Origin of the sequence: Pasteurella bettyae CCUG 2042, from assembly GCF_000262245.1 — a bacterium.
GTDB classification, from domain to species: domain Bacteria; phylum Pseudomonadota; class Gammaproteobacteria; order Enterobacterales; family Pasteurellaceae; genus Basfia; species Basfia bettyae.
In genome coordinates this window covers 1-57671 of the sequence record NZ_AJSX01000019.1, presented here as the reverse complement: position 1 = coordinate 57671, position 57671 = coordinate 1, and the positions used below count along the sequence as shown (strand labels likewise).

At 36.1% G+C, this 57671-nt stretch carries 51 protein-coding genes, 1 tRNA gene and 1 pseudogene (1 of these 53 running past the window's edge); 39 read left to right on the top strand and 14 right to left on the bottom strand.

Features of this window, described 5'->3' with window-relative positions; genetic code table 11:
* From fabD to yceD, 5 genes are all read right to left on the bottom strand, one after another.
* Positions 1–257, bottom strand: partial view of an ACP S-malonyltransferase gene (fabD, locus tag HMPREF1052_RS03910; protein ID WP_005759881.1) — the 5' end (the start) only. Its footprint begins 682 nt before the window's first position; only the first 257 of its 939 coding nucleotides appear in the window; the start codon lies at positions 255–257; its stop codon lies beyond the left edge, outside the window.
* Between the two features lie 69 nt (positions 258–326).
* Positions 327–1277, bottom strand: a complete 951-nt coding sequence (locus tag HMPREF1052_RS03905) for a beta-ketoacyl-ACP synthase III (RefSeq protein WP_005759908.1) — start codon at positions 1275–1277, stop codon at positions 327–329.
* A 33-nt stretch (positions 1278–1310) separates the two neighbouring features.
* A complete protein-coding gene (gene plsX / locus HMPREF1052_RS03900; protein WP_005759870.1) occupies positions 1311–2330 on the bottom strand; it encodes a phosphate acyltransferase PlsX in 1020 nt (339 codons plus the stop codon).
* Positions 2331–2358: 28 nt separating this feature from the next.
* Entirely contained in the window at positions 2359–2529 is a 171-nt protein-coding gene (gene rpmF / locus HMPREF1052_RS03895; protein WP_005544470.1) for a 50S ribosomal protein L32, read from the bottom strand.
* Positions 2530–2546: 17 nt separating this feature from the next.
* Positions 2547–3071 (bottom strand): 23S rRNA accumulation protein YceD, encoded by a 525-nt coding sequence (yceD, locus tag HMPREF1052_RS03890; protein WP_040596260.1) that lies wholly within the window; start codon positions 3069–3071, stop codon positions 2547–2549.
* A 263-nt stretch (positions 3072–3334) separates the two neighbouring features.
* On the opposite strand from yceD, the gene asd reads away from it, so the two are divergent.
* Complete coding sequence (gene asd, locus HMPREF1052_RS03885; RefSeq protein ID WP_005759948.1) at positions 3335–4201, top strand: archaetidylserine decarboxylase; 867 nt, start codon at positions 3335–3337, stop codon at positions 4199–4201.
* A 79-nt stretch (positions 4202–4280) separates the two neighbouring features.
* Positions 4281–4913: an FKBP-type peptidyl-prolyl cis-trans isomerase gene (locus tag HMPREF1052_RS03880; protein WP_005759934.1), complete on the top strand. Its 633-nt coding sequence runs from the start codon at positions 4281–4283 to the stop codon at positions 4911–4913.
* A gap of 539 nt (positions 4914–5452) precedes the next feature.
* On the opposite strand, the gene HMPREF1052_RS03875 is transcribed toward HMPREF1052_RS03880, so the two are convergent.
* From HMPREF1052_RS03875 to tsaD, 3 genes are all read right to left on the bottom strand, one after another.
* A complete protein-coding gene (locus HMPREF1052_RS03875) occupies positions 5453–5584 on the bottom strand; it encodes an entericidin A/B family lipoprotein (RefSeq protein WP_040596266.1) in 132 nt (43 codons plus the stop codon).
* Between the two features lie 116 nt (positions 5585–5700).
* Positions 5701–6282 carry a thymidine kinase gene (locus HMPREF1052_RS03870; protein WP_005759862.1) on the bottom strand — a complete coding sequence of 194 codons (582 nt, stop codon included), beginning with the start codon at positions 6280–6282 and terminating at the stop codon, positions 5701–5703.
* A gap of 1 nt (position 6283) precedes the next feature.
* A complete protein-coding gene (tsaD, locus tag HMPREF1052_RS03865; protein ID WP_005759800.1) occupies positions 6284–7318 on the bottom strand; it encodes a tRNA (adenosine(37)-N6)-threonylcarbamoyltransferase complex transferase subunit TsaD in 1035 nt (344 codons plus the stop codon).
* Between the two features lie 229 nt (positions 7319–7547).
* On the opposite strand from tsaD, the gene rpsU reads away from it, so the two are divergent.
* The 5 genes from rpsU to lldD all read left to right on the top strand — a co-directional run bounded on the left by rpsU (position 7548) and on the right by lldD (position 13221).
* Entirely contained in the window at positions 7548–7763 is a 216-nt protein-coding gene (rpsU, locus tag HMPREF1052_RS03860; protein WP_005717672.1) for a 30S ribosomal protein S21, read from the top strand.
* 130 nt (positions 7764–7893) lie between these two features.
* Positions 7894–9645 carry a DNA primase gene (dnaG, locus tag HMPREF1052_RS03855; RefSeq protein WP_005759785.1) on the top strand — a complete coding sequence of 584 codons (1752 nt, stop codon included), beginning with the start codon at positions 7894–7896 and terminating at the stop codon, positions 9643–9645.
* Between the two features lie 94 nt (positions 9646–9739).
* Entirely contained in the window at positions 9740–11596 is a 1857-nt protein-coding gene (gene rpoD / locus HMPREF1052_RS03850; RefSeq protein ID WP_005759787.1) for an RNA polymerase sigma factor RpoD, read from the top strand.
* Between the two features lie 124 nt (positions 11597–11720).
* Positions 11721–11797 (top strand) — tRNA-Ile (locus HMPREF1052_RS03845).
* 278 nt (positions 11798–12075) lie between these two features.
* Positions 12076–13221, top strand: coding sequence for an FMN-dependent L-lactate dehydrogenase LldD (gene lldD / locus HMPREF1052_RS03840; RefSeq protein ID WP_005759899.1), 1146 nt, complete (start codon positions 12076–12078; stop codon positions 13219–13221).
* Between the two features lie 71 nt (positions 13222–13292).
* On the opposite strand, the pseudogene HMPREF1052_RS03835 reads toward lldD, so the two are convergent.
* Positions 13293–13784, bottom strand: a pseudogene (locus tag HMPREF1052_RS03835) (YajQ family cyclic di-GMP-binding protein).
* Between the two features lie 10 nt (positions 13785–13794).
* Entirely contained in the window at positions 13795–14769 is a 975-nt protein-coding gene (serB, locus tag HMPREF1052_RS03830) for a phosphoserine phosphatase (protein WP_005759847.1), read from the bottom strand.
* 96 nt (positions 14770–14865) lie between these two features.
* Here serB and HMPREF1052_RS03825 point away from each other — a divergent pair, with 96 nt between their 5' ends.
* Positions 14866–15549: a YtjB family periplasmic protein gene (locus HMPREF1052_RS03825; RefSeq protein ID WP_040596249.1), complete on the top strand. Its 684-nt coding sequence runs from the start codon at positions 14866–14868 to the stop codon at positions 15547–15549.
* Positions 15550–15644: 95 nt separating this feature from the next.
* Here the strand turns inward: HMPREF1052_RS03825 and rpsT are convergent, their stop codons facing one another.
* Positions 15645–15908 (bottom strand): 30S ribosomal protein S20, encoded by a 264-nt coding sequence (gene rpsT / locus HMPREF1052_RS03820; protein WP_005759828.1) that lies wholly within the window; start codon positions 15906–15908, stop codon positions 15645–15647.
* Positions 15909–16247: 339 nt separating this feature from the next.
* Between rpsT and murJ the strand changes: the two genes are divergently transcribed.
* The 24 genes from murJ (at position 16248) to HMPREF1052_RS03700 (ending at position 43853) form a co-directional block, all read left to right on the top strand.
* On the top strand, positions 16248–17828 hold the full coding sequence (gene murJ, locus HMPREF1052_RS03815; RefSeq protein WP_005759913.1) for a murein biosynthesis integral membrane protein MurJ: 1581 nt from the start codon (positions 16248–16250) through the stop codon (positions 17826–17828).
* Between the two features lie 159 nt (positions 17829–17987).
* Positions 17988–18866, top strand: coding sequence for a DMT family transporter (locus HMPREF1052_RS03810; protein ID WP_005759889.1), 879 nt, complete (start codon positions 17988–17990; stop codon positions 18864–18866).
* A gap of 2 nt (positions 18867–18868) precedes the next feature.
* Positions 18869–19729 carry a DMT family transporter gene (locus HMPREF1052_RS03805; protein WP_005759796.1) on the top strand — a complete coding sequence of 287 codons (861 nt, stop codon included), beginning with the start codon at positions 18869–18871 and terminating at the stop codon, positions 19727–19729.
* 143 nt (positions 19730–19872) lie between these two features.
* A complete protein-coding gene (gene ribF / locus HMPREF1052_RS03800; protein ID WP_005759921.1) occupies positions 19873–20820 on the top strand; it encodes a bifunctional riboflavin kinase/FAD synthetase in 948 nt (315 codons plus the stop codon).
* Positions 20821–20899: 79 nt separating this feature from the next.
* A complete protein-coding gene (gene ileS, locus HMPREF1052_RS03795; protein ID WP_005759848.1) occupies positions 20900–23707 on the top strand; it encodes an isoleucine--tRNA ligase in 2808 nt (935 codons plus the stop codon).
* 101 nt (positions 23708–23808) lie between these two features.
* Positions 23809–24297: a signal peptidase II gene (lspA, locus tag HMPREF1052_RS03790; protein ID WP_005759865.1), complete on the top strand. Its 489-nt coding sequence runs from the start codon at positions 23809–23811 to the stop codon at positions 24295–24297.
* A gap of 57 nt (positions 24298–24354) precedes the next feature.
* Positions 24355–25299, top strand: a complete 945-nt coding sequence (ispH, locus tag HMPREF1052_RS03785; protein WP_005759783.1) for a 4-hydroxy-3-methylbut-2-enyl diphosphate reductase — start codon at positions 24355–24357, stop codon at positions 25297–25299.
* Positions 25300–25476: 177 nt separating this feature from the next.
* The gene (locus HMPREF1052_RS03780; protein WP_005759911.1) at positions 25477–25803 is read left to right on the top strand and encodes a ComEA family DNA-binding protein; all 327 of its coding nucleotides are present in this window, start codon (positions 25477–25479) and stop codon (positions 25801–25803) included.
* 109 nt (positions 25804–25912) lie between these two features.
* Entirely contained in the window at positions 25913–26512 is a 600-nt protein-coding gene (gene rdgB, locus HMPREF1052_RS03775) for an RdgB/HAM1 family non-canonical purine NTP pyrophosphatase (protein ID WP_005759845.1), read from the top strand.
* Between the two features lie 92 nt (positions 26513–26604).
* Positions 26605–26928 carry a YbjQ family protein gene (locus HMPREF1052_RS03770; protein ID WP_005759806.1) on the top strand — a complete coding sequence of 108 codons (324 nt, stop codon included), beginning with the start codon at positions 26605–26607 and terminating at the stop codon, positions 26926–26928.
* Positions 26928–28085: a radical SAM family heme chaperone HemW gene (hemW, locus tag HMPREF1052_RS03765; protein WP_005759823.1), complete on the top strand. Its 1158-nt coding sequence runs from the start codon at positions 26928–26930 to the stop codon at positions 28083–28085. Before HMPREF1052_RS03770 ends, hemW begins: the two co-directional genes overlap by 1 nt.
* 294 nt (positions 28086–28379) lie before the next feature.
* Complete coding sequence (gene rpiA / locus HMPREF1052_RS03760; protein ID WP_005759864.1) at positions 28380–29039, top strand: ribose-5-phosphate isomerase RpiA; 660 nt, start codon at positions 28380–28382, stop codon at positions 29037–29039.
* Positions 29040–29061: 22 nt separating this feature from the next.
* A complete protein-coding gene (gene serA / locus HMPREF1052_RS03755) occupies positions 29062–30288 on the top strand; it encodes a phosphoglycerate dehydrogenase (protein ID WP_005759937.1) in 1227 nt (408 codons plus the stop codon).
* Between the two features lie 143 nt (positions 30289–30431).
* Positions 30432–31478 carry an endolytic transglycosylase MltG gene (gene mltG / locus HMPREF1052_RS03750; protein WP_005759803.1) on the top strand — a complete coding sequence of 349 codons (1047 nt, stop codon included), beginning with the start codon at positions 30432–30434 and terminating at the stop codon, positions 31476–31478.
* Between the two features lie 11 nt (positions 31479–31489).
* Entirely contained in the window at positions 31490–32119 is a 630-nt protein-coding gene (gene tmk / locus HMPREF1052_RS03745) for a dTMP kinase (protein WP_005759798.1), read from the top strand.
* Between the two features lie 13 nt (positions 32120–32132).
* Complete coding sequence (locus HMPREF1052_RS03740) at positions 32133–33125, top strand: DNA polymerase III subunit delta' (protein ID WP_005759851.1); 993 nt, start codon at positions 32133–32135, stop codon at positions 33123–33125.
* Positions 33126–33136: 11 nt separating this feature from the next.
* On the top strand, positions 33137–33919 hold the full coding sequence (locus HMPREF1052_RS03735; RefSeq protein WP_005759932.1) for a TatD family hydrolase: 783 nt from the start codon (positions 33137–33139) through the stop codon (positions 33917–33919).
* Between the two features lie 28 nt (positions 33920–33947).
* Positions 33948–34472 carry a DUF1523 family protein gene (locus HMPREF1052_RS03730; protein WP_005759876.1) on the top strand — a complete coding sequence of 175 codons (525 nt, stop codon included), beginning with the start codon at positions 33948–33950 and terminating at the stop codon, positions 34470–34472.
* Between the two features lie 58 nt (positions 34473–34530).
* Positions 34531–35841, top strand: coding sequence for a hemolysin family protein (locus HMPREF1052_RS03725; RefSeq protein WP_005759858.1), 1311 nt, complete (start codon positions 34531–34533; stop codon positions 35839–35841).
* 27 nt (positions 35842–35868) lie between these two features.
* On the top strand, positions 35869–39348 hold the full coding sequence (dnaE, locus tag HMPREF1052_RS03720; RefSeq protein WP_005759830.1) for a DNA polymerase III subunit alpha: 3480 nt from the start codon (positions 35869–35871) through the stop codon (positions 39346–39348).
* A 93-nt stretch (positions 39349–39441) separates the two neighbouring features.
* On the top strand, positions 39442–40371 hold the full coding sequence (gene uriH, locus HMPREF1052_RS03715; RefSeq protein ID WP_005759805.1) for a uridine-preferring nucleoside hydrolase UriH: 930 nt from the start codon (positions 39442–39444) through the stop codon (positions 40369–40371).
* Between the two features lie 150 nt (positions 40372–40521).
* A complete protein-coding gene (locus HMPREF1052_RS03710; RefSeq protein ID WP_005759887.1) occupies positions 40522–41625 on the top strand; it encodes a carbohydrate kinase in 1104 nt (367 codons plus the stop codon).
* Positions 41618–42529, top strand: coding sequence for a pseudouridine-5'-phosphate glycosidase (locus tag HMPREF1052_RS03705; RefSeq protein ID WP_005759917.1), 912 nt, complete (start codon positions 41618–41620; stop codon positions 42527–42529). The genes HMPREF1052_RS03710 and HMPREF1052_RS03705 overlap by 8 nt, the downstream gene beginning before the upstream one ends.
* A gap of 58 nt (positions 42530–42587) precedes the next feature.
* A complete protein-coding gene (locus tag HMPREF1052_RS03700) occupies positions 42588–43853 on the top strand; it encodes a NupC/NupG family nucleoside CNT transporter (RefSeq protein ID WP_005759942.1) in 1266 nt (421 codons plus the stop codon).
* 182 nt (positions 43854–44035) lie between these two features.
* Here the strand turns inward: HMPREF1052_RS03700 and HMPREF1052_RS03695 are convergent, their stop codons facing one another.
* Positions 44036–45394, bottom strand: coding sequence for an MFS transporter (locus HMPREF1052_RS03695; protein WP_005759933.1), 1359 nt, complete (start codon positions 45392–45394; stop codon positions 44036–44038).
* 282 nt (positions 45395–45676) lie between these two features.
* Here HMPREF1052_RS03695 and HMPREF1052_RS03690 point away from each other — a divergent pair, with 282 nt between their 5' ends.
* From HMPREF1052_RS03690 to HMPREF1052_RS03680, 3 genes are read left to right on the top strand one after another with little or no spacing between them, the layout of a single operon-like run.
* Entirely contained in the window at positions 45677–46906 is a 1230-nt protein-coding gene (locus HMPREF1052_RS03690; protein ID WP_005759802.1) for an ABC transporter substrate-binding protein, read from the top strand.
* A 16-nt stretch (positions 46907–46922) separates the two neighbouring features.
* Positions 46923–48860 carry an ATP-binding protein gene (locus HMPREF1052_RS03685; RefSeq protein ID WP_005759902.1) on the top strand — a complete coding sequence of 646 codons (1938 nt, stop codon included), beginning with the start codon at positions 46923–46925 and terminating at the stop codon, positions 48858–48860.
* Positions 48850–50094 (top strand): sigma-54-dependent transcriptional regulator, encoded by a 1245-nt coding sequence (locus HMPREF1052_RS03680; RefSeq protein ID WP_005759834.1) that lies wholly within the window; start codon positions 48850–48852, stop codon positions 50092–50094. Before HMPREF1052_RS03685 ends, HMPREF1052_RS03680 begins: the two co-directional genes overlap by 11 nt.
* 78 nt (positions 50095–50172) lie before the next feature.
* Here HMPREF1052_RS03680 and HMPREF1052_RS03675 read toward each other — a convergent pair whose 3' ends face one another.
* A complete protein-coding gene (locus HMPREF1052_RS03675; protein ID WP_005759841.1) occupies positions 50173–50739 on the bottom strand; it encodes a Dps family protein in 567 nt (188 codons plus the stop codon).
* 334 nt (positions 50740–51073) lie between these two features.
* Between HMPREF1052_RS03675 and gss the strand changes: the two genes are divergently transcribed.
* Genes gss through HMPREF1052_RS03655 form a run of 4 tightly spaced genes read left to right on the top strand, consistent with a single transcriptional unit; the run spans position 51074 to position 55149 of the window.
* A complete protein-coding gene (gene gss / locus HMPREF1052_RS03670) occupies positions 51074–52966 on the top strand; it encodes a bifunctional glutathionylspermidine amidase/synthase (RefSeq protein ID WP_005759860.1) in 1893 nt (630 codons plus the stop codon).
* Positions 52967–52976: 10 nt separating this feature from the next.
* The gene (locus HMPREF1052_RS03665; RefSeq protein ID WP_005759869.1) at positions 52977–53321 is read left to right on the top strand and encodes an ArsC family reductase; all 345 of its coding nucleotides are present in this window, start codon (positions 52977–52979) and stop codon (positions 53319–53321) included.
* An 11-nt stretch (positions 53322–53332) separates the two neighbouring features.
* Entirely contained in the window at positions 53333–54472 is a 1140-nt protein-coding gene (gene dapE, locus HMPREF1052_RS03660) for a succinyl-diaminopimelate desuccinylase (protein WP_005759910.1), read from the top strand.
* The gene (locus HMPREF1052_RS03655; RefSeq protein ID WP_005759781.1) at positions 54469–55149 is read left to right on the top strand and encodes a M15 family metallopeptidase; all 681 of its coding nucleotides are present in this window, start codon (positions 54469–54471) and stop codon (positions 55147–55149) included. Before dapE ends, HMPREF1052_RS03655 begins: the two co-directional genes overlap by 4 nt.
* Before the next feature lie 74 nt (positions 55150–55223).
* On the opposite strand, the gene HMPREF1052_RS03650 is transcribed toward HMPREF1052_RS03655, so the two are convergent.
* A partial coding sequence (locus tag HMPREF1052_RS03650) for a TonB-dependent hemoglobin/transferrin/lactoferrin family receptor (RefSeq protein ID WP_005759794.1) occupies positions 55224–57671 on the bottom strand: 2448 nt, incomplete at its 5' end.

The window sequence follows — 57671 nt, the reverse complement described above, 5'->3', positions numbered from 1 at the left end:
GGTTTTAGATTTGGATATTGTTCTTGCCATACACGATAAATTGAAACTGAAGCTGCAAGAAGAGCAGGTTGAGTTTGCCAAGTTTTATTTAATTCTTCAGCGGGGCCTTGTTGTACTAATTGCCATAAATCATAACCAAGCACTTCTGATGCTTGTTGGAATGTTTCCTGAACAATAGGGAATTGTTCTGCTAATTCAGCTAACATACCCACAGTTTGTGAACCTTGACCAGGGAAAACCATTGCGAATTTTTTCATTATATTTCCTATATTGTATGTAAAATATTAAGCAAAACCTCAAAAAGTATAGAGGATGAAATTTGTATATTAAAAACGAATTAGTGCCGAACCCCAAGTCCAACCACCACCAAATGCTTCTAATAACAGCAATTGACCTCGTTGAATTCTTCCATCGCGAACGGCTTCATCCAATGCGATAGGTACCGTTGCAGAACTATTATTGCCATATTTTTCAACGGTTAATACAACTTGCGACATATCCATCTCTAATTTTTTTGCTGTAGCTGAAATAATACGGATATTGGCTTGATGCGGAACTAACCAATCTAAATCAGATTTTTGTAAGTTATTTTTTTCTAAAGTTTCTTCAACAACGCTTGATAATTGTCCTACTGCAAGTTTAAAAGTTGCATTACCTTGCATTGAAATATAGCTAGATCTTGTTTGTTTCGGTTCAATATTAGGAAGAACTAGCATATTTTCAGTATCAGCAGAAGCATGTAGATGTGTTGAGATAATGCCTGATTCTGTACTTGCTTCTAAGATCGTTGCTCCTGCACCATCACCAAATAAAACGACAGTGCCTCGATCTGTTTCATCTAAGTGACGAGAGTTTAGGTCGGAGCCAATCACTAAGGCTTTTTTAATTTGACCTGATTTAATAAATTGATCTGCTACCGCAAGTGCATAAACAAAGCCTGTACAAGCTGCGGCAACATCAAATGAAATAGCATCTTTGATGCCTAACAAACCTTGAATTTGACAAGCTGCACTTGGATAGGCATGAGAATTAGTGGTGGTTCCTACCACAATAAGTTCAATTTCTTGTGGATCGATATTAGCCATGTTTAAGGCAGCTTCTGCTGCCTTTGCACCCATGCTTGCAACACTTTCATCAGCAGCTGCAATACGGCGTTCCTTCATACCTGAGCGAGTGTAAATCCACTCATCAGATGTTTCCACCATTTTTTCTAAATCGGCGTTAGTACGTATTTGAGTTGGTAAGTAACTACCGGTTGCTAAAATTTTACTGTACATAATATTCTCGTTATGTTCGTAATTGTCTTAATTTTAATATTTTTGTAGACCTGCCAAGATTTTATTTGGAATATCTTGACGAGCTTGTAAGGCGGCATCTTGAATTGCATGGCTAAATGCTTCAATGTTAGCAGAGCCATGACTTTTTACCACAACTGCGGTTAATCCTATCAAAGATGCACCATTGTATTGATCTGGATTGATTTTTTTTAAGCGTAAATAACTATCTTTAAATAGTAATTTTATTAACCAATTAAAAATAGGTTTTAATCGATGGTTTTGAGATTGACCTCTCACTAAGCTAATGACATTTTTAGCTGCACCTTCAAGGGTTTTTAGTGCGATATTCCCTGCAAATCCATCACTAACGATCACATCAGCTTTACCATTTAATAAATAATTGCCTTCAATAAAGCCTGTAAAATTGAGAGTTGTATCTGCTGCTAATAATTGGGCTGCTTCACGAATAGATTTGTAACCCTTAATATCTTCAATACCGATATTTAATAAAGCAATGCGTGGAAACACTAAATTTAGTTGATTCTCAGCAAATATTGCTCCCATTAAGGCAAATTGATATAAGTTTTTAGCATCGCAATCTATATTAGCTCCTAAATCTAACATCACGCTACGCCCACCGTCCATTGTGGGTAATAATGAAACAAGAGCCGGGCGATCAATTCCTTTTAAAGGTTGCAGAATAACTTTTGAGAGTCCCATTAATGCACCTGTATTTCCCGCACTCACACAACCTTTAGCTTCGCCTTTTTGAACTGCTTCAATCGCTGATCGCATAGAAGTGCCTTTGCTATGGCGTAATGCATAAGACAGACCTTGATTATTTTCAATTACTTGAGAACAGTGGCAAATAGTAAGGCGTTGTTTGAGATTGCTTGGAACTTTTTCCAAGAGTGGAGTGATTTGTTGGTTATCTCCAAACAATAAGAGAGATAGCATTGGATCTTTTTCCAACGCTTTTATTGATGCAGGGATAGTAGTACGGGGACCAATGTCCCCGCCCATCACATCTAACGCAAGGGTTAGACGGCTCAAGTGATTACCTTATTAGTAATAAATATAATTACTTATTAATCACTTTACGACCACGATAGTAACCATCAGCAGTTACATGGTGACGTAAATGCGTTTCACCACTTGCTTTATCAACTGATACTGCAGCAGTAGTTAGTGCATCATGTGAGCGACGCATATCACGACGTGAACGAGATTTTTTATTTTGTTGAACAGCCATTGGCTATACTCCTAAATTTACTTTTGCTTTAAATTAGCTAATACAGCGAACGGGTTCGGTTTTTTTGCCAACTCTTCGGGCAATTCGCCAAAAACCTGTTCAGCCACGGACACTTCACAGTGTTCAGATGAATGCATTGGCACAATAGGCAGAGTCAAAATTAATTCATCTTCAATTGTACCAACCAAATCTATTTCACCGAATTCATTGAATTCAATCGGCTCATAAATCTCAGGTAATTCATCAATTTTATCCAAATTAGCCACAGGGCTATAACAAAAAGTACATTCTACTGTTTGCTTAAATGGTAGACCACAACGCTGACATTCTAATTCAACATCAACTTGGGCTAGCCCTTTAATTACCACTAATTTTTGTGGATCAATGAAAAATGATAATGTTACCTGTGCATCGCTGAGCACTTTACTGACAGACTCAGAAAGACGCACTAATTGATCGGCTGTGTAATAGCCTACATAGTCTAATCGACGTTGAGCATCTTTGACTGGGTCAACAGTTAGGGGTAGTTTTACCTTTTGCATAGGGCGCAAATATTACCTTTAGATAGAAAAATAGTCAAAGGAAATTACTATTTTTTTATTAATAATCTAAATTATTAAAGTTGATATACTAAATTCTAATATGTTTAATAAATATTTTGTACCAGATTTCCAATAACTTCATATTAAAACCTATAGAATTTTACATGTTTTTTCATCTCTTTTTAATTAATATCTTGAAAAACATTGGCACAAACTCAATTATTGTTATAATCAAGCCTATTTTTAGTAAGGAAATCTAAATTATGTCTAAAATTACTTATTGGCAACGTTTAAAAGTTGCTTTTCAATATGCTATGCCGCAAATTTATTTAACTCAATTTGCAGGTTGGTTTGCACAGCAAAAATGGAGCAAAATTACTCATTTAGCCATTCAAGCATTTGCTAAAAAATATAATATTAATATGGGCGAAGCAGAAAAAGAGAATTTCTCTGACTATGCTACTTTTAACGAGTTTTTTATTCGTAAATTAAAACCTAATGCTCGACCAATTAATCAAAATAATGATGCTATGTGCTTGCCTGCGGATGGAAGAATTAGCCAATGTGGTCATATTGATGATGACTTGTTGTTACAAGCAAAAGGCCATAGTTTTAGCTTAAAAGAGTTGCTCGCAGGTGATGAAGAACTTGCTGATTTATTTAAAAATGGCGAGTTTGCTACCACTTACTTATCGCCTCGTGATTATCATCGTGTACATATGCCTTGTGATGGCACAATCAGAAAAATGATCTATGTTCCTGGTGAGTTATTTTCAGTAAACCCATTTTTGAATACACATATTCCAAATTTATTAGCTCGTAACGAGCGTGTGATTTGTTTATTTGATACTAAATTTGGTCCGATGATTCAAATCCTTGTTGGAGCAACGATTACAGCAAGTATCAGTACAACATGGGCAGGGGTAATTAACCCACCTCGCCATAATGAAATCAAAACTTGGAATTATGATGCAGAACAAATTACCTTACTTAAAGGTCAGGAAATGGGAGTATTCCAATTGGGATCAACAGTGATCAATTTATTTCCAAAAGATGCAGTACAATTAGCCGATTATTTACAGGTGGATACTATTACACGTGTCGGTGAACTACTTGCTTATAAAAAATAGGCTTATGATTTCTTGAATTAGAAATATAGTTTCATACATCAATTTATTTAAATAACCATTTGAAATTAGGAAAAATATTATGTCAAAACAATTTTTTGATTCAGTTAGTTTGGAAAGTGTATCAGCGAAAGGCGGATACGGTGTCGGTTTACAAATTGGTCAACAGTTATTAGATAGCCAGTTAGATGTCACACCTGAAGCTGTTGCGAAAGGTATTTATGATTCATTAAATCATCATGCACCAGCATTAGATTTAAACGAAGTGAGTCAAGCATTACAAACATTACAACAAAAAGCACAAGAAGCAGCACAAGCTAAATTTGAAGAAATCAAACTTGCAGGCCAAGCATTTTTAACTGAAAATGCAAAAAAAGAAGGTATTAAGGTAACGGATTCTGGTTTGCAATATGAAGTTTTAGTTGAAGGTACGGGTAAAACTCCAACTCGTAATGATACTGTACGAGTTCATTACACAGGTACATTGCCTGATGGCACAGTATTTGATAGTTCTGTAAGTCGTGGTCAACCTGCGGAATTTCCAGTAGGCGGCGTAATTGCTGGCTGGGTTGAAGCCTTACAATTAATGCCAGTTGGTTCAAAATGGCGTTTAGCGATTCCTCAAGAATTAGCTTATGGTGAGCGTGGTGCTGGCGCATCAATCCCTCCATTTAGTCCATTAGTATTTGAAGTTGAATTATTAGATATTCTTTAATTTTAGATCTAGCAAAGCAACAGCTAAGAAACAGATCTAAAAAATCTTAGAGCTGATAAACTAAATACTGAGTTCTTGCATTATGCAAGGCTCAGTATTTTTTTAGTCTAATTTAATATGTTTGGGGTCGTAATTAAACATTCCTATTCGTTCATCTCCTAATCTCATCTAAAAATTTGGCATAAGTAAAAAGTTTATGCATAATCGCTTTTCAATAGTTAATTAGCTCAAAATTGCCAGAAGTTTTGGTTCCAATAAAGTTGTGTTATTAATAGTTTCATAAGTTTTATATCTAAAATATACCTCGGAATAATCAAACTTTACTATGATTTAACATTTTTGTGGGTGGCTATCATATTAATGGTTAGAAAAGTTGAACATATGATATACAACTGAAATTAGGTTATAAGTTTTAGAAGTAGAGTAAAGTGCGGTCAGTATTTTGAAAATTTAGCTTATATATAGAAGGGAAAATAATTATCATTGATAAAGGCAGGTATAAACCTGCCTTTATTATAATATGGTAACTGAGTGAATAATTATTTAGTCACAACTTGTTCTACTTTTTCACCTGCGTGTTGGATATCTTTACCCACACCTTTTGTTGTTTCACAACCTGTAAGAGCTAAGACGAAAGCACTAGCAAGAATTAAAGACATAAGTTTTTTCATAATAATAACCTCTTTTTTGTTTATTTTTACAACAACTGGTTTCATTCTAGCCCTTACAATTGTAAAAAAAAAGATCTTTTCTTTATTTTTGTGACTCATGTCTAACTTTCATAATTTTATGCTTTACTTATTGCTTGTTTATAGTGTAGGCGACATACAGAAATATATCGGTCATTTCCGCCGATTTGAATTTGTGCACCATCTTTAACTACATTACCTTGTTCATTGAGCCGTAAAACGAAGTTTGCTTTTCGTCCGCAGTGGCAAATAGTTTTTAACTCTTCTAATTGATCAGCCCAAGCTAACAGGTATTTACTGCCTTCAAACAATTCCGCTTGAAAATCAGTTCGTAATCCATAACATAAAACAGGAATATTAAGCTCATCTACAACATCACTGAGTTGATATACCTGTGTTTTAGTGAGAAATTGTGCTTCATCAACTAAAATACAATGTAATTTTTCTTGCTTAAGATGTTGGCTAATCTCTTCAAATAAATTTGTGTCGTGGCTAAATAAATTCGCCTGTTGGCTAATGCCAATACGTGAGGTGACTCGCCCTTGTCCAAAACGATCATCAATGGCAGCAGTATAAACCAAGGTGTTCATATTGCGTTCATTATAGTTATAAGCTGATTGAAGCAGGGTAGTCGATTTGCCTGCATTCATTGTTGAATAATAAAAATAGAGTTTTGCCATATTAAATTTCGCTAAGTTCCATCATTGGCCAACGAGGTTTTACATCAATAGCAAGATCCGCTCGTTCTCCATGTTTTAAACGTAAATAACCTACATAAGAAATCATCGCACCGTTATCTGTGCAGAATTGCGGGGCAGGATAGAAAACACGACCGTTTAAGCTTTCCATTAATTGTGTTAAGCCGTTACGTAATTGTTTGTTAGCACTTACGCCACCAGCAATGACAAGGTTTTTATAGCCTGTTTCTTTAAGTGCGCGTTTACATTTTATAGCTAAGGTATCTACCACAGCGGTTTGGAAAGCATGAGCAATATCTGCTTTGGTTTGTTCCGTCAGCTCACCTTCATTTTTAATGCACTGATTAATGGTATTGGCAGCAAAAGTTTTTAAACCTGAAAAACTAAAATCTAATCCTGGTCTATCTGTCATAGGCTTTGGAAAAATAAACCGTCCTACGGTGCCTTTTTCGGCTAAACGTGATAAAGCTGCACCGCCAGGATAATCTAATCCCAGTAATTTTGCCGTTTTATCAAAGGCTTCGCCAGCCGCATCATCAATGCTTTCACCCATTAGTTCATATTTGCCTACGCCATCGACTTTCACCAATTGTGTGTGTCCGCCTGAAACTAATAGGGCAATAAAAGGAAACTGCGGTCGATTTTCAGGTAATTCAAGCATTGGAGCTAATAAATGCCCTTCCATATGATGAACACCTATTGCAGGCACATTCCATGCATAAGCCAATGAACGCGCGACCGTTGAACCCACTAATAATGCCCCCACTAAACCTGGTCCGCAGGTATAAGCAATGCCATCAATATCTTGTGCGGTTAAATGGGCTTCTTCTAATGCAGCTTTAATTAATGGCGCGGTTTTACGGATGTGATCGCGTGATGCCAGTTCAGGCACGACGCCACCATATTCAGCATGTAAGGCAATTTGAGTGTAGAGTTGGTTAGCAATAAGACCTTTTTCTTCATCATAAATTGCTACACCTGTTTCATCACAGGATGTTTCAATTCCTAAAATTCGCATTGAGAGTCTCTTAGATTCGTTTCTAATTAAAAATTTTTGCAAATTCTACCGCACTTTTTAGCTTTTGTTGAGTAGCAAAGGGACAATTGCTCATAAAACAGCAAATCAATACTTTACTTTTAGTATAAGTTTAGATTAAAATCACGGACCTTATTGAGTAAGTTGCTCAGTAATTTTGCAAAATTAACTAAACTTATTATCAAATTATTATTTTTAGAGGTGATGGCATATGCCAGTAATTAAAGTACGTGAAAACGAATCATTTGACGTTGCATTACGTCGTTTTAAACGCTCTTGCGAAAAAGCAGGTATTTTAGCAGAAGTTCGCAGCCGTGAATTCTACGAAAAACCAACAACTATTCGTAAACGTGAAAATGCAACTCGTGCTAAACGTCATGCAAAACGTGTAGCTCGTGAAAATGCTCGTAATACACGTTTATACTAATTAAATTTTCATTTAATTAAACTCGAGTTCAACAAACCGTGATACCTTGAAAGATAAGAATACAAGGGAATCACGGTTTTGTTCATTGTAATATTATGTAATATTTCTCTATTTTATTCGAGGTTGACTCATGGGCGTGCCTATTCCCCGTACATTCATCAATGATATTCTAGCTAAAGCTGATATAGTGGATGTTGTCAATTCACGAGTAAAACTTAAAAAAGCAGGCACAAATAATTATCAAGCTTGCTGTCCGTTCCACCATGAAAAAACACCTTCTTTTACAGTCAGTAAAAATAAGCAGTTCTATCACTGTTTTGGCTGTGGAGCGCATGGTAATGCCATTGGTTTCTTGATGGAATATGATAAGTTAGAGTTTTTAGAAGCTGTTGAAGAATTAGCGAATTTTCTTGGCTTAGAAGTCCCTCGAGAGCCAAGCAATGAAAAATTTGATAAAAACCAACCGCACTTTCAAAACAAGCGTGATTTATATAGCTTGATGGAAGAGATTAGTGAATTTTATCAGCAACAATTACCTATTAGTATTCCAGCTCAAGCATATTTACAAAAACGAGGATTATCAGAAGAGGTTATACGACGTTTTGCTATTGGATTTGTACCTGATAGCTTTAATTCAGTGTTACGCCAATTTGCTAAGAATCGTTCAGACCAAGAGAAATTATTTGATTTAGGCATGTTATCTCGTAATGATCGAGGTGATGTGTATGATCGTTTCCGTAACCGTATTATGTTCCCTATTCGAGATCGTCGAGGTAGAACGATTGCATTTGGAGGACGAGTACTTACGGATGAACGTCCTAAATATTTAAATTCTCCCGAAACTGTGACTTATCATAAAGGTAATGAAATCTACGGTCTATATGAAGCATTACAAGCCAATGAAACACCTGAAATGTTATTGGTGGTGGAAGGCTATATGGACGTGGTGGCTTTAGCACAGTTTGGGGTGGATTATGCGATTGCATCATTGGGTACAGCAACAACGCCTGAGCAAATTCAACAAGCTTTTCGTGTTACTGAACAAATTGTTTGTTGCTACGATGGAGATAGAGCCGGGCGTGATGCCGCATGGCGTGCCTTAGAAAATGCTTTACCATATTTGGAAGATGGTCGCCAATTGAAATTTATTTTCTTACCTGATGGCGAAGATCCTGATACCTATATTCGTCAATATGGTAAACAAGGTTTTGAAGAATATTTACAAAAAGCTCAATCATTGAGTGACTTTATGTTTGCTCATTTAGTGGCTCAAGTGGATCTTTCTAGCAAAGAGGGTAAGAGTAAATTGGCGGCTTTAGCCGTGCCATTAATCAAACGTATTCCAGGCCAAATGTTACGTTTGTATTTACGCAATTTATTAGCACAAAAATTAGGGATTATTGATCAATCTCAGTTGGAGAGTTTAATTCCGAGCAAAATAGATAAAGTAGAACCTCAAATTGACAAAACACCTACGGTGAAACGTACTCCAATGCGTTTATTAATTGGTTTATTGCTACAAAATCCTGAATTATCTCAATTAGATTATGACTTAGAGCCTTTAAAATCTTTAAAGGAACCTGGTTTTGATTTGTTCTATGCGTTAACTCATCTCTGTCGTGAACATGTAGGTATGAGTATGGGACAAATTTTGGAATATTGGCGTGATTCAAAATACAGTAAACCCCTTGAAATTTTGGCAACTTGGGATCATTTAATCACGGAAGATAAAATCCAAGAGACTTTCTTGGAAACATTGCTTTATCTTTATGTCCAATTTACGGACCAAAATATTGAAAGATTGATTGCTAAAGATCGTAGTACAGGTTTATCCTCAGAGGAAAAACAAGAATTAGCACAATTATTGGCTCAACGACAATAAAACAATAGTTAATCAATCTTAACAGTGGTAAAATCGAAAATATTTGCATTTTATCTTTATATATAACTAAATTTATCAAAGGCGGAAGTCATATATGGATCATAATCCACAATCTCAATTGAAATTGTTAATCGCCCAAGGGAAAGAGCAAGGTTATTTAACTTATGCTGAGGTTAACGATCACCTTCCAGAAGAACTTGTTGATACGGATCAGATTGAAGACATAATTCAAATGATTAATGACATGGGTATCCAGGTGCTAGATAGTGCTCCCGATGCTGATGATTTAATGCTAAATGAAAATATTGCTGACGAAGATGCTGTAGAAGAAGCAACGCAAGTATTATCTAGTGTTGAAGCTGAACTTGGACGCACTACTGATCCAGTACGTATGTATATGCGAGAAATGGGAAGTGTGGAACTTCTAACTCGTGAAGGTGAAATTGATATTGCTAAACGTATTGAAGATGGTATCAATGAAGTTCAAAGTGCGGTAGCAGAATATCCAGAAGCCTTAGCCTATTTAATTGAACAATATGAACAAGTCGAGGATGGTTCAGTCCGCTTAGCCGATATTATTACAGGATTTGTGGATCCTAATGCCATTGCAGAAGAGGAGCATCTTTCAGAATTAGAGGATGAATTATCAGAAGAGGCTGAAGTAGATACTGATGCTTTAGACGATGAAGATGATGAAGAAAGTGATGATAGCGATTCTTCTAGTGATGATGGCGATAATTCAATTGATCCTGAAGTTGCACGTGAAAAATTTACTGCTTTAAAAGAACAATGTGAGAAAACTTTGGCAACAATTGCTAAACATGGTCGTACAGGTAAAAAATCTAAAGAACAAATTCAAGCATTATCTGATATATTCACACAATTTCGCTTAGTCCCGCGTCAATTTGATACTTTGGTTCTTTCAATGCGTAGCATTATGAAACGTGTACGTACAGAAGAACGTCAAATTCAACGTTTAGCTGTTGATTATGCCAAAATGCCAAAAGAATATTTCTTAAAAGCCTTTATTGGTAAAGAAAATTCAGAAGCTTGGTTAGATAAATTATTAGATGGCAAGAAACCATTTGTTGAGAAATTACAACAACGTGCACCAGATATTCGTATTTCTATCGGTCGTTTACAACAAATTGAACAAGATACTAATTTAACGGTACAACAAATCCGTGATATTGGTGAGCGTATCGCACAGGGTGAATTAAAAGCACGTCGTGCGAAAAAAGAAATGGTTGAAGCGAATTTACGTTTAGTAATTTCTATTGCCAAAAAATATACGAACCGTGGTTTACAATTCTTAGATCTCATTCAAGAAGGTAATATTGGTTTGATGAAAGCAGTAGATAAATTTGAATATCGCCGTGGCTATAAATTCTCAACTTATGCAACATGGTGGATTAGACAAGCAATTACTCGTTCAATTGCTGATCAGGCACGTACTATTCGTATTCCTGTTCATATGATTGAAACGATTAATAAACTAAACCGCATTTCTCGTCAAATGTTACAGGAAATGGGGCGTGAGGCAACACCAGAAGAGTTAGCAGAACGTATGGGAATGCCTGAAGATAAAGTACGTAAAGTGCTTAAGATTGCTAAAGAGCCAATTTCAATGGAAACGCCAATTGGTGATGACGATGATTCACATTTAGGTGATTTCATCGAGGATAGTACTTTAGAACTTCCTTTAGATTCTGCAACGGCACAAAGCTTAAAAGCAGCTACTCACGAAGTGCTTGAAGGGTTGACCCCTCGTGAAGCTAAAGTGTTACGTATGCGTTTTGGTATTGATATGAATACCGATCATACCTTAGAAGAAGTGGGTAAACAATTTGATGTAACACGTGAACGTATTCGTCAAATTGAAGCAAAAGCATTACGTAAATTACGTCATCCTAGTCGTTCAGAGACCTTGCGTAGTTTCCTTGATGAATAATTTAAAATAAGACCTAGTTTTCTAGGTCTTATTTGTTTGAAATTACATCAATTATTTGACTCAGTTCTAGACTTATAGCAAATATTTCAATATAATCACCGCACTTTTTAAAAAACATAAACTTCCCCCCTTAGCTCAGTTGGTTAGAGCAGGCGACTCATAATCGCTTGGTCGCTGGTTCAAGTCCGGCAGGGGGGACCATTTAAAAGTTTTATTGTATTCAACAAGGTTTTATCAGGCTAAGCTTTACAAAAGAGTTTAGCCTTTTTTATTGCTTTTCTAAGTGCCATATAGAGGCATTAAATCCACCAATAAAAAGCACCTCAAAATTTAATTAAATATTTTATATGGGTAATTTTTCTACATTTATTTAACAAAAATGTGATCGATGCCTCATAATATAAAAGATATTGATTCTTATTTGTATTGGTATGTTAAACTATTGTTAATTTTTCATCATTGATTAATGAGGTCTTTAAATGATTATTTCATCTGCAAACGACTATCGTCGAGCGGCTAAACGCCGTCTTCCACCATTTATGTTCCACTATGCCGATGGTGGTTCTTATGCCGAGCAAACACTTCGCCGCAATGTGAGCGATTTGGAAGACATCGCATTACGCCAGCGTGTATTAAAAGATATGTCGCAATTAGATACCAGTATCGATTTATTCGGCGAGAACCTTTCAATGCCTGTAACTCTTGCCCCAGTGGGAGCGTTGGGAATGTACGCTCGCCGTGGCGAGGTACAAGCAGCGAAAGCAGCAGATAACAAAGGCATTCCGTTTACGCTTTCAACAGTGTCAATTTGCCCGATTGAAGAAGTGGTGCCTGCGATCAAACGCCCAATGTGGTTCCAGCTTTATGTGTTAAAAGATCGTGGCTTTATGAAAAACGCCCTTGAGCGTGCGAAAGCGGCAGGTTGCTCAACTCTGGTATTTACTGTTGATATGCCAACACCAGGAGCAAGATACCGTGACAATCATTCTGGAATGAGTGGTCCTTACAAAGATATTCGCCGTGTGTTGCAAGCAATGGTTCACCCATTCTGGGCATGGGACGTGGGCATTCAAGGCAAACCGCATACGCTAGGTAATGTGTCTGAATATATGAAAAAGCCGATTGATTTGAATAACTATATCGGCTGGCTGACAGAAAACTTTGACCCTTCTATTTCGTGGAAAGATTTAGAGTGGATCCGTGAATTCTGGGACGGTCCAATGGTGATCAAAGGCATTCTTGATCCTGAAGATGCGAAAGATGCGGTACGTTTCGGGGCTGATGGGATTATCGTGTCGAACCACGGTGGTCGCCAGTTAGACGGCGTGCTTTCTTCCGCTAAAGCGTTACCAAGTATTGCAGATGCAGTGAAAGGTGATATCAAAATCCTTGCCGATTCTGGTATTCGCAACGGTTTAGACGTGGTGCGTATGTTAGCGTTGGGAGCCGACTGTACGATGATTGGCCGCTCATTTGTTTACGCTCTGGGTACGGCAGGTCAAGCAGGTGTGGAAAACTTACTCGATATCTTCTTGAAAGAGATGAAAGTGGCAATGACTCTCACCAGCAACCAGAAAATCAGTGATATTACCCGTGATGCATTAGTGGATTTAAGCAAAATCTAATTATAGCGGTTAAGCATCATTAATATGAAAGAATAAGCCTATCTGATGATTAGATAGGCTTACTATTTTAATTAATCTCGGAAATTATTGAATTGGAAGGGTTGACCTAGTTCTGCACCTTTGACTAATTGAATAACGGCTTGTAAATCATCGCGAGATTTACCTGTTACACGCACTTGTTCGCCTTGGATTTGAGTTTGAACTTTTAATTTACTCTCTTTGATCAGTTTGGTTAATTTTTTAGCCATCTCTGATTCAATACCTTGTTTTAATTTTACTTCTTTACTGTAAGTTTTACCGCTATGTTAAAATTCAGTTGGAATATCTAAAGATGATGAATCAATACCTCGTTTAATACAAGCATTACGTAAAATATCTAATAATTGTTCTAATTGGAAATCAGATTCAGTAGATAATTTAATGCTTTCTGTTTTTTCATTTAACTCAATAGAGGCTTGAACATTTTTAAAGTCCCAACGGTTACTTAAATCACGCTGTGCATTTTCAACGGCATTACGCACTTCATGCATAGTAATTTCTGACACAATATCAAATGATGGCATCGCTCTTCTCCTATAATGATAAATTCTTAATTTTTGTACTAGCACTTAATAAACAGATAAGTGCAGTTAAGTCCGCAAAGTTTACCACAACTTGTGCTTGTTGTTGTACTTTTGGTTTGGCATGGAAGGCGGCACCTAAGTTAGCTATCTTCATCATAGCTAAATCATTTGCTCCATCACCAATCGCAACGGTATTTTTAATCGGAATATTAAATTGGTTAGCGAAGTACCGCAAGGTATCTGCTTTATATTGAGCATGGACAATATCGCCTTTGAGTAAGCCTGTAAGTTTACCATCTACAATATCAAATTGATTGGCTACTGCCGCATCTAATCCTAATTTTTCTTTTAGATTATTAGCAAAATAAGTAAAACCACCAGAGGCAATGACGATACGCCATTGATGTTGTTTTAAGATTTCAATCATTTCTTTTAAGCCTGGCATTAAAGGTAAGTTTTTACACACTTGTTGCAGCAGACTTTCAGGCGCATCTTTTAATGTTCCAACACGACGACGTAAGCTTTGTTCAAAATCTAATTCACCACGCATTGCAGCCGCCGTAATTTTTGAAACCTCTTCTCCTGTGCCAGCTAATTTAGCAATTTCATCAATACATTCAATTTGAATAGCAGTGGAATCCATATCCATTACGAGCAAACCAGGTTCAGCTAGGTTTACATGAAAGTCGATTTTGGCTACATCTAAATGTAAAGCATATGCATGATTTTCATAATTTTTTTGCCAATGGCCTTTTAGTAATATCACAATATTATGTAATTCGTTCCAACAATCAAAAATTTGAAAATTCTCACCGCACTTTTGTTGGAAAGCTTGTAGTTTTTCAATACCTAAATGAGTGCCAAATAAAATAAAATAATCACAGCCATTAGATACTACTTGAGTTGTATTGAATCGGCAGGGAAAGGGAGGGTAATGTTGCTTAATATCTTCAATGTTTGAGCTAATCAATTTGCTTGTTTGCATAATTTAAAAGATCCTGTGGTATTATTATGGTAATCTTAACGCTTAATTGTCTAAATGCTACAATAATATATTGCTTTATGCTTTTGGGGAAATAATTTGCATATCATCAAAGAAAAGGTCATGAAATCATCAATGATTTTACTGATTATTGCACTCTGCGTGCTGATTATGGCGGTAATTTTATTTGGTGTGAATCAATTTAAAATCGGCTCACAGCTTGCCAGTGTTAACCAAGTATCGAACTTATCTCACTTATTGGTTCGTCAGCAGGCCAATCTATTTTCCATGTTATTGGTAAATAATGCGAGTACAGAACGTTTAACTGATAATTTAGAACAATTAAAGAAAAATCAATTTGTATTAGATGCATCCATTTATAATAATACTGGTGAATTATTAGCTCAAACACGTAATGCTTTTGCATTGCGTAATCAACTTGGTTTAGATCATGAGCAACGCCATCTGGAATCTAATGATGGACAACAAATTGTTGAGCCTATTTATTCATCAAATGGTGTGGAAGGATTCTTGCGAGTAACTTTTGATAATAAATATGGGCAAACGACACAAAATAAAATTAATCAGTTATTTCATCGTTTATACGGTGAGTTAATTATTGTTTTTCTGGCTGGAGTGGTATTAGCCAGTTCAGTGCATTATTTTTTGAGCCATTATCGCCGTACAAGACGTGTTCAACTAGAATTAACTCCGCAACCTGTAAAGGAGAATAAGGTTAGTCCGTCATTAACATTTCATCGCAGACGTCGCCGATATAAGTAATAATATTTTTTACGGCTTCGCTTTCTGAAAGTCATTAATAAAAAACCGCACATTAAAGTGCGGTTTTCTTTTATTCAATTTTAAAAACTTTTAAATTACGCTAATGCTTTGATTTGAGCTGCTAATTTAGATTTGTGGTTAGCTGCTTTGTTAGCGTGGATTAAGTTTTTAGAAGCCATACGGTCTACAACTTTTTGCATTTCTAAGAATGCTGCTTGTGCTGCGGCTTTTTCACCTGCTGCTACTGCTGCGTAAACTTTTTTGATCGCTGTGCGCATCATTGAACGTTGACTTGCATTGTGTTGACGGCGTTTTTCAGATTGAACCGCACGTTTTTTTGCTGACTTGATATTAGCCAAGGTCAAACTCCTAAGAATTTCTGTAATTAAACGAAGATAAAATAAAGGCGTAAAATATGCCCCTTTTATGCACGTTTGTCAATGATAAATTAAGTAATTTCTATGGTTTCGGTGAGACACAACCGAATGTTACCACCGTTTTGAATGTCGCCATTAAGCCGTTAAGCGATTGAGATTAACGATGTGGCCGAGATTTTACCAGTTTTTTTCGATAGAATATAGCTTAAAAACTAAATTTCTATACAATTAGCATAAATTTTTATGACAGCGATCTTCAGCTGATCCTATTTCTAACTATTTAGTATCGAAAATAAGAAGATCTTACTAGAGAACAATATTTTGAGTAAAAAACTTCTAAAATCAGGCATTACTGTCAGTGTGATGACTTTATTATCTCGTGTATTAGGCTTAGTACGAGATGTAGTGATTGCTAATATTATTGGCGCAGGAGCGGCAGCGGATGTATTTCTTTTTGCCAACCGCATTCCCAATTTTTTACGCCGTTTATTCGCTGAAGGGGCGTTTTCACAGGCGTTTGTACCTGTTTTAGCTGAATATCAAAAGTCAGGTGAATTAACTAAAACCCAAGAATTTGTCAGTAAAGTCTCTGGTACTTTGGGAGGATTAGTCACTATTGTTACCTTGCTTGCGATGATTGGCTCTCCCGTTGTTGCAGCGATCTTCGGGACCGGCTGGTTTGTGGATTGGTTAAATGATGGCCCTAATGCCGAGAAATTTTCCCAAGCCTCTTTACTATTAAAAATTACCTTCCCTTATTTATGGTTTATTACCTTTGTTGCTTTATCGGGGGCGATTCTTAATAGTATTGGCAAGTTTGCGGTGATGTCGTTTTCTCCTGTGTTACTCAATATTGCCATGATTACGACCGCACTTTTTCTTGCGCCTCGTATGGAAAACCCAGATATGGCATTGGCAATTGGTATTTTTATTGGTGGGCTATTGCAATTTTTATTCCAACTACCTTTCTTGAAAAAAGCTGGATTGCTAGTCAGACCTCGTTGGGCATGGAATGATGAGGGCGTTAAAAAAATTCGAACATTGATGATTCCCGCATTATTTGGCGTCTCTGTCAGTCAAATTAATTTATTGCTGGATACCTTTATTGCTAGTTTCTTAATGACTGGCTCAATCAGCTGGCTCTATTATTCAGATCGTTTATTGGAATTCCCATTAGGTTTGTTTGGTATCGCTATTTCTACGGTAATTTTACCGACTTTATCTCGTCATCATGTTAATCGTTCTGATGATGCGGTAAAAAGCAGTGAAGATTTTCGTAGCACAATGGATTGGGGGGTACGCATGATTTTATTATTAGGTGTACCTGCAACAATCGGTATTGCGGTATTAGCCCAACCGATGTTATTAGTATTATTTATGCGTGGTCAATTTGCTTTAGCTGATGTACAAGCCACTTCTTATGCACTGTGGTCAATTAATGTGGGCTTGTTAAGCTTTATGCTGATTAAAATTTTAGCCAATGGTTATTATGCTCGACAAGATACCAAAACCCCAGTAAAAATCGGGATTATTGCGATGATAAGCAATATGGGGTTTAATTTATTAGCCATTCCTTTTAGTTATGTCGGTTTAGCGATCGCATCCGCAATGTCTGCAACCTTAAATGCATATTTATTGTATCGTGGTTTATCGCAAGCGGGAGTATATCGATTTTCTAAACAAAGTGCGGTCTTTTTTGTGAAAATTTTAATCTCTGCGCTGGTGATGGGAGGTGTTCTATGGCATTACACCCCCGCTATTGAAACTTGGCAAGCAATGACAATGTTTAAACGTATTCATTGGTTAGCTTGGCTGATGTTTTTGGCTGCGATGGTTTATTTCCCTATGCTTGTGATAATGGGCGTGCGTAAACATCATTTGTTAGCTCGTACATCTAATTAGTTTTGTTAGGCTGTTTATTATTGAATATATTTTAAGTTGCCACTAGATCTCTTGCTATAAATAGGATAATTTACCTATTGGGCATGGTTAACAAACCACTATCCCTAAATTTCTTCAAATTCGACCGCACTTTTACCTAAGCATACCTAAGAAGGTTCTATGTTCTATTTAGTGGCAGCTGTTTTGATTTGGGCGAGTGCATTTATCGCTGCAAAATTCAGTTATAGTATGTTCGATCCTGCACTCACAGTGATGTGCCGCTTAATCCTATCGGCATTACTGGTGTTGCCTACCTTCTTTCGTTCTTATCAAAAAGTACCTGTACAGTATCGTTGGCAGATGTGGGGATTAGGTTTATTGAATTTCCCTATTGTCTTATTATTACAATTTATTGGTGTCCGCTATACATCAGTATCTAGTGGCGTAACAATGTTAGGTACAGAACCGTTAATCGTGGCATTATTAGGACATGTTTTCTTTCAAAAGTCAGCTCGTCTATTGGATTGGTTATTAGGTATTATTGCTCTAATTGGTATCGCTCTTGTTATGCTGGGAGCCAAATCAACAGATGAAGTCACAATATTAGGTTGTATGTTAGTATTGCTAGGGAGTATTGCTTTTTCATTTAGTATACATTTAGCACAAAGTGTCATGAAAGCCATAGATCCGAAAGCCTATACTGATGTGATTATTATGACTGGTGCCATTACCTGTATTCCTTTCTCATTGTTGTTAGTGCAAGATTGGCATGTTCAAATTCATAGTGAAGGTATTTTTGCGATTCTTTACTTAAGCATTGGTTGTACTTGGTTGGCTTATCGCCTATGGAGTAAGGGATTACAAGTTTCAACAGCAAATACGGCAAGCATTTTAACTACCCTTGAACCTGTATTTGGCGTATTATTAGCACTATTGCTACTAGATGAACATTTAACTCTCGTGACTTTTTTTGGCATGTTGCTTGTCATCTTAGCCGCGGGGACCTCAGTTTTATCACCAATGTTAATTAAATATCTAAAAAATAAAATGGCACTCTAGCGATGATCTATCAAATAATTGCTATGCTAATTTGGGCGAGCGCCTTTATTGCAGCGAAATATACCTATGAGATTATGGATCCTGTGCTTATGGTACAGTGTCGTTTTTTTATTGCATCTTTAGTTTTATTACCCACTTTTTTTAAAGCCTATAATACGATCCCAAAAGCTTATATTAAAACCATGTGGATCTTGGCATTTGTAAATTTCCCCGTGGTCTTCTTATTGCAATTTATTGGTTTATATTATACTTCTGCCGCAAGTGCAGTCACCATGTTGGGCATGATTCCTTTACTCTCGGTATTGATCGGCTATTTTTTCTTTAATCAATATATCCGACCAATTGATTTACTGTTAAGTATTATTGCATTTATTGGTATCTTATTAACGGTTATTGGAGGGCAAGGAGATAGCCATATTAATGTATGGGGATGCCTATTAGTCTTGGCATCAGCGGTTGCATTCTGTTTTTGTTTATATCTTTCTAAAGATGTTATGAAAACCATGAAATCTAAGGATTATACAAATGTGATTATTGTGTTGGGCACAGTTCTTTGTATTCCTTTTAGTATTTTATTGGTAAAAGATTGGACAATTACCCCTACTTTCAAGGGAATTGCTTCGTTATTTTATCTTGGCTTAATGTGCACTTGTTTTGCCGTTGTTCTTTGGTTTAAAGGAGTACAAACCTCTTCCGTTTATATTTCCAGTCTGCTATCCACGCTAGAACCTGTGTTTGGTGTATTATTGGCAATTTTAATTTTAGGCGATAGATTCTCATTCATTTCTGCCCTCGGGGTGTTGCTCACCTTAGGTGCAATGTTGATTTCAGTATTTGCGCCGTTAATTAAACGGAAAATTTAAAAGTGCGGTAGGTTTTTCAAAAATTTTTGAAATTTTTAGTGCATTATTTTTAATGCTAGATTCTTACCCGCTTTCCTTTAATCTTCCTCAATTTGTGCGTATAATACGGCATATTTTTCTACTTATATTTAATGGAATATGTGATGCAACTTATTCGTGGCATGCAGAATTTACCTAAGACATTGACAGGCTGTGCGTTAACCATTGGTAATTTTGATGGTGTTCATTTAGGTCATCAAGCAGTGTTACAACATTTACGTAATAAAGCCAATGCCTTGCATTTGCCAATGGTGGTGATGTTATTTGAACCACAGCCACGTGAGTATTTTATGTCAATGAATGCTCAGCATGAGCAGGCACCCGCACGTTTAATGCGGTTACGTGATAAATTATATTACTTAAAACAGCTGGGTGTGGATTATGTAATTTGCGTGAAATTCGACCGCACTTTTGCTTCATTAAAGGCAGAATTCTTTATTGAAGATTGGTTAGTGAATAAGTTAAATGTGAAATTTCTGAGTATTGGTGATGATTTCCGCTTTGGTGCAGATCGTAAAGGCGATTTCAGATTGCTTGAAAGTGCGGGTAAAAAATTTGGATTTTCTGTAGAAGATAACCGCACTTTTTTCCTTGATAAGTTACGTATTAGTAGTACCGCAATTCGGCAAGCTTTGGCACAAGATGATTTAGTGAAAGCGGAAGAATTATTAGGTCGCCCTTATAGCATTTTTGGTAAAGTCGTTCATGGTCAGAAATTAGGGAGTACTATTGGTTTTCCAACAGCGAATATTCGTTTACAACGTCAAGTGAATCCAGTGAAAGGGGTTTTTGCTGTACGAGTAAAATGCCCTTGCGGTTCGGTGTTTGAAGGGGTGGCGAATATTGGTCAACGCCCAACCTTAAATGGAGTTGAACAGCGCTTAGAGGTTTATTTATTTGATTTTAATGATGATTTATATGGTAAGACAATTTTAGTCACCCTCTGCCATAAAATTCGAAATGAAATAAAATTTTCTTCTATCACAGCGTTAACAGAACAAATTGCTCAAGATGTGTTGGTGGCACGAGATTTTTTCAAAAGAAATGATTAATTTTGCTTTTATTCATAAACAAAAAACGATATAACTATCCGATTACAAATTAAATTTTATTACAACGTGGAATATACAAATGTCTAACGAAACAATTGATTACAAAAATACTTTAAACCTGCCTGAAACAGGTTTCCCAATGCGTGGAGACTTAGCAAAACGTGAACCAGGTATGCTAAAAAATTGGTATGAGAAAGATCTTTACCAAAAAATTCGTCAATCTTCAAAAGGCAAAAAATCATTTATTTTGCATGATGGTCCTCCATATGCGAACGGTACCATTCATATTGGTCACGCTGTAAATAAAATTTTAAAAGATATTATCATTAAATCTAAAACCGCATTAGGTTTTGACAGCCCTTATGTGCCAGGTTGGGATTGCCATGGTTTGCCCATCGAATTAAAAGTAGAAGGTTTAGTCGGCAAACCAAATCAAAAAATTTCTGCGGCAGAATTCCGTGAAGAATGTCGTAAATATGCACGTGAACAAGTAGAGGGTCAGAAAAAAGACTTTATTCGTTTAGGTGTGTTAGGTGACTGGGAACATCCATATTTAACGATGAACTTTGATACAGAAGCTAATATCATTCGTGCTTTTGGTAAAGCGGTTGAAAATGGCCACTTATATAAAGGTTCTAAACCTGTTCACTGGTGTTTAGATTGCGCATCTTCATTAGCAGAAGCAGAAGTGGAATATGAAGATAGAACCTCTCCTTCTATTTATGTACGTTTTGCCGCAGTTAATGAGAGCTTAATTGAAAGTAAATTTAATTTAACTGAAAAAGGTAATGGTAAATTATCAGCAGTTATTTGGACTACAACACCTTGGACAATGCCTTCAAACCGTGCTATTGCAATTAATCCAGAATTAGAATATAGCCTTGTTCAATTAGGTAATGAGCGTGTTATTTTAGCCTCTGAATTAGTTGAATCTGTTGCTCAGGCTGTAGCTGTTGAATCTTGGAAAGTATTGGGTTCAGCCAAAGGTGATGTACTCGAGTTATTAGAGTTTAACCATCCATTCTATAAATTTAGCGTGCCTTTTATTTTCGGAGATCATGTAACTACTGATGGTGGTACAGGTTTAGTGCATACAGCACCAGATCATGGTCAAGACGACTATGTGGTTGCACGTAAATATAATATTGGCATGGCTGGTTTAATCGGTAATGATGGTAAATTTAACTCAAATGCTGAATTTTTCGCTGGTCTCGGTGTGTTTGAATCTAATGGTAAAGTGATTGAAAAATTAGAAGAAACAGGTGCTTTACTTAAATTAGAAAAAATTCGCCATAGCTACCCGCACTGTTGGCGTCATAAAACACCAATTATTTTCCGTGCTACACCACAATGGTTTATTGGTATGGAAACTAAAGGTTTGCGCCAACAAGCATTAAATGAAATCAAGAGAGTGCGTTGGATTCCTGATTGGGGTCAAGCACGAATTGAAAAAATGGTAGAAAATCGTCCTGACTGGTGTATTTCTCGTCAACGTACTTGGGGCGTGCCAGTAGCATTATTTATTCATAAGGAAACTGAACAGCTTCATCCACGTACCGTTGAATTAATTGAAGAAGTGGCAAAATTAGTTGAACAAAAAGGTATTCAAGCTTGGTGGGATTTAGATCCTAAAGATTTATTAGGTGAAGATGCCGTTCATTACAGTAAAGTGCCAGATACTTTAGATGTATGGTTCGACTCAGGATCAACTTATTATTCAGTTGTGAAAGCACGTCCTGAATTTAATGGTAAGGAAGCTGATATGTATCTTGAAGGTTCTGACCAACATCGTGGTTGGTTTATGTCTTCATTAATGCTTTCTACTGCCACTGATAACAAAGCACCTTATAAACAAGTATTAACTCATGGTTTTACTGTGGATGGACAAGGCCGTAAAATGTCTAAATCTATTGGTAACATCGTCACACCACAAGAAGTGATGGATAAATTTGGTAGCGATATTTTACGTTTATGGGTAGCTTCAACTGACTATACTGGTGAAATGACTGTTTCTGATGAGATCTTAAAACGAGCAGCCGATTCATATCGTCGTATCCGTAACACAGCGCGTTTCTTATTAGCAAACTTAAACGGCTTTGATCCTAAACGTGATATTCTCAAACCAGAAGAGATGATTTCACTTGACCGCTGGGCTGTTGATTGTGCATTGCAAGTACAAAACGAAATTAAAGATGCTTATGATAATTACCAATTCCATGCTGTAGTACAACGTTTAATGCGTTTCTGCTCAGTGGAAATGGGCTCATTTTACTTAGATATTATCAAAGACCGCCAATATACGACTAAAGCAGATAGTCTTGCCCGTCGTAGTTGCCAAACCGCTTTATGGCATATATCTGAAGCCTTAGTACGTTGGATTGCACCAATTTTATCTTTCACAGCAGATGAAATTTGGGGTCATTTACCTGGTGAACGTTCTGAATTCGTATTTACTGAAGAATTTTATGAAGGTTTATTTGCTTTAGATGCTAATGCTGAATTTGATGATGCTTACTGGCAACAAGTATTAGTTTTACGAGCAGAAGTGAATCGAGTATTAGAACAAGCTCGTAACGATAAACTCATTGGTGGAGCATTAGAAGCAGAAGTCACTCTTTATGCAAATGATGAATATGTTGCATTATTAAATAAATTGAAAGATGAGTTGCGTTTTGTACTCATTACTTCAAAAGCAGATGTTCAACCACTTGCAGAAGCGGATGTGGAAGAAGGTGAAGTAAAAGGTTTAGCAATTAAAGTGATTCGTTCTGCTAACCATAAATGTCCTCGCTGTTGGCATTATTCTGATAGCAAAGATGCAAATTCACTATGTTCACGCTGTGAACAAAATGTTAACGGTAATGGCGAAGTAAGACACTTTGCATAATCAGTAAAATTTGCGAAATATTGACCGCACTTTTATTACATTGATAACCATTGATCGGGGCGTAGGTATACGCCCTAGATTATTATGTAGGAACGTATTTTATGTCCCAAACTAAAACTGGACTGTCTTTTCTTTGGATAAGTGCTTTTGCATTTATTTTTGATTTAATCACTAAATATATTGTTGTGAAAAACATTGAGCTTTATGAAAGCATTCAAATTTTGCCTATTTTTAATTTAACCTATGTGCGTAACCATGGCGCTGCATTTAGTTTTTTAGCCGATAATAACGGTTGGCAAAAGTATTTATTTATTGTGTTAGCAATAGCTATTTCATTTGTGTTGGTTTATTTATTATTTAAAAATCATGCTAGTCAAAAATTACAGAATACAGCCTATGCATTAATTATCGGCGGTGCTTTAGCTAATATGGTGGATCGAATCTATCATGGTTTTGTGGTCGATTTTTTAGATTTCTATTGGCAACAGTGGCATTATCCTGTATTTAATGTGGCAGATATTTCAATCTGTATTGGTGCTGGGCTACTTGCACTAGATGCATTTAAAAATAGTGATAAGAAAAAAGCATAATTTCTTTTTTAGCAAACTAATTGATGAGCCAATACAAAAATATCAATGAGTCATAATATGAAAATAATTTTAGCTAATCCACGAGGTTTCTGCGCAGGTGTGGATCGAGCCATTAGTATTGTAGAATTAGCATTAGAAATTCACGGTGCCCCAATTTATGTACGTCATGAAGTAGTACATAATCGTTTCGTAGTAAATGGATTGCGTGAGCGTGGTGCAATTTTTGTGGAAGAATTAGATGAAGTACCTGATGGTGCAATAGTCATTTTCTCTGCTCATGGTGTCTCACAAGCGGTACGTCAGGAAGCTAAACGCCGGCAGTTAAAGGTGTTTGATGCCACTTGTCCTTTGGTAACTAAAGTTCATATGGAGGTTGCTCGAGCAAGTAAAAAGGGCACAAAAGCGATCCTTATCGGTCATAAGGGACACCCTGAAGTAGAAGGGACCATGGGGCAATATAGCAATGACGCAGGTGGTATTTATCTTATTGAAAGTGTTGAAGATATTCTAAATCTTCCAGTAAATGAGAAAGATGATTTAACATTTATGACCCAAACAACCCTTTCTCTAGATGATACGGCAGAGACCATTAGCACCTTAAAAGAAAAATATCCTGCGATCAAAGGCCCTCATAAGAATGATATTTGTTATGCAACCACTAATCGTCAGCAAGCGGTGCGTGAATTAGCAAAATGTTCAGATTTAGTCTTAGTCGTCGGGTCTAAAAATTCTTCAAATTCTAATCGCTTAGCTGAATTGGCCTTACGAATGGGGGTAAGGGCAAAATTAATTGATGGGCCCGAAGATATTCAGCCTGAATGGTTAGAGAATGTTGAAACTATAGGCTTAACTGCTGGTGCTTCGGCTCCAGAAGTGCTTGTTCAATCGGTTATTTCTCATCTAAAAACTTTAGGAGCAAGTACGGTAGAAACCCTTGAAGGGCTTGAAGAAAATATGTTTTTTGAAGTTCCAAAAGAATTACGTATTAAAGAAGTTCAATAATAGAGTAAAGGCGAATAATTAATTTCGCCTTTTGTTTATCTGTCTTTTTTTCCAAAAAAATCTGATTTTTGCGATCTTCCTCGTAAAACTGCGGTGAGTTTCTAGAAAATTTTGCTACCTTCCTTAAAGTAAGGTTTGTTGAATTCTCAACATTGATCAATTAACAAGGAAGTCTTTATGACCAAAATGCAAAAATTTTTATCTTCACTATTTATTATTGGTTCAATTTTAACGTCTCAGGTGATGGCCGCAGAGAAACCTCAAATGCCAAAAACTGAACAAGTAGAAAAAGCTCCAATGAATATGGAAAATAAGGTTAATATTAATACTGCCACCGCTACAGAAATTAAGAATACTTTAGTGGGAATTGGTATGAAAAAAGCAGAAGCCATCGTGGAATATCGAGAAAAGCATGGAAGTTTTACTTCTATTGAACAACTTACGGAAGTTTCTGGGATTGGACAAGCTACCTTAGAGAAAAATAGAGAACGTATTCTCTTATAATTTATTTGCTTATTATCGATCCTTTCTCTTATACACAAAGCAGAATATGAAAAATTCCGCTTTTTTATGATTTCAAGTATAATGAGCAAAAATGGAATAGGAGTCGGTTATGAAACAAAAAGTAGTACTAGCAACAGGTAATAAAGGTAAAGTCAAAGAAATGACAGATGTATTATCTGATTTTGGCTTTGAAGTTATTGCACAAACAGATTTAGGCATTGAAAGTCCTGAAGAAACTGGCTTAACCTTTGTTGAGAATGCATTATTAAAAGCACGCCATGCCTCAAAAATATCAGGCTATCCTGCTATTGCTGATGATAGTGGGCTAGTCGTGGAAGCTTTAGCGGGTGCTCCTGGTTTATATTCTGCTCGTTATGCTGGGATAGAGGGTGAAAATGCTGATGCCGCAAATCGTCAGAAACTATTATCTGAATTAGCTAATGTCCCTGCTGAAAAACGCCAAGCAAAATTTGTGAGTTGTATTGTGATGTTACAACATGAAACCGATCCATCTCCAATTATTGCCGAAGGAGAATGTCACGGCGTTATCATTTTTGAAGAAAAAGGCCCAAATGGTTTTGGTTATGATAGTTTATTTTTAAGTGATGATACCCACTGCACATTTGGTGAATTAGATACAGTCGAGAAGAAAAAAATTTCTCATCGTGCAAGATCATTAGCGGTTCTAAAAGGTAAATTAGGGATTTAACCTTTGATGATAAAAGTGCGGTAGGATTTTAGATAATTTTTTACATTATGAGGCTGTTAAGCAGACCTCATTATTTTATTGAGGAAAGTAAAATGATCGTAACCACAACACCAAATATTGATGGTAAACAAATTGTAGAATATAAAGGACTTGTTTTTGGAGAAGTCGTAGCGGGTTCTAATTTTGTTCGTGACTTTTTTGCAAGTTTTACAGATTTCTTTGGTGGACGTTCAGGGGCTTATGAAGCACGTTTAGCTAAGGGACGTCAAGAAGCATTAGATGAATTGCAAGAGAATGCTCGTAAGCTCGGTGCAGATGCGGTGATTGGTGTGGAAGTGAACTATACGTCGATTACTTCAGAAAGTAAAAGTATGTTTATGATTGTGGCGAGTGGTACCGCCGTAGTTACTCGTTAATGGCGTCTTTACTTCTTCCTCCACTTAGTCTGTATGTACATATTCCATGGTGTGTACAAAAATGTCCATATTGTGATTTCAATTCTCATGGGCTGAAGGGAGAGATTCCTGAACAAGATTATATTGAGCATCTACTTGCAGATTTGCAAGCCGATATCATGCGCTTTAAAGATAGCCTTCAAAATCGACCATTACATTCTATTTTTATTGGTGGTGGTACACCAAGTTTATTTTCCGCAGAAAGCATTGCTCAATTATTATCAGCTATTCAGCAGCTTATTCCGTTTCAGCAAGATATTGAAGTGACTCTTGAGGCAAATCCTGGCACCGTGGAGGCTGAACGTTTTCATGGGTATGTCAACGCAGGAATAACTCGAATATCCATGGGTATTCAAAGTTTTTCTAATGAAAAGCTGGTGGCTCTTGGACGTATTCATAATGTTGCTGAGGCAAAAAGTGCGGTAGAAATTGCTAAAATTTCTGGCTTGAAGAGCTTTAATGTGGACTTAATGCACGGTTTACCGAATCAAACCCTCGAACAAGCTCTAGATGATTTACGTCAAGCTATTGAATTGTCGCCACCACATTTATCTTGGTACCAATTAACTATTGAACCGAATACCATGTTTGCATCTCGACCACCTAAGCTGCCAGATGATGATGAACTTTGGGATATTTTTGAGCAAGGTCATCAATTATTGACTGCTGCGGGCTATCAACAATATGAAACCTCAGCTTATGCTAAACCAGGTTTTCAATGTCAACATAATCTTAATTATTGGCGATTTGGTGATTATTTAGCCATAGGTTGTGGAGCACACGGCAAAATGAGTTTTCAAAATGGTGAAATTATTCGTTATTCAAAAACTCGCCACCCTAAAGGTTACTTAAGAGGTGAATACCTTTATGAAGAACGTCAAGTTGCAGATGTGGATCGTCCCTTTGAATTTTTTATGAATCGTTTCCGATTGTTAGAAATTGTGCCGAAATCAGAATTTCGAGCCTATACAGGATTATCGGAAAGCACCATAGCGCAACAGATAAATTGGGCGGTTGAACAGAATTATATTATAGAAACTGAAACAACGTGGCAAATTACTGAACATGGTAAGTTATTCTTAAATGAATTACTTGAAGCATTTTTAGTAGATGAATAACTAAATAAAGGCTGAATTGATTTCAGTCTTTATTTTTATGAGAATCTTTATACCTATACCCCGATTTAAAACAATCTAAGAATTTCACTTGTTTATCAGATTATTTGAGGCTAAAGTAACATACATTCAACAAGCAATCGTTTGCTTGTTGTTTTGTAAGTTGTTTTAGTTTCAAATTTCTCTACAATGATTTTTTATTGCTGAAGAAGTTTGATAAAGTTTCTTGGCTTTAATCTTAAAAATAGTATGCTTTAAAATAAGAATTAAATTTAACCTAAACCTTAAGGACCAAATATGGATCAATTAGAGATGAAAAAAGTTGCTGCAAAAGCAGCACTACAATTTGTAAAACCCGATATGATAGTGGGTGTAGGTAGTGGTTCTACAGTGAATTGTTTCATAGAAGAATTAGGCTCTCTTCGTAATCAAATAAAAGGAGCTGTTGCAGCTTCCAAAGCCTCGGAAGAATTATTAAGAAAACAAGGTATTGAAGTATTTAGTGCAAATGATGTTTCGAGTTTGGATATCTATGTGGATGGTGCAGATGAAATTAACCCACAGAAGATGATGATTAAAGGTGGTGGGGCAGCATTAACACGTGAAAAAATTGTGGCTTCATTAGCAAAAAATTTTATTTGTATTGTTGATAGTAGTAAACAAGTTGATGTGCTTGGTACAACCTTTCCTCTTCCTGTTGAAGTTATTCCGATGGCTCGTTCTCAAGTGGCTCGTAAACTGGTTTCATTAGGTGGCTCTCCAGAATGGCGAGAAGGGGTAATTACGGATAATGGTAATGTCATTTTAGACGTACATCATTTTACGATTATGAATCCCGTTGAAATGGAAAAAGAATTAAATAATGTTGCTGGCGTTGTTACTAATGGCATTTTTGCTCTAAATGCAGCAAATACCTTAATTGTGGGCACTCCAGAAGGTGCTAAAATTATTAGTTAATAAATTATATAAGGAAGATAAGATGGTTCCAGTATCTTTCGATAAAGATCAAATTAAGTTTTTATTATTAGAAGGTGTTCACCAGAATGCAATTAATGTATTGCAAGCAGCTGGTTATACCAATATTGAATATTATAAAAAGGCGTTAGGTCCAGAAGAACTTAAAAAAGCCATTAAAGATGCTCACTTTATTGGTATACGTTCCAGAACAAATTTAACAGAAGATGTTCTTGAGCATGCGGAAAAATTGATTGCTATTGGTTGTTTTTGTATTGGTACTAATCAAGTGGCTTTAGAAGCTGCTAAAGAAAAAGGTATTCCCGTTTTTAATGCACCTTTTTCCAATACTCGTTCTGTGGCAGAACTCGTATTAGGTGAAATTTTGTTGTTAATGCGTAATATTCCAAGAGCAAATGCACAAGTACATCTAGGTGAATGGAATAAATCAGCAGCAGGTTCTCATGAAGTTCGTGGTAAGAAATTAGGGATTATTGGCTATGGTCATATTGGTTCACAATTAAGTATTATTGCTGAATCTCTAGGTTTAAATGTTTTTTTCTATGATATAGAGAATAAATTACCTTTGGGAAATGCGCAGCAAGTTTCATCATTAGAAAAACTTTTAGGATTTTGCGATATTATTTCATTGCACGTGCCAGAATTACCTTCTACTAAAAATTTAATGAATGCTAAACGTATTGCACAGTTAAAACCTGGTAGTATTTTAATTAACGCTGCACGTGGTTCTGTAGTGGATATTGAAGCCTTAGCAAAAGCACTTGATGAAGGTAAAGTTCAGGGCGCAGCAATTGATGTCTTCCCTGTGGAGCCTGCTTCTGAAGAAGTATTTGAGTCACCTCTATGTAAATTTGATAATGTGATTTTAACTCCACATATTGGTGGTTCAACAGCAGAAGCACAAGAGAATATTGGTACTGAAGTGGCTAATAAGTTTGTTAAATATGCGGATAATGGTTCAACTTTATCTGCGGTAAATTTCCCAGAGGTTTCTTTACCTGAACATAGTTCTGCTAAACGAATTTTGCATATTCATCAAAATAGACCAGGTATTTTGAATCAAATTAATAAAGTGTTTGTAGACCAAAATATTAATATTGCAGCACAGTTTTTACAAACTGATTCTAAAATTGGCTATGTTGTCGTGGATATTGAAACCGATGACAGTGTTGAATTATTGCAAAAATTAAAAGATATTGATGGTACGATTCGTGCACGTGTCTTAGTTTAATTAACCTTCAAGTCAGTTTAAAAAGGAAGAGTTGATCTTCCTTTTTTCATTTCTAAGCAAGTATAGAAGAGATAAAATTTTATCCTTAGCACTTATATTTATGGTAATATCTTTGCTAATTATTTATTTAACTTTTATCTTAAATGAAAAAACTATTTCAATTTTTTTTAATTTTATCTGTTATTTTGTTAGGCATCGGCTTTTGGGGTTATAGTAAGATTCAATCCTTAATTAATGAACCTGTTAATGTGCAAGCCGATCAATTATTAACCTTAGAACGTGGAACAACAGGGCAAAAGCTATTTACCTTATTAGAGCAAGAAAATATTATTACTAATCATCCATTGTTTCCTTGGTTACTTAAATTACAAACTCAACTGAATAATGTGAAAGCTGGTACTTATTCTTTGAATGGAATAACTACCTTAGGGGAATTACTCAGACTGTTGAATACGGGTAAAGAGGCTCAATTTAGTTTGCGTTTTACGGAGGGTGAGACCTGGAGACAAGTGAAGCAATCTCTTTTACATGCTCCTCATTTAACATCAGAACTAAAAGATAAAACAGAAGAAGAAATTTTTACGCAATTTAATGCACTGTTGCCTGAATGGAATGCTGTGAATGAGTGGAAAACATTAGATGGCTGGATTTATCCTGATACTTATAATTACACACCTTATTCAACAGATACCGCATTATTAAAACGTGCTATTGAAAAAATGGTTAAAATTTTAAATAAGGCTTGGCAAACAAGGGATGAAGGATTGCCCTTAAAAAATCCTTATGAAATGTTGATTCTTGCTTCTATTGTTGAAAAAGAAAGTAGTATTGCTACGGAGCGTGGGAAAATAGCCTCAGTATTTCTGAATCGTTTGCGAGTTAATATGAAATTACAAACAGATCCTACTGTTATTTATGGCATGGGGGAAAATTATACAGGTAATCTTCGTAAAAAAGATCTTGAAACACCGACTCCTTATAATACTTATGTGATTGATGGATTACCACCAACCCCTATTGCTATGCCAAGTGAAGAATCTTTAATGGCAGTAGCTAAACCAGAAAAAACAGATTTTTTATATTTTGTGGCAGATGGATCGGGCGGACATAAATTTACACGCAATTTAAATGAGCATAATCGTGCAGTGCAAGAATATTTACGTTGGTTACGCCAAAATAAGGTTCAGTAGAAATAGATATTATGAACGGAAAATTTATTGTGCTTGAAGGCTTAGAGGGAGCAGGAAAAACCACAGCACGTCAAGCAATTATTGAAGAATTACAATCTCAAGGTATTACAAACTTGGTGTTTACTCGTGAACCAGGTGGGACACCTTTAGCGGAAAAATTACGTCATTTGATAAAACATGAAACGGAAGAACCAGTAACAGATAAAGCAGAGTTATTGATGCTTTATGCTGCACGTATTCAGTTAGTCGAAAATGTCATTAAACCTGCATTAGCAGATGGCAAATGGGTAATTGGTGATCGTCATGATCTTTCATCACAGGCTTATCAAGGTGGTGGACGGCAGTTAGATCGTCATTTATTATCTACATTAAAAGAAACGGTCTTAGGTAGTTTCGCACCTGATTTGACTTTATATTTGGATTTAGATCCCGCTATCGGCTTAGAACGTGCAAGAGGGCGTGGAGCCTTAGATCGCATTGAGCAACAAGGGTTAGATTTTTTCCACCGTTCTAGAGCTCGTTATTTGGAACTGGTAAAAGCCGATCCTAAAGCTGTGATTATTAATGCAGAACAACCTATTGAACAAGTCACTGCTGACATTAAAAGTGCGGTCAGAAATTGGCTAAATTCTTTGAAATAAGAGTTGATTCGTAATGGTAAATCTTTATCCTTGGCTACAATCTTATTATGACAAAATCACTACTGCTTTTAGCGAAGGTTATGGTCACCATGCCATATTGTTTCGAGCTGAGCAAGGGCTAGGTGTGCAACAACTCGTTCAAGCGGTAGCAAGTAGGATTATATGTCAGTCAGAGGATAGTCAAAACAAACCTTGTGACCATTGTCATAGCTGTCATTTATTTCAGGCGAGTAATCATCCTGATGTTTATAGCTTAGCACCTATTGAAGATAAAGATATTGGTGTGGATCAGATTCGAGAGATTAATCAAAAGGTCGCTCAACATGCACAGCAAGGCGGAAATAAAATTGTTTGTATTGAAGAGGTCAATCGATTAACTGAAAGTGCCGCAAATGCTTTATTAAAAACTTTAGAAGAGCCTCGTCCGAATACCTATTTTTTATTAAATGCTGACTTATCAGCCTCTCTAATGGCAACCATTTATAGTCGTTGTCAGGTATGGATTATTGATACTCCTGTTGAGCAAGTGGCTATCAACTGGTTGCAACAACAATGTACAGCGGAAATTTCAGATATTGATACCGCACTTCGTATGAGCTATGGTCGTCCGCTATTAGCGCTCACCTATTTAACACAAGGACTACTTGAAAAAAGACGTGAGTTTTTACGTGCATTTTGGTTGTTTTATATTCGCCGTTCTCCCTTAGAGCTATTGCCACTTTTTGATAAAACATTGACATTATCGCAGTTAGATTGGTTACTTGCTTTTTTATCTGATGCAATAAAATTTAAGCTAAATATTTATGAAGGATGGATAAACCAAGATTTAGCTAAAGGAGTACAGCAATTTTCAGAACAGCAACAAGTAGTTGGATTATTGAAGGCTATACAGATTATACAAAAAGTGCGGTGGGATTTAATGAAAATTAATGGGGTGAATCAGGAGCTAATTTTATTAGATGGTTTAAGTCGCTTAATTACTGAAGTTTTTGACCCTAAAATTTAAAGGAAAGTAAAATGTTTATTGTTGATAGTCACTGTCATTTAGATTCTCTAGATTATGAGAAATTACATACTAATGTGGATGATGTGATTGAAAAAGCCAAAGCTCGTGGAGTAAAACATTTTTTATCAATTGGTGTCACCTTAGGTCGCTTTGAGGCGATGCGTGATTTAGTAGCACATCGTGATGATGTGTCTTTATCCTGTGGTTTGCATCCACTTGATTTAGGTGATGAGCGCTTTGATAGACAACGTTTAGAACAATATGCCACAGATAAACGGGTAATCGCAATTGGCGAAATTGGATTAGATTATTATTACGATCAACAGCGTAAAGCAGAACAGTTAGATGTTTTTGCTCAACAAATTGATGTCGCTAATCAGGTGAATAAACCAGTAATTATTCATACACGAGATGCTCGCGAAGATACCATTCGTGTATTACGTGAAAATCATGCTGAAAAGTGCGGTGGAGTAATTCATTGTTTTACGGAAAATATGGATTTTGCAAAACAAGCATTAGATTTAGGATTTTATATTTCTTGTTCTGGCATTGTGACTTTTAAAAATGCAGAAGAAATTCGTGAAGTAATTCGCTATGTACCTGTCGATCGCCTATTGGTAGAGACTGATTCACCTTATTTAGCACCAGTGCCTTATCGAGGTAAACAAAATCAACCAGCGTATACCCGAGAAGTTTGCGAATATGTGGCAGCATTAAAAGGGCTTTCTAGCGAACAGTTTGCTTTAATCACAACACAAAATTTTGAGCGTTTGTTTAAGGTTAACGTGTTATAATCAATAACATTTTTAAAAGGGTAATGTTATGCGTAAACTAATTAAATATTTTCTACTAATAGTAGTGTTCCTCTTCCATGTTGTGTTATTTGCTGGAATTCATTATATATTTCCTCATTATGAAACCACCAAAATTACTGGTGTGGAAGTAAAACGTGTAGATAAAGATGGTCCTATCACTAAAGCGAATCCAGCTGATGGCCCAACTCGAGATGTTTATTACATTTATACTCAAGAACCAGGTAAAGATAAGCCAATGGTATATCGTAATGAAGATACTCGCTGGGGATTTCCATTTTATTTCAAATTTGGTTCAGCGGATCTACAAGCAAAAGCATCCACTTTTGCTCAAGATCAACGCTTAGTAGAAATAAAATATTATGGTTGGAGAATAGTAATGTTTGATGAGTTCCGTAATGCTATTTCAATGAAAGAGGTGACAGAAGATACGGGCTCACATCCAATTTTAAGCTATATTTTTTATTTCCTTGGTTTAATTACCTTATTCTTCTCCATCCAACTGATCCGTGGTTGGTTTGATAGTGAAGTTTAGTAAGTGAGGGCGCCATCTGGCGTCCTACTTTTCATATCACATAGTAAAAGATGATTTTATGAGTTTATTTGAAGCAATATTAATTTTACTGCTGTTAATTTTAATCAGTGCAGTGATTTCTTCTTCCGAAATTTCCTTAGCGGGGGCAAGAAGATTAAAGCTACAATCATTAGCAAATGAAGGAGATGTGCGAGCAGAGAATGTGCTGAAATTACAGGAACATCCTGGTCGTTTCATTACCGTGGTGCAAATTGGGTTGAATATGGTGGCTATTTTTGGCGGGATGTTAGGTGAAAGCGCAATACGTCCTTATATTCAAGAGATTATTTATCAACATAGCAGTGCCGAATGGGTCGAAACCGTAGCCTCTTGGCTATCATTTGCTGTAGTCACGATGGCTTTTATTCTTTTTGCTGATTTAATGCCTAAACGTGTTGCGATAACTTATCCAGAAACTGTTGCTTTACGTACGGTTGGCATTATGTCTTTTTTCATTATGGTTTTTAAACCATTAGTATTACTGTTTGATTCGATTGCCAATGTGATATTTAGGCTATTTCATATTTCTACAGTACGCCATGAAAGTATGACTTCTGAAGATATTGTTGCAGTTGTTGATGCAGGAGCGGAGGCTGGAGTGCTAAAGGCTCAAGAGCATTATTTAATTGAAAATATTTTTGATATGCAAGAGCGAACAGTGACCTCAAGTATGACGACTCGTGAAAATATTGTATTTTTAGACCGCACTTTTGATCGACAAAAAGTTATTGATACCTTAACTGTAGATTCACATTCTAAAGTGCTCATTTGTGATAAAGGTTTAGATCATATTCTCGGTTATGTAGAATCCCATACTTTATTAACCCTTTATTTGCGTGAACCACAAGTCTCATTGACGGATCAACGCATTTTACGAAAACCTTTATTTATTCCAGATACGTTATCGCTTTATGAGGTCTTAGAGTTATTTAAGTCATCTGGCGAAGATTTTGCGGTTATTGTCAATGAATATGCACTTGTTGTCGGCATTTGTACGTTAAACGATGTAATGAGTATCGTGATGGGCGAATTAGTCTCTAGTGAGGAAGAACAAATTGTACGTCGTGATGAAGATTCATGGTTAATTGATGGTGCAACCCCACTTGAAGATGTAAGACGTGCTCTTGATATTGAGAGCTTTCCTGATTGGGAAAATTACGAAACGATTAGTGGCTTTATGATGTATATGTTACGTAAGATTCCAAAGAAAACGGATTTTGTGCTTTATGACAAATATAAATTTGAAATTATTGATACTGAAAATTTCAAAATTGATCAGCTACTTGTATCCATTCGTAAAGATTTAAATAACGAAAACGTATCATTATAATTAAAAAGTAAGAACATAAGGATTGTTATGCCAGAACCTCGATTTGTCCATTTACGTGTACATAGTGACTTCTCCATGATTGATGGAATCGCTAAAGTAAAACCATTGGTTAAAACCTGTGTACAAGAAAATATGGTGGCGATGGCGTTAACCGATTTCACAAATTTTTGTGGATTGGTCAAATTTTATGGTTCCTCTTTGGAATCAGGGATTAAACCCATTATGGGCGCGGATGTCTTAGTTAAAAGTCAATTAATGGGAGATGAGCGCTTTGAATTAACACTTTTAGCCAAAAATAATGAAGGCTATAAAAACATTACCTTGTTATTGTCGAAAGCGTACCAACGAGGTTATGAAGATTTACCTTATATTGACCAAGATTGGCTGATTGAACATCGTGATGGAGTGATTATTTTATCAGGTGGCCGTAATGGTGATGTAGGTAAAAAACTGCTTAAAAATAATGCTACAGATGATGTTGAAAGTGCGGTCGCTTTTTACCAAAAATATTTCCCTGAGCATTATTATTTAGCATTAACTCGTACAGGACATGCCGAAGAAGAAACTTATGTACAAGCCGCTATTAAATTAGCCCAAAAACATCAACTTCCTGTGGTGGCTACTAATGATGTTGTCTTTCTTAAAGCGGATGATTTCGAAGCACATGAAATTCGAGTAGCGATTCATGACGGTTATACCTTAGATGATCCAAAGCGTCCAAAACTTTATACGGAGCAACAATATTTCCGTTCAGAACAGGAAATGTGTGATTTATTTGCAGATATTCCCTCAGCACTTGAAAACACAGTATTAATTGCCCAACGCTGCAATGTGACTATACGTCTGGGAGAGTATTTCTTACCGCAATTCCCAACGGGCGAATTGAGTACAGAAGATTATCTGATTAAGCGAGCTCGTGATGGTTTAGAGGAACGTTTAGCCGTACTTTTCCCTGATGAACAAGAACGTCAAGAAAAACGGGAAATTTACGATCAGCGTTTAGAGACCGAATTAGGCGTGATCAACCAAATGGGATTCCCTGGTTATTTCTTAATCGTGATGGAGTTCATTCAATGGTCTAAAGATAATAATATTCCAGTAGGTCCAGGGCGAGGTTCTGGTGCTGGATCATTAGTAGCTTATTCATTACGTATTACCGACTTAGATCCATTAGAATTTGATTTACTTTTTGAGCGTTTTCTTAATCCAGAACGGGTTTCAATGCCTGACTTTGACGTTGATTTCTGTATGGATAACCGTGATAAAGTTATTGAACATGTTGCGGATATGTATGGTCGTGGTGCGGTATCACAAATTATTACTTTTGGCACCATGGCTGCCAAAGCAGTAATTCGAGATGTAGGACGTGTACTCGGACATCCTTATGGATTTGTCGATCGTATTTCAAAATTGATTCCTTCAGATCCTGGAATGACCTTGGCAAAAGCCTTTGATGCAGAGCCTCAGTTACAAACTATTTATGATAGTGATGAAGAAGTTAAAGCCTTAATTGATATGGCTCGTAAACTGGAAGGTGTGACTCGTAACGCAGGGAAACACGCAGGTGGGGTAGTTATTTCGCCAACCTTGATTACCGACTTTGCACCACTGTATTGTGATAGTGAAGGTAAACATCCTGTTACACACTTTGATAAAAGTGATGTGGAATATGCAGGCTTAGTAAAATTTGACTTTTTAGGTTTACGAACACTCACTATTATAAAATGGGCATTAGATATGATTAATGCACGTATGGAGCGAGAAGGTAAACCACTGGTAGATATTAGCCATATTCCATTGGATGATCCCGCTTCCTTTGCCTTACTCTTAAAATCAGAAACTACCGCTGTATTCCAGTTGGAATCGCGTGGGATGAAGGACTTAATCAAACGTCTACAACCAGACTGTTTCGAAGATATTATTGCGTTAGTAGCATTATTCCGACCAGGCCCACTAGAATCAGGTATGGTACAAAACTTTATTGATCGTAAACATGGACGTGAAGAAGTTGCATACCCTGATGCACAATACCAACATGAATGTTTAAAGCCAATTCTTGAACCAACCTATGGCGTTATTGTTTATCAAGAACAGGTCATGCAAATTGCTCAAGAACTTGCAGGCTATACTCTGGGGGGGGCGGACTTATTGCGTCGTGCGATGGGTAAGAAAAAACCAGAGGAAATGGCAAAACAACGTTCTGTCTTTGAGAAAGGAGCGATTGATAAAGGTATTGATGGCGAACTTGCCATGAAGATCTTCGACTTAGTAGAAAAATTTGCAGGCTATGGTTTTAATAAATCACACTCAGCAGCTTATGCTTTAGTATCTTATCAAACCCTATGGTTAAAGACCCATTTCCCAGCAGAATTTATGGCTGCAGTAATGACCTCTGAAATGGACAATACAGATAAAATTGTCGGTTTATATGATGAATGTTTAAGAATGGGGTTAAAAGTAACGCCACCAGATATTAATACGGGGAAACATCATTTTAGTGTGAATGATCATGGTGAGATCGTGTATGGTATCGGTGCGATCAAAGGCGTTGGTGAAGGTCCGATTGAAGCATTGGTTGCTGCTCGTGAGCAAGGCGGAATTTTTAAAGACTTATTTGATTTATGTGCTCGTGTTGATTTAAAGAAAATTAATCGTCGTACTTTTGAGAGTTTAATTATGTCGGGGGCTTTTGATAAATTAGGTCCTCATCGTGCTGCGTTATCGAAAAATTTAGAAGATGCTTTAAAAGCCTCTGATCAACATGCAAAAGATCGGGCTGCTGGGCAGGCTGATATGTTTGGTGTTTTGACACAAAGCCCTGAAGATGTTGAGATTGCATATGCTAATACACCTCGCTGGTCAGAAAAGCAAATTCTTGATGGAGAACGGGAAACTTTAGGATTATATTTAAGCAGCCATCCTATTAGTCGTTATTTAAAAGAACTTTCTCATTATAGTCAAAATCGCTTAAAGGACTTAGTACCAAATATTAGAGGCCAAGTAAGTACCGCAAGTGGTTTAGTCGTAGCTTCTCGATTTGCTATGACGAAGAAAGGAAATCGTTTAGGTATTGCGACTTTAGATGACCGCTCTGGGCGTTTAGACATTACCTTATTTGCAGAAGCCTTAGAACGTTTTGGTGAAAAACTTGAAAAAGATACAGTAGTAGTGGTTTCAGGACAGGTTAGCTACGATGACTTCACCCAAGGCTTACGTATGTCCGTTCGTGATTTAATGACTTTAGATGAGGCTCGTAGCCGTTATGCAAAAAGTCTTGCTATTAGCTTGAGTCAACAGCAAATTACCCCACAGTTTCTTAAGCAATTTAAAGCAGTGATTGAACCATATTCGGGCGGAACGATGCCGATTAATGTCTATTACCAAAGCCCTGAAGGTAGAGCTTTACTTAAATTAGGTGTGCAATGGTATATTAAGCCAACCGATGATTTGCTCGGTGAATTGGTTAATATGTTAGGTGAAAGTGCAGTTGAATTAGAATTTGAATAATAAAAGTGCGGTATAAATTTTTAAAATTTATACCGCACTTTTTATTTGTGAGTAAACCTAAATTATTTAATGCATGTTTATAAGGAGATGAATATGATCCAGAAGATTATTTTAGATTGTGATCCTGGGCATGATGATGCAATTGCCATGATGTTAGCTTGGGGAAATCCAAATATTGATTTACTTGCTGTGACTACTGTGGTCGGGAATCAAACGCTGGAAAAAGTTTCACGCAATGCATTGGCTGTGGCTGAGATGGCAAATATCCATGGTATTCCATTTGCTAAAGGTTGCCCACGTCCTTTAGTTCGTGAAATCGAAAATGCACCAACTATACATGGTGATTCTGGTATGGATGGTCCACTATTACCAGAGCCCACTATGCAATTTGAAGACATACATGCGGTGAATTTAATTATTGATTTAATTATGTCTCATCCTGAAAAAACAATAACTTTAGTGCCAACAGGAGGCTTAACTAATATTGCTATGGCAGCACGTTTAGAGCCTAGAATTATCGAACGAGTGAAAGAAGTTGTACTGATGGGCGGAGGCTATCATACGGGCAATTGGAGTGCGGTCGCTGAATTTAATATTAAAATTGATCCAGAAGCCGCACATATTGTATTTAATGCGGGTTGGAAAGTAACCATGGTAGGATTAGATTTAACTCATCAAGCACTTGCTACACCTGATGTGATAGCCCGCTTTTCCTCATTGCAAAGTAAACCAGGGCAGTTTGTTGTTGAGCTATTAGCTTTTTTTGGCAAAATGTATAAACAAGCTCAAGGCTTTGATGCTCCACCTGTGCATGATGCTTGTGCAGTAGCTTATGTTATCGATCCAACACTCATAGAAGTACAACAAGTCCCTGTCAATATTGAACTGACAGGAACGCATACATTAGGAATGACGGTTGCAGATTTCCGTTATCCGATCAAGCCCTGTCATACCTGGGTTGCGAAGAAACTTGATAAAGAGCGTTTTTGGGATTTAGTTATTGAGTCAGTAAAGAATCTATAAGTTTTGTATATTAATAAAGGCTGTTTAGATAGCCTTTATTTTTTCTGTGATCCTTCTCATAGATTAAAAAATAATCTATTGCAATCGTTACGATATTACCTAGAATCCAAACATAAGTTTGACTCATAAACTTATGTTTGGAGGTCGATAATGACTGATAATGAAAGTATTATTTTTGAACTTATTCGCCAAAATCCATTTATTTCTCAACAAGAGCTCGCAGATAAAGTGGGCCTTTCTCGTTCTGCTGTTGCTAATATCATTTCTAGTCTAGTAAAAAAAGAATATCTGCTGGGTAAAGCCTATATATTTAATGAGCGTAATTCTATTGTATGCATTGGGGCTGCAAATTTAGATAAAAAAATCAAAACAGATCATGAATTACAAGGCTATACCTCAAATCCCATTACTTCAAAAGTATCTATTGGTGGAGTTGTGCGAAATATTGCGGAAAATTTAGGTCGTTTGGAACAAGAAGTCGTACTTATTTCAACTGTAGGTAATGATCCCGAATGGCTACGCATTAAAGCACTTTCATCACCTTTTATGAATACCGAATCGGTGATTATATTGGAAGGACAATCTACAGGTTGTTATACCGCACTATTAGATATTGATGGAGAAATGTATTTGGGCTTAGCTGATATGTCGATTTATGAACATTTTAAACCTGAATTACTTATCAAACAGCAACAATATTTACGTAATGCTAAATGCTTGGTGGTGGATTTAAATTGTCCTAAAGAAACCATAGAATTTCTTTGTGCGTATGCCCAAAAGCAGCAAATAAAATTAGCCATTATTGCAGTTTCAGAACCGAAGATGATCCACCTGCCTAAGCAACTTACTGGAGTAGATTGTTTTTTTATTAATAAAGGAGAACTGGGTGCTTTGGTCGGACGTATCATCGATACTGAAGAAAAGTTGCGAGAAGCTATTTATGAAGTATTAGCCTATGGTGTTAAAAAAATTATTCTTACAGCAGGTTCTAAGGGGGTGCTTTGTGTTACACGAGATCATTATCAATGGTATGCCGTTAAACAATTAGCACCTTCCAAAATTGTTGATGTAACAGGTGCTGGAGATTCTTTCAGTGCTGCATTTATTGATGCTTGGTTACAGGGACAAAATGAACAAAAATGTATATTAGCTGGTATGACTAATGCTTATTATACCATTCAGTCAGAATTTACCGTTCGACCAAATTTAACCAAAGTACAATTACAAACTGAAATGGAGAATTTTTATGAATAAATACTTGGTGCTTTCTCAAGAAGTTAAAGATGGTATGGAAAAAGGATTACCTATCGTCGCTTTAGAATCTACGATCATTTCTCATGGAATGCCTTATCCTCAAAATGTAAAAATGGCACGTGAGGTAGAACAAATTATTCGTGATAATGGCGCAGTACCAGCAACCATAGCGATTATTGACGGAAAAATCAAAATAGGTTTATCTAATGATGAATTAGAGATGTTTGCCAATAGTAAAGGTATAGCAAAGGTTTCTCGTCGTGATTTAGCAGATATTATTGCTTCAAAACGTTTAGGTGCAACCACAGTTGCTACCACCATGATTGCAGCAGCACTAGCAGGCATTAAATTTTTTGTAACGGGTGGTTTAGGTGGAGTTCACCGTGGTTGGGAGCATAATTTAGATATTTCTGCCGATTTAGATGAGTTTGCACAAACTAATGTTGCCGTTATCTGTGCTGGAGCAAAATCCATTTTAGATCTTCCAGCCACTCTAGAGTATTTAGAAACTAAAGGAGTACCAGTAATTGGCTATAAAACTCAAAATTTACCTGCTTTTTTCTGTCGTGATAGTGGATTACCTTTACCTATGTCTTCCGATAAATTAGAACATATTGCAAATATGATTAAAACAAAATGGGAACTAGGGCTTAAAGGCGGTATTGTTGTTGCCAACCCTATTCCTGAAGAACACGCTCTTGCACCAGAATATATTGACGGCATTATTGCTAGTGCGGTTAAAGAAGCTGAAGAAAAAGGGGTTATTGGAAAAAATATTACACCATTCTTATTAGGTAAGATTGTAGAGATGACAGGAGGTAAAAGCTTAGAAGCTAATATTCAGCTTGTTAAGCATAATGCTAAAATCGGGGCACAGCTCGCCGTTGGTTATTTTAATCAATAAAATTATAAATTTGCCGTTTAGTTTTTACTTGACGGCATTTTTTTAACAGGAGGATTCTATGGATATCTTAAACAGTTTGTTTGGTATTTTTATTTTACTGTTTATTGCCTTTTTATTATCAAATAACAAAAGAGCCATTAATTATCGTACAGTGTTAGGAGCCCTTGCTATTCAAATGGGGATTGGTGCTTTAATTTTATATGTACCAGCTGGACGTGATGTGCTGATGGCAGTATCTGATGGTGTAGCTAAGATTATCAGTTTTGGTGCAGAAGGGATGAATTTCCTATTTGGTGGTTTAGTGAGTGAAAAGATGTTTGAAGTGTTTGGTGGTGGTGGCTTTGTATTTGCTTTCCGAGTATTGCCTCCAATCATTTTCTTTGCTGCATTAATTTCAGTGCTTTATTATTTAGGTATTATGCAATTCATTATCAAAATTATAGGTGGTGGATTGCAAAAGGTACTTGGGACATCAAAAGCAGAATCAACATCTGCAGCCGCTAATATTTTTGTTGGTCAAACAGAAGCTCCATTATTAGTGAAGCCTTTTATTCAGCAAATGACACAATCAGAGTTGTTTGCTGTGATGGTCGGTGGGTTAGCATCAATTGCAGGCGCCTCACTTGCTGGCTATGCAGGAATGGGAATCCCATTGCCTTATTTAATTGCTGCTTCATTTATGGCGGCACCTGGCGGGTTGTTGTTTGCAAAATTATTGTTTCCACAAACAGAAAAACCTAATGACGATATTACGCTAGTTGATACAGAGGGGAAACCTGCTAATGTGATTGAAGCTGCTGCTTCTGGGGCAGCATCAGGTGCTCAATTAGCGATTAATATTGGTGCTATGCTGATTGCCTTTATTGCATTGATTGCAATGCTAAATTGGATTATATCTGCATTAGCTGGACTAGTTGGTCAAGATGGCGTAACGATGCAATCCTTACTTGGCTATGCATTCAAACCATTAGCTTGGGCTATAGGTGTTCCATGGGAAGAAGCTCAGGTTTCAGGTGCATTAATTGGTGAAAAATTGATTTTGAATGAGTTTGTCGCTTATGTGGATTTTATTAAATATCTAAGCCCTGAAGCAGCTGTTCAATTGAGTCCCAAAACAGTTGCAATTATTACATTTGGACTCTATGGCTTTGCGAATTTAGGATCAATCGCAATTTTAGTTGGTGGATTAGGTAGCATGGCGCCAAATCGTCGTAGTGACATTGCTCGTATGGGGATTCGTGCTGTAATTGCTGGTTCTCTCTCTAATTTGATGAGTGGTGCTATTGCTGGCTTATTTATTGGTATTGGTGGTTCAGTAATGTAGTATAATTATACTGATTTTTCAATGAATTCAATATATTAGCAACATTATTTGTAAATATAGATTTGATTAAAAGAAAGTGGTTTATTGAAAGATGAGTTGATTATATATTGTAATAAAAATCTGCATCCTAATTGGTAGTATATTCTACGTTAGGTGCAGATTTTTTTATTAGTTTTTAACGATTATTTATTTTCTGCTGATTGTGCTAATTTTTTCTTCTCTAAACGTAATACGCCTAAGTGAGTCATATAGCAACAGAAGATACAACCGCATACCGCAAATAATAGAAGATAGAAACCTGCATCCCAACCAAAACGTTCAGCAAGAATACCAAATAGTGCAGTACCAGAGAAACTACCAAGAATATAACTTAATAAACCACGTAGACCTGTTGCAGAACCTGCTGCAAATGATGGTACTAATTCAATAGTTTGTAATGAAGATAGGAACATTGGTACATAGATTAAGCAACCGATAATTCCTGCGCCAATGGTTACTGTCAATAAATCTTGACCGCCCCAATAAGCAAACATTGCACAACCTACGCCAACTAATGTGATAATTGCAAGTGGCATACGACGGCCTTTAAAATAAGTATCTGTTAACCAGCCAGCTAGTAAAGTAGAAGGAATTGCTGCCCATTCGAAAATTGCGAATGCTGTCGCCATTTGACCTTTAGAGAAACCTTTGGTTTCTAATAAATAAAGTGGTAACCAAGTTAATACACCGAAACGAATCATATAAGTGAAAACATCAATGAAAGATACAAACCAAACATTAATATCTTTTACGATATAGTCACGGAAGATTTCCCATGTGGTTAAATTTACATTTTCATCTTTAGTAACCACTAATTCTTCTTGTTCTGTACCTAAAATTTTGCTGGTTGGAGGTAAACCTTCATTATAAGTACGACCTTTACCAAAAATATAGATAATAATTGCAATGATGGTTGCTAATACCATAGGTACAGTAAAATGAGCTGCTTGCCAATTTTCTGAGCCAAGCCATGCAATACTTGCGCCTGCAATAGGAGCAACTAAACCGCCACCAACGTTGTGAGAAATATTAAACATAGCAGTAGTGACACCACGAGATTTACGAGGGAACCAACTTGCTAGAACAACATAAGCTGGCCCTGCTCCCATACCTTGGAAAATACCATTAAGTACGCAGAGGAATAAAAATGCCCAGAAAGATGCACTAAAGCCCATCATAAGATTGACGATAGCAGACATCATTAATCCAAAAATCATAAAATGTTTTGGATTAGATTTATCTGCAAATGCAGACATAAAACCTTTACTCAAGCCATAAATAACAAGCATTGTACCAGAGATAAAACCAATATCTTTTTTAGTGAAGCCAAATTCACTAATCAGTTCTGGTGAGGAAAGTAAGAAGTTGTTACGTAAAATATAATAAGCTGCATAACCAATAAAAATACCAAAAAGCGCATGCCATCTTAAACGATTATAACGCTCTTGGAGTTCTGCTTCGGGAACTGGTTTCCCTGGTTTAGAGGCTAAAAATGAAATCATAATGTGATACCTATAAGAATAAAAAATAATAAATTTTTCTTTCTACTTAAAGAAATTCGAGAGTATGTTAATATGTCTAAAATAAAAGGCAATATGTTGATTTTTAAGTTAAAAAAGACCTATTTTGATTTTTCAGGTGTCAATTTTGACTCAAAATAAAGTGAGTTGAGTTTGCTAAAATGATATGATTCAAATTTGAGATAAAATTAGCCTTTTCAATTTTAAATAAATAAAAAAAATTTTTAAAAAATGTGATCTAAATCACAAGAATGGACAAACAAAATGAAAAAAATCCTAGGTGTTATAAGTATTCTGTTAGGGGTATTATGTCATCATGCTGTGAAAGCAGAAGAATTAGTTATTGCGACCTCTTTTTCACCAGAAACGATGGATTATATTAGTAAACAGTGGGAAGCTAAACATCCAGATCAACCGATTCGCTTAATTAACCGAACAGTAAGTTCTTTAGAACGTTTATTGACACAATCCAATATTGAGAATGTTGATCTGATTTTGAGTTCATCACCATTTTTATTTAATCAATTACAACAAAAACATTATTTAGCTTTATTACCAGAACATTTATTACAGAATTTGATTGGCGTACCTTCAAATTTAAAGCAAACCACAACAGCCATCGCTTTTTCTGGTTATGGGATTTTTTATAATAAGAAATTATTGGAAGCTCGGCATTTATCTATTCCTACTGACTGGGATAGCTTACTTGATTCCAGTTATGCTAATGGAATACTGATTAGTTCTCCATCTCGTTCTGGCACAAATCATATTATGTTAGAAATGCTTTTACAGCAACGAGGCTGGAAACAGGGGTGGGACGCTCTTTTAACATTGTCGAGTAATTTATCTTTAATTTCTTCTCGTAGCTTTAATGTGGTGGATAAAGTCAAAATGGGGCTGGCTGTGGCAGGTATTAGTATTGATACTTATGCACTTAATCAGATGACAAATTCAGATTTAGGATTTGTTTATTTTCCATTATCAATCGCTTCACCGACGTTTATTTCAATACATCGAAATAGTGAACACCCAAAGGAAGCGGAAGCTTTTATTCAGTTTTTGTTATCCGATCAAGGTCAGCAAATTGTTGCAACACATAATTTTGCTAAATACCCATTGATTGCTTTAAATCGACAAGATTCTTTATATGTAGAACAACAGAAGTTATTTGCGCAGCCCTTATTAGATTATGATTTATTATTGTTACGTGATTCTTTAGTCGAAAAGTTATTTGATGTTGCGATTACTTTCCGTTTATCTCAATTAAAAGAGGTTTGGTCTGTATTGTATGCGAAAGAAAAAAAATTAGGTAAAAAATTGACCGCACTTCGTGATGAACTCACTTCTATTCCAATTAGTGATGCACAAGCTAAAGACAAACAGTTTTTGGAACAATTAAAAAACGATCGAAATTTTGCTCTTGCTCAGGAAAAAAAATGGGCTGAATATTTTAAGGGGCAAATAGATAAGGTTCTTATTTCACTTGAAGAATAATTAAGGAATTTATATTGTGAAAAAAACGAGCATTAGCCGAATTTTGAAGAATGCATTCTCGATTAGCCTTTTTTTTACTTTAGTTATTGGACTAGTAAGTTTGTTTTCATGGTATCAACAACATAAACAAGTTAACTATATTTTGGAAGATTACTTCCCCAAAACTAATTTAGCATTAAAGTTAGAAGACAATGTGAATACTCTACTGAGTGAACTTGAGCGTTTTTCTGAATTAAAAAATAATGTGATTCGCCAATCTATGTTTAAGCAATTAAACAAACAGTTAGAAGAAATTGAACAAGATGTAGTGATTTTATCTACAACAGATGATAAAGAAACTATTTTAAAAAATATTGAGGCACTTAAAGCACTGATTATACAAATTAATCAGAATATTTCAGATAACTTACTTATTGAACAAAAAAAACAAGAGCTGATAACTAAAATTCAGTGGTTGCATGATGATTTTAACAATGAAATTGTGGCACTTGGACAAGAACTTAATTGGCAACAAATTAATTTGGCTAGTCAACCTTATGTGATACATCAGGAACGCCATATCGCTTCTAATTTGTCTAGTGAATTACAGGCTATTTCACAACTTAAAAATATAGAAGAACAAATTAAAAATGAAATTACTCAATTTTTATATTCTTTAGATGAAAAAACAATTTCTATTCAATATCAAAATTTATTAGAGCTAGTTTCCAATATTTATCATAGTGAGCCTATTAAAGTGACAAATGCAAGTTTGACAACATTACAACAAATGATTGATATGTTGGTTCAAACAACAACACCCACTGAAGAAGTGGGGCGCTTAGTAAGCAATATTACACATTATCAACGTTCTCAAATTGATGTGAGTTTCCAACAATCACAGATTTTACAATCGATACGTCAGATTATTGATAATATTTTGATGCAAACAAAAGAAAAGGTCAGTGCACTTAATCAAGATATGCAATTTCAGACTGAGATAAGTGGTACGATTATTGGTATAGCCTTATTAGTTTCGTTAATTTTTATTTGGTTATTCAATTATTTTTACTTACAGCAACATTTAACAAAACGTTTTGAAGATTTAATTGAATCAGTAAAATTATTAAATCAAGGCAAAGAAGATCTTCTGATTAAAGTATCTGGCAATGATGAGATTTCAGAAATTAATCATTTATTAAAACATCACACTGAAATTGTGAAAGAACGTCATGCGATTGCTTCAGATTTAAGAGATACACAAAATGAATTGATTCAAACTGCTAAATTGGCGGTTGTTGGTCAGACGATGACCAGTTTAGCTCATGAAATTAATCAACCACTAAATGCAATCTCTATCTATTTATTTAGTTTGAAAAAAATTCTCAAGGCACAAAATTTGCCTCAAGCAGAATTATATACAGAAAAAATTAGTAAACTTGCAGAGCGTATTGCTCATATTGTTAAAGGGCTACGTCAATTTACTAAACGACATGGGCAAACAGATTTACTGCAACCTATTCAATTAAATGATGTTATTCAAGAAGCTTGGGATTTACTTGAACTAAGACATCAACCTGTTCAAGCAAAATTATTGGTGGAAGGAATGGCATCGGTAAATGGCAGTAAAGTTTTATTAGAGCAAGTTTTTGTCAATTTATTTACGAATGCTTTGGAAGCTTGTAAAGTCCAACCTAAAATTCATATTCGTATATTGATAAATGATGATAAAACCCATGTGTATCTAGAAGATAATGGTACAGGTTGGCAATTAGACAATGCGGATAAATTATTACAGCCTTTTTATAGTAATAAAGAAGTTGGATTAGGGTTGGGCTTAACAATTTGTCAACGCATTATGAATCAATTTAATGGACAACTTTATATTGCCTCAAGTATGCAAAAAAGTGCGGTGGTTATTTTAGAATTTCCGAGTCTAACTATGAATGTCGTAGAGAATAAAGATGAATCATAAAAAAATAGTGTTATTAATTGATGATGATCAAGATGTTTTACAAGCCTATCAGTCCTTATTGGAAGGCGAAGGATATCAAACAATTGGTGTCAATAATCCCCTTGAAGCATTTCAGTATATTGGTGAGGATTGGCAAGGCGTTGTAGTAAGTGATATTTATATGCCACAAATGTCTGGTTGGACATTATTGGAGAAAATTCATCATCAAGATAAACATCTGCCTGTGATTCTAATTACCGGGCATGGGGACGTGCCTATGGCAATTGAAGCGATGCAAAAAGGGGCATTTTATTTTATTGAAAAACCCGTTAATCCAGAGCATCTTTTGCAACAAGTTGAACGAGCACTCATTCAACGAGAAAAGCAACTTTCGGTCAAATTATGGCAACAAGCAGAACTTGAAACGCATTTTATTGGGCAAAGTAATTGGATTAAAAATCAAAGAAAACGTTTACAACAGTTAGCAGAAACGAATTTACCTATTTTTATTTTTGGTGAAATTGGCACGGGAAGAAGTTTAGCTGCAAATTATTTATATGAGCTAGCAAAATCACGCTTTGAAAAAAAATATTTTTTAGAATTATTTGAAGAAACCACTGGAGAAAAATTGCAAGCAGAGTTTAGCCATTTACAAAGTGCGGTGATTATTTTAAAAAATATTGAGTATTTAACGCCCCCAGCTCAAAAATTGTTGGCACAGTTTATTCAACATAATAAACAGGTTAGAGTCATTGCAATTAGCCAATATTCGCCTCAAAAGTTATTGACTGACTATCACTTATTAGCAGAATTATTTTATGCTTTTTCATTGACCCAGTTAGAATGTATTCCACTCGCTCACCGACCTGCTGATATTGAGCCATTATTTCGCCATTATTTAGATATTACTTGTAAAAAATTAAATAAGAAAAAGCCAGCAGTAACAGAAAGTGTTATTAAGCAGTTATTATCCCAACAGTGGTGTGGTAATGTCAGCCAATTAATTCATACCGCAGAGCTTTATGCGGTTGGTGTGCTGGTACAAAATGATAATTTACATTTTATCCAAGATCATCAAGGCGAGCTGTCATTGGATGCATTGATTGAAGAATATGAGAAAACGGTGATTGAAGATGCCTTAGATCGTTTTCAAGGACGAATTAATGAGGTGGCTGAATATCTGCAAATGCCACGTAAAAAACTTTATTTACGTATGAAAAAGCATCAGTTAAGTAAAGAAGATTATAAAGATTAAACATTATCAGGAAAAATAAATTTAATCTGACAGCTTTATATAATAGCTATAAGCTGTCAGACTAAAATCAAGGCAAGATTAAATGTTGCCGTGGCCGTTATCTAAATGTGCGCGAATAAACCACTGTAGTTTTTCTAATGAGCGTGTTTGAGAAACTAGTAAGTCTTCGCTCATTGCATCAAATTCACCGAAATGTTCTAAAACCACACGATGAGATTCAATATTGTAAGTATAGAATTTATCAATTATACGTAAATGATCTTGTGCAGATGCACGGCCTAAAGGGTATTCTGGAGTTTGGCGATTTGCTACTAAATTACCAGATAAGCCATTAGGTGCCACACCTAATGCAGCCATACGTTCTGCGATTTCATCTACAAACCCACGTACTTCATCCACTTGCTCATCTAACATTTCATGTACAGCAATAAATTGAGGACCAGTGACATTCCAGTGCGCATGTTTCAAAATTAATTGAAGTTCATTTAATCCTTGTAAACGAGCTTGTAAGGCTTCTGCAATAGAACGACCTGTCTTAATTTCTAGCCCTGGTACCGTGTGGGTAGCATTTTTATTGACATCTGCTGTTAATGAATGTGTTTCTGTTAATGTTAAAACTGGGTAAGAGATAGTTTTTTTGTTCATAGTCTGTTCTCCTATTTTAGTAGAGTGTTTATCTCAATGAAAATTGGATAGTTCGAAACATCCTTTGTTTTGATGTGGTTATTATGAATGGCTAGTCCTAATTATGCTAATCGTTAGTATTGATAGTTATAATAGAAAATAATTATTAATGATAGATTTTGCAAATCAAAAAATTAATTATTGATTGATAATCATTATTAAAATTGGGTTTTCATAGAGAAAAAGTGCGGTCATTTTCGATAAAATTTTTGTTTGGGCGATTTTTGTTTTTACCCTGATTTAGGTCTATACTAACTAATAATTTTATTTATTTTGCTTAACTCGGAAAACTACAATGTCTGAAATCTCGCCTAATATTCCCACTCATGATGCTTTTGGCAGTTTACTTGGTTACGCCCCTGGTGGAGTAGCAATTTATTCTTCCGATTATGAAACCGTCGATAAGAAAGAATTTCCTGATGATACCGCATTTCGCAGCTATTTAGATCGTGAATATATGGGGTATAAATGGCAATGTGTTGAGTTTGCTCGTCGTTATTTATATTTAAATCATGGTTTAGTATTCACTGATGTGGGCATGGCCTATGAAATCTTTTCATTACGTTTTTTACGCCAAGTATTAGATGATGCTCTAGTGCCATTACAAGCTTATGCGAATGGTTGTAAAAAAGCGCCTGAACCTGGTGCATTGTTGATTTGGCAAGAAGGTGGAGAATTTCAAGAAACAGGTCATGTGGCTATTATTACGGAAGTTTTTGCAGATAAAATTCGTATTGCTGAGCAGAATGTGATCCATTATCGTTTGCCAAGTGGTCAACAATGGACTCGTGAATTAAAAATGACCAAAAGTTCAGAAGGTTATATGTTACATGATACCTTTGATGATACTGAAATTTTAGGCTGGATGATTCAAACTGAAGATCCGTCTTATAGTTTACCTCAACCGATGGTCGAACCTGAGAAACTTGAGATTCATGCAGAGCATATTGAAAATAAAGGTCAATTTGATGGTAAATGGTTGAATGAACAAGATACTTTTGAAAGCCTTTATGTGACGGCAATGAAAGGGCATCGAGTGAATTTGAGTGATCAATATCGTTATTTTACTATTTCAGAGAGTGCTCATCATGAATTGATTCGTGCTACTAACGAATTACATTTGATGTATTTGCATGCGACGGATAAAGTTTTAAAAGATGACAATTTATTGCAATACTTCAATATTCCTAAATTATTATGGCCTCGTTTACGTTTGTCTTGGGAAAATCGTCGCTATCAGACAATTTCGGGGCGGCTTGATTTCTGTATGGATGAGCGAGGCTTGAAAGTTTATGAATATAATGCCGATTCAGCATCTTGTCATGCAGAAGCTGGGGCAATTTTAGGTCGTTGGGCTACTATTGCTTGTTTACAGGATAAAGGATTAGATCCTGGAGCACATTTACGTGATGCCTTAGCGGATTGTTGGAAACATCGAGGTAATCCTCCTTTGATACATATTATGCAAGATAATGATAGTGAAGAGGATTATCATGCAATGTTTATGCAATCTGCTCTTAAACAAGCGGGTTATCATACTAAAATTATTCATGGCACCGAAGGATTACATTGGGATAAACGTGGGCGTTTATTAGATGATGAAGATAATCAAATGTTAAGTGTGTGGAAAACTTGGGCATGGGAAACCATGCTAGAACAATTGCGTGAAGATACGACAGGAAGAGAAGTTGCACCACCAATTCGAACAGGCTATCCTGAAGATAAAGTCCGTTTGATTGATGTATTATTACGTCCAGAAGTGTTAGTTTATGAGCCATTATGGACAGCCATTCCAAGCAATAAGGCTATTTTACCTGTGTTATGGTCATTATTTCCAAATCATCGTTATTTACTGGAAGCCAGCTTTGAATTGACACAAGATCTTATTAATAGAGGATATGCGAAGAAACCAATTGCAGGTCGTCGTGGAGATAATGTAACCTTAGTCGCTGATAGCAAAATGGCACTGGATACCACCAATGGACGATTTGATAAGCAAGAAAATATTTATCAAGAATTATGGTGTTTACCTAAAGTAGAAGATCAATATATGCAAGTTTGTACATTCACTGTTGGTGGGCATTATGGCGGCAGTTGTTTACGTTCAGACCCAACTCGAATTATTGTTGGAGATAGTGATATGCAGCCATTGCGCGTGTTAAGTGATAAAGATTTTTTGAACAAATAGGGTAAATAAAATGATTGTAGTTTATGGTATTAAAAATTGTGATACAGTAAAAAAAGCCTTGAAATGGCTTACAGAACACCAGATTGAACACAAATTACATGATTATCGTGTAGATGGTTTAGATGAGAATTTTCTTAATCAAGCAGAACAGCAATTTGGTTGGCAATCATTAGTTAATAAACGAAGTACCACTTGGCGTAACTTGGCAGATGAGGTAAAAGAAAATTTATCAAAATCGACCGCACTTTCAGTATTAACAAAGCAGCCAACATTGATTAAACGACCAATTATTTTACAAGATAATATCGCATTAATTGGCTTTGATATTCATGCATATGAACAGGCATTTAAATAAATTTAAAAAATATGAAACACAAGATCATTGAATTAGCACAAAATTTAATTCGTCGCCCATCCATTAGCCCTGATGATCAAGGTTGTCAAATGATGATCGCAGAGCGTTTACAAAAGCTAGGTTTTACCATTGAATGGATGCCTTTTAATAACACCATTAATTTATGGGCAAAACACGGCAGTTCAGCTCCTTTAATTGCCTTTGCAGGACATACTGATGTCGTGCCTACAGGGGATGAATCACAATGGACTTATCCGCCATTTTCCGCAGAAATAGTAGAGGATATGCTCTATGGTCGTGGTGCTGCTGATATGAAAGGCTCGCTTGCTGCAATGATTGTGACTGCCGAGGAATATGTTAAAGCTCACCCTAATCATCAAGGTACGATTGCCTTATTAATTACCTCTGACGAAGAAGCCGCAGCTAAAGATGGTACGGTCAGGGTTGTAGAAACCTTGATGGCTCGTGGTGAAAATATTGATTATTGTTTAGTCGGAGAACCCTCAAGTTCACAACAGCTTGGTGATATTGTTAAAAATGGTCGTCGAGGTTCCATTACTGGTAATCTTTATATTGAGGGTATTCAAGGTCATGTAGCATATCCACATTTAGCCGAAAATCCAGTTCATAAAGCCTTAGGTTTTCTTACCGATTTAACCACTTACGAATGGGATAAAGGTAATGATTTTTTCCCTGCAACCAGCTTACAGATTGCTAATATCAAGGCTGGAACGGGGAGTAATAATGTGATCCCAGGTGAGCTTTATGTACAATTTAATTTACGTTATTGCACAGAAGTGACAGATCAATTAATCAAAGCTAAAGTCACTGAAATGTTACAAAATCATGGTTTAAAATATCGAATTGAATGGAATTTATCAGGTAAGCCATTCTTGACTAAACCAGGAAAATTAGTCAATGCAGTAGTGGAGAGCCTTGAACAGTTTGCTCAAATTAAACCTAAATTAGATACTGGTGGTGGCACTTCTGATGGAAGATTTATTGCTTTAATGGGAGCAGAGGTGGTGGAGTTAGGTCCATTAAATGCCACTATTCATAAGGTAAATGAATGCGTCAATGTGAATGATCTCGCTACTCTAGGGAAAGTTTATCACCAAATGTTGATTAATTTATTGGACAGTGCCTCATGAAATTTACAGCTGAAATGTTAACTGGTAAATCTCGCTCTCATTTGCAGAATTTGCCTTGCCCATTTTCTAATCATCATTTTCTGCAAAAGGACACCTTGAAAGCCTTTCAAGGATTACAAAAAAGTGCGGTAAAAAATGGCTTTAATTTGCAGCCAGCCAGTAGTTTCCGTGATTTTCAACGTCAGCAACTGATTTGGAATGGAAAATTTAAGGGAGAACGTAAAGTTCATGATGTAAAAGGCAATACTTTAGATCTCACTGTGATGTCAGATTGGCAGAAAATTGAAGCCATTTTACGTTTTTCCGCTTTGCCTGGTGGAAGCCGTCATCACTGGGGAACTGAAATTGATGTATTTGATCCAGATTTACTACCACAAAATCAACAACTCCAACTTGAACCTTGGGAATATGATAAAGGTGGCTATTTTGCAGACTTCAGCTTGTGGTTACAAGCAAATCTAGTTCAGTTCGATTTCGCTTTACCTTTCATTAATATGCCAAATGATAAAGAAATCGGGCGTGAACCTTGGCATATTAGTTATTTACCTGTGGCAACTAAATTACAGCGCCAATTTACTCCAGAGATTTTAATGGACTCTTGGCACAATGAAGATATTGCAGGAAAAGACGTTTTACTCGAACATTTAGCTGATATCTTTAAACGCTTTTGCGTATAAAAATCTGCCTAATTAATAAAAAAAGTGCGGTTAAATTTTTGAAAATTTTAACCGCACTTTTGTGTTATCGAAAATTAGAATCGGTATTCAAAACTGATATTATAATTACGACCTGGTTCATAATAACGTTGTAAGCCAGGGTAGCCACCATATCTTGAATTTTCTTCCATTCCTACAGCATTAACTACGCCACCATTGATATTTAATCCACGCAAGGTATCCCAAGTGTGATATTTACGGTTAAATATATTATACATGCCAGCACGTAATGTAATGTTCTCAGTTGGTTTATAAAAGCCAAATAGATCCGCAATAAAGGCTTTTGAATTAAGATGTGGCCAAGTTTTTATGCCTGTTTCATAGGCGTATTTTGTACAACTAATTTCATATTCTGGACCATAGCCCCAATCGTAATAAAGATTGCGAACTTTTTCCTGTTTTATACATCTTTCAGGTAACGTGTCCATATATTTGGCATCTTTGGCTTTTTTCGCGCCTAAGAAAGTTAAACGAGAGAAGACGCCCCATTTGCCTTCAGGTTGTTCATAGTCTAAACCAATCACCGCTTTAATAGGTTGCACAGAAAGTAAATCAGCACCATTTGACATTTTTCCTTTGCTATAACCTAAAGCACCAAATAATTTCCAACCTTCAGGAATAGGCATCGCAGAATTTAAGTTCCATTTTCCAGTAACTTCTAAGCCATAAATTTTCGCAGAATCAATATTTTGCATCTGTTGTACTGGACGCATTCTGGAATAAAATTCACCCCAAGTTTCTTGTTCCCATAAGAAATCTTTATATTTAGTATGATGCAAGTTAATTGAGAGTTGTCCAACATTGCCATGACCTTGCAAACTTAAATTCTGCGTTAAGCTACGCTCAGCTTTTAAGTTTGGATTTGACATCCAAGCACCAGCAGCATTGTTACGATAATCAAAATACATTTCAGAGGCATTTGGAATACGGAAGCCTGTGCCGATGTTATAGCCTACTTTCCATGCATCAGTAATTTGTTTTTCTAAACCAGCAGTCCAAGTTGTTTGATTAAACTTCGCATTATCACTTTTGACACAATTTCGACATTCTAAGCCATTTAAATCTTGCTGTTCATATTTTGCCCAGTCATAACGAACCCCAAGAGTGGCTTTCCAATCATGGGTTAAATCAATGGAATCATGTAATGAGAAATAATGCTGTTTACTTTTAATTGGATGCATCATCGTGGAATCAGGCTGAATACGCCAAGTACCATATAAATAGAATGAATCTTTATGCAATACATCAAATTTTCTTTCTGCGGTTGAGGCTTTAAATGAAAGTTGATGTGTTAAATTTGCTAATGCTAAAGCTTGGCTGTCTAAAAGGAAATTTAAACGTTTTAGCTTGGTATTAAAAATACGAATATTGTTATCACTTGGCGTTCTTTCTACCGCTGGACTATATTCAGTTTCAGGCGCTGCACGTTTCCCTTCATAGTTATAAGCGGAAGTTTCTGTTTTTTGGTAATCAAAATCAACTTTTGCTAAAGCAATCCATTTAGAGGCTGGGAAATATTCATAAAATACATTGAAGGTATCGCGTTTTGCTCTATCTTCTGCTTCTCGCCAATATGAGCTGAGATATACCGCAGAATCCTCAATAATATAGTTTTTATTATGTTGACCGCTATAAGCCACGCCAATGCGATGATTATCATTAAAACGATAGGAGAGTTTTGCTAAATAACTATGATTTTTATGCGTGGAATCATCAGGTGTTTGTTTGCTGCTGCCGATATATCGAGTTTGTAAATCATCTTCAGGTACAGTATAACCACCAGCACTTTCCATTTCGTGACCATGACGATGGGAATAAAGCAAGACTGCTTCTAATTGTTCACCTAAATAACCCAAGCCAAAAGTATTGACCCATTCATTATTGCGAGTGGCATAACCTGTACGATATAAAGCACCAAATTTATTGCCATTACGTACAATATCATAAGCTTCAAGAGTTCGATAATTTACACCACCGCCTAAATTACCACTACCTTGGTTAAACGAATCAGCGCCTTTTGAAACTTCAATTGTTCTTGCCAATTCAGGATCGATAGATTGACGAGAGGTGTTCAAATTACCGTAACGTTTATAGAGTGAATTCTCTTCAGAATCGGGCAATGCTACCCCATCGATACTAATGCCAACACGATTATCTTCTACACCACGAATCGCAAAACCTTTTTGATGTCGACCTTGGTTAATCACGCCAACATCAGGGCTATAACGAACTAAATCACGATTATTTTGAATTAATTCTTGTTGTATAACTTTTTGCGTTTTTTGTTCAGTAGAGGCTTTAACTTCTTCTTGAGTGGTGACATCAATTTGAGAAAGTGTTTCTGTATTTTCTTGGGCATAAATGTTTGAACTAAATGCACAAGTAATACTTAATGCTAATAATGAAAGTCGAAAGTCGAAAGTCGAAAGTCGAAAGTCGAAAGTCGAAAGTCGAAAGTCGAAAGTCGAAAGTCGAAAGTCGAA

Coding starts and splice junctions, on each gene's coding strand:
- HMPREF1052_RS03905 (WP_005759908.1), bottom strand. CDS start 1,277: ATGTACAGTAAAATTTTAGCAACCGGTAGTTACTTACCAACTCAAATA.
- rpmF (WP_005544470.1), bottom strand. CDS start 2,529: ATGGCTGTTCAACAAAATAAAAAATCTCGTTCACGTCGTGATATGCGT.
- yceD (WP_040596260.1), bottom strand. CDS start 3,071: ATGCAAAAGGTAAAACTACCCCTAACTGTTGACCCAGTCAAAGATGCT.
- asd (WP_005759948.1), top strand. CDS start 3,335: ATGTCTAAAATTACTTATTGGCAACGTTTAAAAGTTGCTTTTCAATAT.
- HMPREF1052_RS03880 (WP_005759934.1), top strand. CDS start 4,281: ATGTCAAAACAATTTTTTGATTCAGTTAGTTTGGAAAGTGTATCAGCG.
- HMPREF1052_RS03875 (WP_040596266.1), bottom strand. CDS start 5,584: ATGAAAAAACTTATGTCTTTAATTCTTGCTAGTGCTTTCGTCTTAGCT.
- HMPREF1052_RS03870 (WP_005759862.1), bottom strand. CDS start 6,282: ATGGCAAAACTCTATTTTTATTATTCAACAATGAATGCAGGCAAATCG.
- tsaD (WP_005759800.1), bottom strand. CDS start 7,318: ATGCGAATTTTAGGAATTGAAACATCCTGTGATGAAACAGGTGTAGCA.
- rpsU (WP_005717672.1), top strand. CDS start 7,548: ATGCCAGTAATTAAAGTACGTGAAAACGAATCATTTGACGTTGCATTA.
- dnaG (WP_005759785.1), top strand. CDS start 7,894: ATGGGCGTGCCTATTCCCCGTACATTCATCAATGATATTCTAGCTAAA.
- rpoD (WP_005759787.1), top strand. CDS start 9,740: ATGGATCATAATCCACAATCTCAATTGAAATTGTTAATCGCCCAAGGG.
- lldD (WP_005759899.1), top strand. CDS start 12,076: ATGATTATTTCATCTGCAAACGACTATCGTCGAGCGGCTAAACGCCGT.
- serB (WP_005759847.1), bottom strand. CDS start 14,769: ATGCAAACAAGCAAATTGATTAGCTCAAACATTGAAGATATTAAGCAA.
- HMPREF1052_RS03810 (WP_005759889.1), top strand. CDS start 17,988: ATGTTCTATTTAGTGGCAGCTGTTTTGATTTGGGCGAGTGCATTTATC.
- HMPREF1052_RS03805 (WP_005759796.1), top strand. CDS start 18,869: ATGATCTATCAAATAATTGCTATGCTAATTTGGGCGAGCGCCTTTATT.
- ribF (WP_005759921.1), top strand. CDS start 19,873: ATGCAACTTATTCGTGGCATGCAGAATTTACCTAAGACATTGACAGGC.
- ileS (WP_005759848.1), top strand. CDS start 20,900: ATGTCTAACGAAACAATTGATTACAAAAATACTTTAAACCTGCCTGAA.
- lspA (WP_005759865.1), top strand. CDS start 23,809: ATGTCCCAAACTAAAACTGGACTGTCTTTTCTTTGGATAAGTGCTTTT.
- ispH (WP_005759783.1), top strand. CDS start 24,355: ATGAAAATAATTTTAGCTAATCCACGAGGTTTCTGCGCAGGTGTGGAT.
- HMPREF1052_RS03780 (WP_005759911.1), top strand. CDS start 25,477: ATGACCAAAATGCAAAAATTTTTATCTTCACTATTTATTATTGGTTCA.
- rdgB (WP_005759845.1), top strand. CDS start 25,913: ATGAAACAAAAAGTAGTACTAGCAACAGGTAATAAAGGTAAAGTCAAA.
- HMPREF1052_RS03770 (WP_005759806.1), top strand. CDS start 26,605: ATGATCGTAACCACAACACCAAATATTGATGGTAAACAAATTGTAGAA.
- hemW (WP_005759823.1), top strand. CDS start 26,928: ATGGCGTCTTTACTTCTTCCTCCACTTAGTCTGTATGTACATATTCCA.
- rpiA (WP_005759864.1), top strand. CDS start 28,380: ATGGATCAATTAGAGATGAAAAAAGTTGCTGCAAAAGCAGCACTACAA.
- serA (WP_005759937.1), top strand. CDS start 29,062: ATGGTTCCAGTATCTTTCGATAAAGATCAAATTAAGTTTTTATTATTA.
- mltG (WP_005759803.1), top strand. CDS start 30,432: ATGAAAAAACTATTTCAATTTTTTTTAATTTTATCTGTTATTTTGTTA.
- tmk (WP_005759798.1), top strand. CDS start 31,490: ATGAACGGAAAATTTATTGTGCTTGAAGGCTTAGAGGGAGCAGGAAAA.
- HMPREF1052_RS03740 (WP_005759851.1), top strand. CDS start 32,133: ATGGTAAATCTTTATCCTTGGCTACAATCTTATTATGACAAAATCACT.
- HMPREF1052_RS03735 (WP_005759932.1), top strand. CDS start 33,137: ATGTTTATTGTTGATAGTCACTGTCATTTAGATTCTCTAGATTATGAG.
- HMPREF1052_RS03730 (WP_005759876.1), top strand. CDS start 33,948: ATGCGTAAACTAATTAAATATTTTCTACTAATAGTAGTGTTCCTCTTC.
- HMPREF1052_RS03725 (WP_005759858.1), top strand. CDS start 34,531: ATGAGTTTATTTGAAGCAATATTAATTTTACTGCTGTTAATTTTAATC.
- dnaE (WP_005759830.1), top strand. CDS start 35,869: ATGCCAGAACCTCGATTTGTCCATTTACGTGTACATAGTGACTTCTCC.
- uriH (WP_005759805.1), top strand. CDS start 39,442: ATGATCCAGAAGATTATTTTAGATTGTGATCCTGGGCATGATGATGCA.
- HMPREF1052_RS03710 (WP_005759887.1), top strand. CDS start 40,522: ATGACTGATAATGAAAGTATTATTTTTGAACTTATTCGCCAAAATCCA.
- HMPREF1052_RS03705 (WP_005759917.1), top strand. CDS start 41,618: ATGAATAAATACTTGGTGCTTTCTCAAGAAGTTAAAGATGGTATGGAA.
- HMPREF1052_RS03700 (WP_005759942.1), top strand. CDS start 42,588: ATGGATATCTTAAACAGTTTGTTTGGTATTTTTATTTTACTGTTTATT.
- HMPREF1052_RS03695 (WP_005759933.1), bottom strand. CDS start 45,394: ATGATTTCATTTTTAGCCTCTAAACCAGGGAAACCAGTTCCCGAAGCA.
- HMPREF1052_RS03690 (WP_005759802.1), top strand. CDS start 45,677: ATGAAAAAAATCCTAGGTGTTATAAGTATTCTGTTAGGGGTATTATGT.
- HMPREF1052_RS03680 (WP_005759834.1), top strand. CDS start 48,850: ATGAATCATAAAAAAATAGTGTTATTAATTGATGATGATCAAGATGTT.
- HMPREF1052_RS03675 (WP_005759841.1), bottom strand. CDS start 50,739: ATGAACAAAAAAACTATCTCTTACCCAGTTTTAACATTAACAGAAACA.
- gss (WP_005759860.1), top strand. CDS start 51,074: ATGTCTGAAATCTCGCCTAATATTCCCACTCATGATGCTTTTGGCAGT.
- HMPREF1052_RS03665 (WP_005759869.1), top strand. CDS start 52,977: ATGATTGTAGTTTATGGTATTAAAAATTGTGATACAGTAAAAAAAGCC.
- dapE (WP_005759910.1), top strand. CDS start 53,333: ATGAAACACAAGATCATTGAATTAGCACAAAATTTAATTCGTCGCCCA.
- HMPREF1052_RS03655 (WP_005759781.1), top strand. CDS start 54,469: ATGAAATTTACAGCTGAAATGTTAACTGGTAAATCTCGCTCTCATTTG.